The organism is Actinosynnema sp. NPDC023794, assembly GCF_040639675.1.
Classification (GTDB): Bacteria; Actinomycetota; Actinomycetes; order Mycobacteriales; family Pseudonocardiaceae; genus Actinosynnema; species Actinosynnema luteola.
The window spans coordinates 1-57,671 of record NZ_JBFAFR010000037.1 but is presented as its reverse complement, the minus strand read 5'-3'; the positions used below and the strand labels follow the sequence as shown (position 1 = coordinate 57,671).

At 70.9% G+C, this 57,671-nt stretch carries 34 protein-coding genes and 1 pseudogene (1 of these 35 running past the window's edge); 12 read left to right on the top strand and 23 right to left on the bottom strand.

Annotated elements, in window-relative coordinates:
• Positions 1–1,328 carry the 3' portion of a glycoside hydrolase domain-containing protein gene (locus AB0H12_RS39735; RefSeq protein WP_499630301.1) on the top strand. 910 nt of this gene lie to the left of the window's left edge, so 1,328 of the gene's 2,238 nt are visible here — the last part of the coding sequence; the start codon falls outside the window, past its left edge; its stop codon occupies positions 1,326–1,328.
• A complete protein-coding gene (locus AB0H12_RS39730; protein ID WP_499630268.1) occupies positions 1,325–2,593 on the top strand; it encodes a glycosyltransferase in 1,269 nt (422 codons plus the stop codon). Before AB0H12_RS39735 ends, AB0H12_RS39730 begins: the two co-directional genes overlap by 4 nt.
• A gap of 3 nt (positions 2,594–2,596) precedes the next feature.
• On the opposite strand, the gene AB0H12_RS39725 is transcribed toward AB0H12_RS39730, so the two are convergent.
• Together AB0H12_RS39725 and AB0H12_RS39720 are read right to left on the bottom strand one after the other, a co-directional pair.
• Positions 2,597–3,481 (bottom strand): hypothetical protein, encoded by an 885-nt coding sequence (locus tag AB0H12_RS39725; protein WP_499630266.1) that lies wholly within the window; start codon positions 3,479–3,481, stop codon positions 2,597–2,599.
• On the bottom strand, positions 3,474–7,505 hold the full coding sequence (locus AB0H12_RS39720; protein ID WP_499630265.1) for a DUF8616 domain-containing protein: 4,032 nt from the start codon (positions 7,503–7,505) through the stop codon (positions 3,474–3,476). Before AB0H12_RS39720 ends, AB0H12_RS39725 begins: the two co-directional genes overlap by 8 nt.
• A 375-nt stretch (positions 7,506–7,880) precedes the next feature.
• On the opposite strand from AB0H12_RS39720, the gene AB0H12_RS39715 reads away from it, so the two are divergent.
• A complete protein-coding gene (locus tag AB0H12_RS39715; RefSeq protein WP_499630263.1) occupies positions 7,881–9,239 on the top strand; it encodes an MFS transporter in 1,359 nt (452 codons plus the stop codon).
• A gap of 78 nt (positions 9,240–9,317) precedes the next feature.
• Here AB0H12_RS39715 and AB0H12_RS39710 read toward each other — a convergent pair whose 3' ends face one another.
• The gene (locus AB0H12_RS39710) at positions 9,318–9,926 is read right to left on the bottom strand and encodes a TetR/AcrR family transcriptional regulator (RefSeq protein ID WP_499630261.1); all 609 of its coding nucleotides are present in this window, start codon (positions 9,924–9,926) and stop codon (positions 9,318–9,320) included.
• Between the two features lie 82 nt (positions 9,927–10,008).
• Between AB0H12_RS39710 and AB0H12_RS39705 the strand changes: the two genes are divergently transcribed.
• Together AB0H12_RS39705 and AB0H12_RS39700 are read left to right on the top strand one after the other, a co-directional pair.
• Positions 10,009–11,193: a DUF418 domain-containing protein gene (locus tag AB0H12_RS39705; RefSeq protein WP_499630259.1), complete on the top strand. Its 1,185-nt coding sequence runs from the start codon at positions 10,009–10,011 to the stop codon at positions 11,191–11,193.
• Positions 11,194–11,235: 42 nt separating this feature from the next.
• Positions 11,236–11,568, top strand: a complete 333-nt coding sequence (locus AB0H12_RS39700; protein ID WP_499630257.1) for a hypothetical protein — start codon at positions 11,236–11,238, stop codon at positions 11,566–11,568.
• A gap of 72 nt (positions 11,569–11,640) precedes the next feature.
• Here AB0H12_RS39700 and AB0H12_RS39695 read toward each other — a convergent pair whose 3' ends face one another.
• Both AB0H12_RS39695 and AB0H12_RS39690 read right to left on the bottom strand, forming a co-directional pair.
• Positions 11,641–13,071 (bottom strand): Nramp family divalent metal transporter, encoded by a 1,431-nt coding sequence (locus AB0H12_RS39695; RefSeq protein ID WP_499630255.1) that lies wholly within the window; start codon positions 13,069–13,071, stop codon positions 11,641–11,643.
• 101 nt (positions 13,072–13,172) lie between these two features.
• Positions 13,173–14,549 carry a glycoside hydrolase family 10 protein gene (locus AB0H12_RS39690; protein WP_499630254.1) on the bottom strand — a complete coding sequence of 459 codons (1,377 nt, stop codon included), beginning with the start codon at positions 14,547–14,549 and terminating at the stop codon, positions 13,173–13,175.
• A 528-nt stretch (positions 14,550–15,077) separates the two neighbouring features.
• Between AB0H12_RS39690 and AB0H12_RS39685 the strand changes: the two genes are divergently transcribed.
• On the top strand, positions 15,078–16,700 hold the full coding sequence (locus AB0H12_RS39685; protein ID WP_499630252.1) for a cellulose binding domain-containing protein: 1,623 nt from the start codon (positions 15,078–15,080) through the stop codon (positions 16,698–16,700).
• Positions 16,701–16,816: 116 nt separating this feature from the next.
• Here AB0H12_RS39685 and AB0H12_RS39680 read toward each other — a convergent pair whose 3' ends face one another.
• Positions 16,817–17,800 (bottom strand): acetylxylan esterase, encoded by a 984-nt coding sequence (locus AB0H12_RS39680; protein WP_499630250.1) that lies wholly within the window; start codon positions 17,798–17,800, stop codon positions 16,817–16,819.
• A 752-nt stretch (positions 17,801–18,552) separates the two neighbouring features.
• On the opposite strand from AB0H12_RS39680, the gene AB0H12_RS39675 reads away from it, so the two are divergent.
• Positions 18,553–19,872 carry a CE1 family esterase gene (locus AB0H12_RS39675; protein ID WP_499630248.1) on the top strand — a complete coding sequence of 440 codons (1,320 nt, stop codon included), beginning with the start codon at positions 18,553–18,555 and terminating at the stop codon, positions 19,870–19,872.
• A 99-nt stretch (positions 19,873–19,971) separates the two neighbouring features.
• Here the strand turns inward: AB0H12_RS39675 and AB0H12_RS39670 are convergent, their stop codons facing one another.
• The 5 genes from AB0H12_RS39670 to AB0H12_RS39650 form a co-directional block, all read right to left on the bottom strand.
• On the bottom strand, positions 19,972–22,014 hold the full coding sequence (locus tag AB0H12_RS39670) for a cellulase family glycosylhydrolase (protein WP_499630246.1): 2,043 nt from the start codon (positions 22,012–22,014) through the stop codon (positions 19,972–19,974).
• 86 nt (positions 22,015–22,100) lie between these two features.
• Positions 22,101–24,215 carry a beta-galactosidase gene (locus AB0H12_RS39665; RefSeq protein ID WP_499630244.1) on the bottom strand — a complete coding sequence of 705 codons (2,115 nt, stop codon included), beginning with the start codon at positions 24,213–24,215 and terminating at the stop codon, positions 22,101–22,103.
• A gap of 91 nt (positions 24,216–24,306) precedes the next feature.
• Entirely contained in the window at positions 24,307–25,989 is a 1,683-nt protein-coding gene (locus AB0H12_RS39660; protein WP_499630242.1) for a cellulase family glycosylhydrolase, read from the bottom strand.
• Positions 25,990–26,098: 109 nt separating this feature from the next.
• Entirely contained in the window at positions 26,099–27,598 is a 1,500-nt protein-coding gene (locus AB0H12_RS39655; RefSeq protein WP_499630239.1) for a glycoside hydrolase family 43 protein, read from the bottom strand.
• Positions 27,599–27,683: 85 nt separating this feature from the next.
• Positions 27,684–29,645 (bottom strand): beta-galactosidase, encoded by a 1,962-nt coding sequence (locus AB0H12_RS39650; protein ID WP_499630237.1) that lies wholly within the window; start codon positions 29,643–29,645, stop codon positions 27,684–27,686.
• Between the two features lie 32 nt (positions 29,646–29,677).
• On the opposite strand from AB0H12_RS39650, the pseudogene AB0H12_RS39645 reads away from it, so the two are divergent.
• A pseudogene (locus AB0H12_RS39645) lies at positions 29,678–29,926 on the top strand (zinc ribbon domain-containing protein); the annotation flags it as partial.
• Between the two features lie 248 nt (positions 29,927–30,174).
• Here AB0H12_RS39645 and AB0H12_RS39640 read toward each other — a convergent pair.
• The 5 genes from AB0H12_RS39640 to AB0H12_RS39620 form a co-directional block, all read right to left on the bottom strand.
• Positions 30,175–32,205: a glycoside hydrolase family 31 protein gene (locus AB0H12_RS39640; protein WP_499630235.1), complete on the bottom strand. Its 2,031-nt coding sequence runs from the start codon at positions 32,203–32,205 to the stop codon at positions 30,175–30,177.
• Positions 32,206–32,274: 69 nt separating this feature from the next.
• On the bottom strand, positions 32,275–33,315 hold the full coding sequence (locus AB0H12_RS39635; RefSeq protein WP_499630233.1) for a LacI family DNA-binding transcriptional regulator: 1,041 nt from the start codon (positions 33,313–33,315) through the stop codon (positions 32,275–32,277).
• Between the two features lie 70 nt (positions 33,316–33,385).
• Positions 33,386–34,363, bottom strand: a complete 978-nt coding sequence (locus AB0H12_RS39630) for a carbohydrate ABC transporter permease (protein WP_499630232.1) — start codon at positions 34,361–34,363, stop codon at positions 33,386–33,388.
• On the bottom strand, positions 34,360–35,307 hold the full coding sequence (locus AB0H12_RS39625; RefSeq protein WP_499630230.1) for an ABC transporter permease: 948 nt from the start codon (positions 35,305–35,307) through the stop codon (positions 34,360–34,362). The genes AB0H12_RS39630 and AB0H12_RS39625 overlap by 4 nt, the downstream gene beginning before the upstream one ends.
• A complete protein-coding gene (locus tag AB0H12_RS39620; protein ID WP_499630228.1) occupies positions 35,304–36,917 on the bottom strand; it encodes an ABC transporter substrate-binding protein in 1,614 nt (537 codons plus the stop codon). Before AB0H12_RS39620 ends, AB0H12_RS39625 begins: the two co-directional genes overlap by 4 nt.
• A 265-nt stretch (positions 36,918–37,182) precedes the next feature.
• On the opposite strand from AB0H12_RS39620, the gene AB0H12_RS39615 reads away from it, so the two are divergent.
• Positions 37,183–40,011: a glycoside hydrolase family 3 C-terminal domain-containing protein gene (locus AB0H12_RS39615; RefSeq protein WP_499630226.1), complete on the top strand. Its 2,829-nt coding sequence runs from the start codon at positions 37,183–37,185 to the stop codon at positions 40,009–40,011.
• A gap of 179 nt (positions 40,012–40,190) precedes the next feature.
• On the opposite strand, the gene AB0H12_RS39610 is transcribed toward AB0H12_RS39615, so the two are convergent.
• The 7 genes from AB0H12_RS39610 to AB0H12_RS39580 form a co-directional block, all read right to left on the bottom strand.
• Positions 40,191–41,522 (bottom strand): RICIN domain-containing protein, encoded by a 1,332-nt coding sequence (locus AB0H12_RS39610; RefSeq protein WP_499630224.1) that lies wholly within the window; start codon positions 41,520–41,522, stop codon positions 40,191–40,193.
• Between the two features lie 53 nt (positions 41,523–41,575).
• Complete coding sequence (locus tag AB0H12_RS39605; protein ID WP_499630222.1) at positions 41,576–42,283, bottom strand: hypothetical protein; 708 nt, start codon at positions 42,281–42,283, stop codon at positions 41,576–41,578.
• 87 nt (positions 42,284–42,370) lie between these two features.
• Positions 42,371–45,841 carry a ThuA domain-containing protein gene (locus AB0H12_RS39600; RefSeq protein WP_499630220.1) on the bottom strand — a complete coding sequence of 1,157 codons (3,471 nt, stop codon included), beginning with the start codon at positions 45,839–45,841 and terminating at the stop codon, positions 42,371–42,373.
• Between the two features lie 463 nt (positions 45,842–46,304).
• Positions 46,305–47,078, bottom strand: a complete 774-nt coding sequence (locus AB0H12_RS39595) for a FadR/GntR family transcriptional regulator (protein ID WP_499630218.1) — start codon at positions 47,076–47,078, stop codon at positions 46,305–46,307.
• Between the two features lie 267 nt (positions 47,079–47,345).
• Positions 47,346–47,519 carry a hypothetical protein gene (locus tag AB0H12_RS39590; protein WP_499630216.1) on the bottom strand — a complete coding sequence of 58 codons (174 nt, stop codon included), beginning with the start codon at positions 47,517–47,519 and terminating at the stop codon, positions 47,346–47,348.
• Positions 47,516–48,406, bottom strand: a complete 891-nt coding sequence (locus tag AB0H12_RS39585) for an amidohydrolase family protein (RefSeq protein WP_499630299.1) — start codon at positions 48,404–48,406, stop codon at positions 47,516–47,518. Before AB0H12_RS39585 ends, AB0H12_RS39590 begins: the two co-directional genes overlap by 4 nt.
• 146 nt (positions 48,407–48,552) lie before the next feature.
• Positions 48,553–51,372 carry a glycosyl hydrolase family 95 catalytic domain-containing protein gene (locus tag AB0H12_RS39580; protein WP_499630215.1) on the bottom strand — a complete coding sequence of 940 codons (2,820 nt, stop codon included), beginning with the start codon at positions 51,370–51,372 and terminating at the stop codon, positions 48,553–48,555.
• An 842-nt stretch (positions 51,373–52,214) separates the two neighbouring features.
• On the opposite strand from AB0H12_RS39580, the gene AB0H12_RS39575 reads away from it, so the two are divergent.
• The 3 genes from AB0H12_RS39575 to AB0H12_RS39565 form a co-directional block, all read left to right on the top strand.
• Complete coding sequence (locus AB0H12_RS39575; RefSeq protein WP_499630214.1) at positions 52,215–55,034, top strand: PQQ-dependent sugar dehydrogenase; 2,820 nt, start codon at positions 52,215–52,217, stop codon at positions 55,032–55,034.
• 111 nt (positions 55,035–55,145) lie between these two features.
• Entirely contained in the window at positions 55,146–56,846 is a 1,701-nt protein-coding gene (locus tag AB0H12_RS39570) for a ThuA domain-containing protein (protein WP_499630212.1), read from the top strand.
• A gap of 82 nt (positions 56,847–56,928) precedes the next feature.
• Positions 56,929–57,671: RICIN domain-containing protein (locus tag AB0H12_RS39565; RefSeq protein ID WP_499630211.1), on the top strand; the 743-nt coding region annotated here is incomplete at its 3' end.

Sequence of the window (57,671 nt, the reverse complement as noted above, 5' to 3'; positions counted from 1 at the left end):
GCCGGATCGAGGTCGAGGGCGGGTCGCCGGCCAGGCGGCAGGTGTTCGCCACCGCCCTGTACCACTCGCTGATCAAGCCGTGCTTCGCCGACGACGAGAGCCCGTTCTGGCCGACGTCCGGTCCGTTCGCGTTCGACGTCTGCACGATGTGGGACATCTACAAGACGCAGCTGCCGCTGCTCTCGGCGATCGTGCCGGACCGGGCGGTGGACCTGCTGGAGTCGCTCATCCGGGTGTGCGAGGAGGAGGGCAACTTCCCGATCGGGTACCGGATGGCCCGCGGCGCGGACCGGTTCTTCCGGCAGGCGAGCGCCCTGGTGCACACCGCGCTGGCCGACGCGCACGCGTTGAGCCTCGGCGACCTGGACTGGAACTGGGCGCTGGTGCACATGGAGGCCGACCTGCGCCGGCTGTACGGCGAGGACTTCTACGAGCACGGCGTCGTGCACCCGATCTCGCACACCCTCGACCTGGCCTACGCCTACCACTGCACCGCGGGCGTCGCGCGGGCGTTGAACGACCACCGCCTCGCCGACGACCTCGCCGCGCGCAGCCTGCTGTGGACCAACGCGTTCGACCCGGCCACGGGCCTGCTGCACGACTCGTCGTTCTACGAGGGCGGCAAGTGGAACTACTCGTTCCGGCTCATGCACGACATGGCCGGGCGGATCGCGATGGCCGGCGGCGACGACGCGTTCGTCGCGATGCTGGACTCGTTCTTCGGCTTCGGCGCGCCGCCGGTGACGCAGCCCGGCAGGCGGCCCGACCCGGCCGAGATGGCGGTCGGCTACGCGCTGAACCGGTTCGAAGGGCTCAACAACGAGCCGGACATGGAAGCGCCCTGGTCCTACCACTACGCGGGCCGGCCCGACCGCACGGCCGAGGTCGTGCACGCGGCGCTGACCTGGCAGTTCGGCACCGGTCCCGGCGGGCTGCCGGGCAACGACGACTCCGGCGGCCTCAGCTCCTGGTACGTCTGGGCCTCGCTCGGGCTGTTCCCGATCGCCGGCCAGAACCTGTTCCTGGTCAACGCGCCCGCGTTCGCGCGCGTCACCGTGCACCTCGGCGACCGGGACTTCGTCGTGGAGACCAGGGGTCACCGGGAGACGCCGGTCAGCTCCGACGGGCTGGAACGCGTGCCACCGCCGCAGTACGTGCAGTCCGCCCGGCTCGACGGCCGGCCGCTGGAGGTGGCGCACCTGAGCGCCGTCGACGTGCACGCGGGCGGGCGGCTGCAACTCGAACTCGGCCCGGAACCCTCGGCCTGGGGCCGTCGGGTCAGGCCGCCGTCACCGTCCGACCCGTCCACGCCGGGAGCGCGCCCATGACCACGCCGAACCGCCGCCTCGTCATCGTGGTCCGCGCCGATCCGGTGATCTGCGGCCACTCCGGAGAGGCGCGCAACCTCGCCGAGGTCGCCCTCACCCGCGGCTTCGACGACGTGCGGCTGCTGACGTGGCCGGTGCCGGCGCTCCAGGCGGCCGGGCTGCCGCTCAAGCCGCTCGACCGGATCACGCCGTACAGCGCGGGCATCACGGTGGAGCGGCCGGAGCCGGTCGGCGACTACCGGGTGCCCGACGGCCGGTACCTGGCCGGGCTCACCGGGCGCCTGGTCGAACTGCTCGCCGAACCGGTGCCGACCACGTGCCTGTCGATGTACCTGGTGCCGCACACGGCGGTCGTGGGCGAGGCGGTGGCGGTGGCGCGGGCGGCCGGCTTCTCACCCGACGTCCGCACCATCGCGAAGGCGGTCGGCTCGGACGTCACCAACGTGATCCGCTCGTGCCTGCGCGAGGGCCGGTTCGGCGCGGCGGTGGCCCTGTTCACCACGTTCCTGGCCAACGACCAGGTGATCGCGGTGTCGGAGTACACGCGGCAGGAGATCGTGGCCGCCGCCGAGGCGGTCGACGCGCATTGCGGCACCCGGCTCGCCGACGAGTGCCGCGCGCGGGTCGCGGTCAGCTACCCGCCGATCGACACGTCCGCCTACCTGGACCTCGACCCGGCCCTGGTGGACGCCGCCCTCGCGCGCCGAGGCCTCGAACGTGACGGCTACGTGCTGTTCCTGTCCCGGGTGGCGCGGGCCAAGGGCGTCCACGACCTGGTGACGGCGTTCGCCCGGTCGAGGGCGCGGTCCCGGGTGAAGCTCGTGATCGCGGGGAACGGCCCGGCGCTGGAGGACGTCCGGGCGCTCACCCGGGGCGACGACCGGGTGGTGCTGCTGTCCGACGTGGACGACGAGGAGAAGCCGCTGCTGATGCGCGGTTGCGCCGCCTACGCGTTGCCGACCAAGCCGGAGCCGGACTTCGTGGAGACGTTCGGCATCGCGCTGACCGAGAAGATGCTCGCGGGCGGCGGACCGGTGATCACCACGATCACCGGCGGCACCGGCGAGGCGGTCGGCGGCACGGCGATCATCGTGGAAGCCGGAGACGTCCCGGGCCTCGCCGCCGCGATCGACCGGGCGGTGCTGGACCTGTCGGTCGAGGAGCGGCGGTCCATGGCGGACCGGGCCAGGGCGCACGCCCTGTCGTTCGACCGGGCACGGGTGTTCGACGACCTGTTCGCCACGTCCGTGCCCGTCCACCGCTGACTGTCACACCAGTTTGGCCCGCAACCAGTCGGGCAGCACGTCCTCCGTGCCGCCGGACAGCCGCAGCTCCTCCCGGTAGGACTCGGGCGGCGGCGGCGCGATCCACGTCGGCTCGTCGGTGCGGTTCATCTCGAGCTTCTGCTCGCCGGTGGCCTGGATCTCGAACTTGGCGCTGTACCAGGCGCCGTCGGCACGGGTCGCCGCGCGCAGCTCGCGGAACCGGTCGGCGACGGCCCGCGGCGGCGACCAGCGTTCGAGCGCGCCCGCCACGTTGTGCACCAGGGCGTTGGTCTCGGCGTGGTCGCCGATCTCGCGGAAGTGCACCTGCGCGTAGTCCCAGCCCGGCGGGAGCGTCTGGACCAGCTGGTTGCCGATCCTCCTGGCGTAGCGGCCCTGCTCCTCGGCGTCGACGCCGGAGCGCGCGGGAGCCTTCTCGCCCGTGAGGGTTTCGTGCAACCAGGTGGGCAGCTCGTCCCGGGGGAAGTCCTCCAGGTCCTTGGCCAGCGATTCGGGCCCGATCGGCGGATCCCACACCGGGTCGACGTCGAAGTTGAAGTTCACCCGGAAGGTGCTCGGCGGGTCCACCACGAGCCGCACCGAGAACCAGGTGCCCTGGCCCGGCTCGTAGAGCAGGACGCGCAGGTCGCCGAACGCCGGGTGGATCTCCCGCGGCAGCTCGTGCGGCTGCGCCGAGCCGTCGGCGAGGATCGTCGTGTAGACGAAGTCCTCCACAGAGGACGCCAGGGCGGCCTTCAGGTCGAGCCGCTTCGCGTCCGGCGGGGCGAGGTCGAGCAGCCGCCCGCAGACCCACTGCAGGATCCGGTTGACCTCGGCCTCGCGCTCCGCCGGCGTCGGCGGCTGTGCCTGCGGGGGGGTCGGGTCAGACATTCGGTGAACTCCTGAAGTGGTAGCTCGTCCTGCCGGTGCTCGGGTCCAGGCGCTGCTCGACAACATACAGCCGATCCGGCACCCGGCCCTGACTGGCTTCGGCCGAGAAGACGCGGACCCGTTCGACCACGATGCCGTCCTTGTCCACCGCGGCGCGGCGGTCCTTCTCGACCTGGGCCCAGCTGTCCTTGTACCGGCTCGCCGCGTCGGAACCCGGGCGGCGCAGGTTGTTCTCGCGGTAGAGCTGCGAGACCTGGTTGATCGCCTCGTTGCCGCCGCCGGAGGCGTGGTCCTGGAGGTGGCCGCCGCGGCGCTGGTCGCCGTAGATCATCTCGCCGTGCTTGCCGGACGGCGTCTGCACGTCGGTGTCGCGGGAGACGTGCGTGCCGCCGTAGTCCGGGGTGAAGGCGATGGACGACACGCCGGCGGCGTTGGTGTGGTAGACGGTCGTGCCGGTCTGGAACCGCGTCTCCGCCAGCGGCAGGCCCTCCACCCGTCGGCCGGTGACCGGGTCGGGCGTCGAGTTGACGCGGGGCGCCTCGACCGGGTCGGGGGAGTAGGGGTCGCGCATCGTGTGCTTGTTGCCCAGTTCGGGGTTCTTGTTCGTCCACGTCTCGATGTGGGTGAACTGGGACTTCCCGTCCTTCAGCTCCGGCGAGGTGAAGAACGTGCCGTGCCAGACGTGGCCCTGGGGCGTGATGCGGGTGACCTCGTAGCGGCAGTCGGGCTCGAGGTCGGTGCGGTCGCTGAACGGCCGCTGGTTCGGGTCGTGCGCCAGCGTCTCCGAGCGGTACTTCGTGCCGCCGGGTTCGTAGTCGGGGCCCTTGGGGCTGCCGAAGTCGTCCAGGTCGAACCGCGGCCGGCCGTCCGCGTCGGTGCGGAAGGTGAACGGGTCGCCGCCCGTGTGCACCCGGTAGTCCGTGTCCGGGCGGGGGTGGATCGCGTCGGCGTTGCCGAACGGGTTGGCGTCGGTGCCGATCCGGGTGTCCGGGGTGTGGGCGTCGACGTGCGTGATCCGGGGCGGCGTGCCGCCGTCGGTGTAGACGGTCGTGCGGTGGCCGGTGTCGTCGTGGATCCGGTACCGGGTGTTCGGCTCCAGCGGTCGGTCGTGTCGTGGTGGGTCGTAGAACGGCTCGCGCTGGTCGACGGTGACGTCCTCCGACCGGGTGTGCTGGGGCTCTTTCCAGTCGATGTCCTGGTGGGTCGGCGTCTCCCGGTCACCGGGGCGTGCGGCGCGGTCCTTGGCGTTGGTGGGGTCGAGGTCGGTCTTGTCGGTGTCCTTGGTGCCGGGTGCGTAGCCGTCTTCGCTCGCCTTGGTGGTGGTGCCGTCGGGGCGGTGGGTGTGCCATTCGCCGTTGGGTGGGATCTTGGGTTGGCGGTTGCCGTCCGGGCCGATCTCGGCGTCGCTGGTGTAGACGCGGCCGTTGGTGTCGGTCCAGGCGGGTTTGGTGGGTGCGAGGACGTCGGCGTTGGTGTGTCGGGCGAGGCGGTTGGCGAAGTCGTTGCTGCCGGCGTCGCAGCCGATGAGGCGGATGGGTGTGGTGCCGTCCCAGCCGTTGCGGCGCAGCAGGTCGCCGTACTGCTCGGGGGTGTAGGTGTGGTTGCCGATGCGGGCTCGTCCGTCGGGGGTGATGTGGACGTCGGCGGTGAAGTGGCGCGGGTCGGGTGGGACGCGGTGGGGCAGGTCGCCCATGTCCGAGTCGCCTCGGTGGTGGGAGATGCCGGCGGGGGTGGTCTCGCCGTGCCGGGCGTGCGCCTCGTCGATGCTCGGCCGGTCGCTGTCGGGCCGGTCGCTGTCGGGCCGGTCGGTGTCGGGCCGGTCGGTGTTCGGGTCGGGGTCGCGGTGGGGCGGTGTCCACGCTTCCGGGTCGCGGCGTGGGCCGGGGACGCCGTCGGGGTCGCGGCGTGGAGCGGGTGCGTGCGTGTCCTGGTGCCGTTGGGCAGGCGGGCCGTCGCCGCGTGGGCGGGTGAAGTCGGGACCGCCGTCGCGTTGGTGCGGTGCGCCGACCGGGCCCCGGTCGGGTGGGCCGTTGTGCGGGGTGTTCTGGGAGTGCGGTGCGTACGGCCGCACCGGCCCGTTGTGCGGCCCGCTGGGGTGCCCCGGACCGGGGCGCGCCGGGCCGCCCGGCGGTGGCGTTGGGCGGTTCTGCGGGCGCGTGTGGGCCGGGTTGTTGCCGGTGGGGCCGGTGTGCGGGGTTCCCGGACCGGTGTTGGGCGGGGTGGGGCCGTGGTGAGGCGCGCCGGGACCGGCGTGTGAGGGGCCCGCGTGTGAAGGTCCTGCCTGGGATGGGCTGGTGCGGGAAGGCCCGTGTGAGGACGGGCTGACGTGTTCGGGGCTGCGTGCGGTCGGGATGCCTGAGCCCAGGTCCCCTCGGCTGCCCGGTGTGCCGGTCCAACCTCCGCCGCCGCCCGGTCGCGCGCCGCCACCGTGTCCGCCACCACCCGGGTTGCCACCGCCTGGTGCGCCGGCCGGCGCGGTGCCACCGGTCGGGCCGGGCTGGTTGGGCTGCGGACCGGTGTTGGGGTTGCCGGTGTTGGGGCCGCCGCCGGTGTTCGGCTGGTCGGGGCGTGGCGGGGCTTCGGGGGTCGCGGCGTTCGCTGCGGAGGTCTGGTCGAAACGAGGGGAGGTGTGGGGGTTCGGCGCGCCGCCGCCGGGGCTTCCTCCACCGCCGCCGTGCGAACCACCGCCGCCACCGCCATGGCCGTTACCGCCGCCATAGCCGCCACTGCCGCTCGGACTGCCGCTGCCTGGGCTGCCGCCGTTGTTCGGAGCGCCACCGCCGGTGCCGCCGCTGCTGCCGGGTGAACCGCCGCCGCCCGGGCCGCCACTGCCATAGCCGCCGGCTGCGGAGGTGGGGTTGCCGGCGGGGTTGCCGCGGGGGAGGTCGTTGTCGGGGCTGGCGGGGTCGCGTCCTGGGCGGCTGGTCGGGGTGGGCACGTCGGTCGGGTCGCCCCGGCCGGGCCGCGTCGTCGGGGCGGTCGTGGGATCGGTGGTGGTGCCGGAGGTGGAGGTGGTGTCGCCCGGCCGGTTCGGCGACGGTGTGTCGTTGCCGGCGCCGGGGGTGTCCGAAGTGGACGAGTCGCGGTCGCCGGACGGGCTGTTGCCGGAGTCGGCGCCGGAGGGGCTGGTGTCGGGGCTGCCGGAGGGCGTGTCGATGTCGGCGCGGCCGGTCCGCAGGAAGCCGCCCGGCGTGATGTTGCCGGGGCTGAGCACGTCCAGGCCGGTGACCTTGCCGGCGAGTCTGCCGACCACCTTCATGATCTTCTCGAAGACCTCGACCAGACGCTTGAGCATCGGGGAGACCTTCTTGATGGTGTCGAGCAGGTCCTGGACGATCTTCGCGATCTTCGCGGCCCACTTCGAGATCGCCGTGACCGCCTGCGCCACGATCACCGGGGTGCCGAACCCCAGCGAGAACACCGCTTCCAGCACCCACGCGATGAGCTTGCCCACCAGGTCCGCGATCAGGTCGCGCACCACCTCGCGCACGAACCCCACGACCATGCCCATCATGCCGACGACCGTGCCCACGGTGCCGGCGGCCGACGCCGCACCCGTCAGCGCGTCACCGTGCGCCGCCGAGTTCGCGAGGTAGGTCTCCGCCGCAGAACCCGTCCACCCCTCGGTGCCCCGCCGCACCCCCGAGGTGTACTCCTCGGCGATCTTCCCCAACTCCTCCGCGACGTTGTTCCACGTCGTGGAGTACGACTCGATCACCGGCGGGTTGCCCGCCAGCCAGTCCAGCATGTCCTTGAGCGGCTGCATGTGTTCCATCAGGAACGACGCCGCCGAGGACAACAGGGTGCCGAACGGGTCGATCGCCATCGCCGCCGCGTCCGCCGCCAACCCGACCATGCCCAGGCCGGCCTGGACCCAGTTGCCGTCCTTGATCCCGTTGAACGTGTCCATCGCCGACTCCGCGATGGAGATACCGGTCGCCCACCCGTTGTCACCGGTACCGGCGTTGAACGTCCCACCCGGCTCCGCGGGCGGCGCCTCGACCAGGGGGTTCTCGCCCGCCATCAGTCGTCGACCCCGGACCCGGCGGACGCGACGGGCCGGACCGGCACGACGAACACAGCGGACACAGCGGACACAGCGGACACAGCGGCACCCCCACCACACTTGCTCGGCTCTACCGGATCATGACGCATTGGTCGCCAATATGGTTCCGCACTTCCGCGACGATCTTGAATCCGGCCCCGAGAGGTGTGGTGACCTGCGCTTCTCTCGGATTGTCGAAAGTCACACGGAACCTCGGGGCGGACCTGCCGACAGGCGATCCGGCACGGCGGCGGTCGTGATCGTGGAACACGTGGGGGCCACCGGGCCGTCGTCGTTAGTCTGATCATCTGCGACTACGGCGGGGGTGGCGGCATTCAAGGCGACGGTGTCGGTGTGGTGGCCGAGGAGGACGGGGCCGAGGCGTCGACGGCACGCCGCATCCGGGCGGTGCTGTCCATCGGGCCGTTCCGGCGGCTGTGGGGCGTCACGTTCCTGTGCAGCGTCGGCGACTGGCTGTCGCTGCTGGCGTTGACCGGCCTGGTCACGAAGCTGTCCGCGGGGTACGGGTGGGAGGGGTTCGCGCTCAGCGCGGTGGTGCTGACCCAGCTGCTGCCCGGCGTGCTGTTCGCGCCGCTGGGCGGCGTGCTGGCCGATCGGTTCGACCGGCGCAAGGTGATGGTCGCCTGCGACCTGGCCCGCGGCGGCTTGTTCCTGTCGATCGCGTTCGTCGGCACGGCGTGGTGGCTGTTCGCGGCGAACTTCCTGGTCGGCTGCTGCGCGATGCTGTGGATCCCGGCCAAGGACTCGGCCGTGCCGAACCTGCTGCGCCGACCGGACCAGGTCGACACGGCCAACCAGCTCGGCCTGGTGATGACCTACGGCATCACCACCGTCACCGGGTTCGGCCTCTACTCGCTGATCGCGGGCATCCCCGGCTACCTCGGCGTCCGCGACGGCGACCTGGAGTTCCGCATCGCGACCATCGCGGTCGTCGTCAACGGCCTGCTCTACCTCTCGTCCGCGGTCCTGATCGCGGTGCGGATCCCCGAGCTGTCCGGCCGGGCCGCGCCACGGGGCAGGCAAGGAGGCCCGGGCTTCCTGGTGATGATGCGCGACGGCCTGCGATACGCGTGGCGGACGCCCCTGCTGCGCGGCCTCGTCATCGGCATGACCGGCGCGTTCGCCGCGGCGGGCGGGGTGATCGGCAGTGCCAGGCTCTACGCGTCGAGCCTGGGCGGCGGTGAGAGCGCCTACGGCACGTTGTTCATCGCGGTCTTCGTCGGTCTGGCAGCGGGCATGGGGATCGCGCCGAAGCTGTCCCGCCGGCTGACCTACAACCGGCTGTTCGGCGTCACGATCGTGGGCGCCGGCCTGAGCCTGGCCGTCGTGTCGCTCGCGCCGCACCTGTGGTTCGCCCTGGTCGCGGTGGCCGTGGTCGGCGCGTGCGCGGGCATCACGTTCCTCACCGGGCTCACCATCATCGGCACGCGGGTCGAGGACGCGATGCGCGGCCGGATGGTGGCGCTGGTCCAGTCGTTGATGAAGGTGGTCCTCGGCTTGTCGACCGTCCTCGGCCCGCTGCTGGTGACCCTCGTCGGCCCCACGGCCGTGACCCTCTTCGACCGCTCGTTCGACATCGACGCCACCCGGCCGGTGCTCCTCGGCGCGGGCGTGATCGCGGCCGTCGCCGGGCTGGTGTCGCACCGGCAGATGGACGACCGCCTGCTTCAGCCGTCCCCGGACGGTGGTTGACGCGACGGGCTGACGACGCCGGCCGGGCCGTACCGGTCGTCCACTCGGACGTCCGCGCCGGGCGGGACCCGAAGGGGTTCAGGATTCGGCTTGGTCCGCGTGGCGCAGGAGTCGGCGGAGGACCAGGTGCAGCGTCTCGCGCTCGCGCTTCGGCGCGAAGGTCGCGTCCACCGCGACGCGGTTGAACAAGCCGTCCACCAAGGCGGCGAGCCACGTCGCGGTCGTGGCCGGGTCCAGCACGGGGTCGATCACGCCTGCCTCGGTCGCCCGGTCGACCAGGTCGGCCAGGCCTGACCGCACCACCTGGTCGTTGGTCGCGACCAGTGCCGCGATCCGCTCGTCGCGGTGGGCCTGGGCGGAGATCTCCAGGGTGAGCCGGGCGTAGTCGGCGTCCGCGGCCAGACCGATCGCCAGGTCGACGAACGCCGTCAGCGCGTCCCACGGCTCGGCGGCCGACAGTTCGGCGAACAGGGCTTCGGTGTCGGCCCCGTCCTGTTCGACGACCGCGACGAAGATGTCCTGCTTGCTGTCGAAGTAGTAGAACAGGTTGCCCGAGCTCATCTCCGCCTCGGCGCAGATGTCCGCGGTGCGCGTCTGGCCGAACCCCTTGCGCGCGAAGCACCGCGCCGCGGCTTCCAGGATCCGGAGTCGCTTCGCCTCGCGCTTGGCTGGGTCGACGGTGCGCATGGGCCGATTCAACCAGGGGCGTTGACGGCGGAGGTCACGGTGTCCAATATTAGACCGACTACTCGGTTTATGAAAGGTCGCCGTGACTACTCAGCACCGCCTCGAGCGGTTGGACGCGCTGCGCGGGTTCGCGCTGCTCGGCATCCTCGCCGTCAACGCGTGGGCGTTCGCGACCGGTTACTACGCCTCGGGGATCGCCGACCCGGCACGCGACCCGGTGATCCAGTGGATCGTCTCGATGTTCTTCGAGACCAAGTTCTACCTGCTGTTCTCCTTCCTCTTCGGCTACAGCTTCACGTTGCAGCTCGATGCCGCCGCACGTCGGGAGGTCGCCTTCCGGCCGCGGATGCTGCGGCGGCACGTCGCGCTCGCGACGATCGGCGTCGCGCACGCCGTGCTCCTGTTCCACGGCGACATCCTCGTCACCTACGCCGTGCTCGGCCTGGTCCTGCTGGCGCTGCGCGGCATCTCCCCCAAGCGCGCCGTGCGGCTGGCGGTGGGCCTGCTGCTCGTCAGCGGCACGCTGTGGACCGCGCTGGGCGTGCTCGACGTGCTCACCCACACCTCGGTCGACGTCGTCGCGGTGTCCGCGCGGGTCGCCGACACGGAGGCCGCCTACCGGGGAACCCCCGGGACGGTCGTCGCCGAACACCTGCGACAGCTGCCCGGCACGCTCCAGCTCGTCGTGTTCGTGCAGGCGCCCAGCACCCTGGCGATGTTCCTGCTCGGGTTCGCGGCGGGCAGGACGCGGCTGCTCGCCGAACCCGGGAGCCACCGGGCGCTGTGGTCGTGGCTGCTGCGCGCAGGCTTGCCGGTGGGGCTCCTGGGGGCCGCGTGCTACGCCTACATCGCGGTGAACCACCCCGGGAGCGGGGCCGAAACCCTCGCGATCGGGGTCAGCGTCCTCACCGCGCCACTGCTCGCCGGCGGGTACGTGGCCGCGCTGCTGCGACTGTTCGACACCCGCGCCGCGGCCGTCTTCGCCCCGGCGGGCCGCGTCGCGCTGTCCAACTACGTCCTGCAGTCGGTCATCCTGGGCCTGGTCTTCACCGCGTACGGGCTCAGTCTGGTGGGCACCCTGGTCCCGGGAGCGGTGGCCGGGCTCGTCGTCGGCATCTACCTCGTCCAGCTCGCGCTCAGCGCGCTGTGGCTCCGCAGTCACCGCTACGGACCGCTGGAATGGCTCCTCCGCGCGGCGACCGCGGGCGCGTGGCCCGGTTCCGAGCGCGCCGAGCGGGCGGACCAGCGGCTCTCGCGCCGGGCCTGACCGCCTGTCCGATCGACGAAGCGATGATGTTAACTGTCCGGCATGTCGCACCCGGAAACCCCTGTGCCGCAACCGTCGTCGCCCGAGCCGCAGCCGATGACCGAGCAGTCCCGGCCCGGCTACGGCCTGCTGGCCTTCGCGATCCTCGTCGCCGGGATCGGTGGCGGACTGCTGGCGTGGCACCCGTGGGACAAGCCGGTGCCGGAGCCGCCCAAGGACCCGGAGCGCATCACCATCCAGAGAGTCGGTGAGCAGCTCGAGGCGGGCAACTCCGACGAGACGCGGTCGGTCTACTGCATGACCAACGAGACCGGCGGCCTCTACTGCATGGTGATGCCCAACCGCCTCACCCGTATCGACGAAGAACGGCGCTGAGCGCGTACGTGCCCAGTCCGACGTGAGCCGCCGACCGCGCGAGCAGACCTGCTCGCGCGGTCGGCGATCGTGTTAGTCGCCGAACAGTTTGCCGGTCTGCTCGATGATCGTCATGACGCTCAGCACGCCGAACAGGAGCACAGCCCAGCCGAGCGCGGCCATGCGACCGGCGCGGATGCGAATCGGCGCGGGCAGCGCCCTGCGGTTGAGGACGATCAGCAGGCCGGAGTAGAGGAACATCATCAAACCGCCCACGCACGCGGAGATCACCAGCAGGATCAGCGGCTGCCCGAGACCGGCCAGCACGATCGCGCAGCCCACCACCACCAGCACCCACACCACGGCGAAGTAGAGCGTGCTCTCCTTGACGCTCTTGGCGTACGCGGTCTTGATCACGTCCGCGACGAGGCGGCTGGAGTAGTCCACGATGCCCAGCGCCGCGGCGAACAGCGCGAACGCGCCGATCACCCAGAACAGCGTGCCGAACCAGGCGCCGACCGTCTCCTTCAGCACCTCGCCCTCGATCCGCAGGAACCCGATGTTGTTCGGCAGGCCGGGCCGGCCGTAGACGGTCGAGTAGGCGAGCAGCGAGGTGAACATGATGGACACGAACGTGATCAGCACGAAGGTGTACAGCTGCTCGCGGTTCGCGAACCGCCACCACGCGCGCCAGCGGGTCAGGTGCTCGTCGGTCGGTTCGAAGATGAACCCGGTGCTGGGCGCGGCCTCGGGCTTGCCGGTCACCGGGCTCTTGATCCGCGGCACGTACTTGCCCATGCCGAAGCCCTTGTCCCGGATCCAGTTGCTCTGCACCAGGTTCTGACCGCCACCGGCACCCGCGAAGGCGAGCGCGCCGGTCAGGAAGGCGAGACCGAGCGGGTCGATCGGAATGCTCGCGTCGGTCACGATCCTGGGCACGTCGGCCCACGTGTCGGCCGAGATGGCGACCACCGCGCCGACCGCGAGCAGCACGAGCACCGCCGCGACCTTCAGCATCTCCGTCCGCTCCAGCGCCACGTACACCACCGGCGCCAGCGTGAGGATCAGCCCGATGGCGAGCAGCATCCCGACGGAGATCCAGCGGACGTCGCCACCCCACAGGTAGGTGACCATGGTCGCCGAACTGGTCGCCCAACCCGGCCACAGGTTCGCCGACATGGTCAGCGCCGCGAACACCAGCCCCCAATGACGCCAGTAGCGGCTGAAACCGGTGAGCGCGGTCTCGCCGGTGGCGAGCGTGTACCGCTCGATCTCCATGTTCAGGAAGTACTGGGTGGCCAGCCCCACCAGGGCCGCCCAGACGAACACCAGGCCGACCTGGGAAGCGATGTAGGGGAAGAGGATGAACTCGCCGGACGCCAACCCGACGCCCGCGGCGACCACTCCCGGCCCGATGATCCGCCACGTGGAGGTCGGTGCCTCCGGCAGCGGTCTGACCTCGGGCGGCGGCAGGTGTCGGCTGGCGGGAAAGCGGCGGGTCACGTCGTCGTGCTGCCTCGTCATCGGATGATCCCTTCGCCGGAACCAAGGTGATCTCCGTGGTGACGATACGGGGAACCCGCCCGCCCGGTCGACGGTCGAGGCGCCGACCGGGCGGACTCGGCTCAGCGCGCCGAGCAGGTCGGGGTGAGACCGGTGGCGCTGCCGGTGGCCTGGAACCCGAACTCCACCGACTGGCCCGCCGCGACGGAACCGTTGTAGTCGACGTTGGTGAAGGCGACCGTCCCGGTGGAGCCGCTGCGGTTGGCGCTCCAGTGGTTGGTGACCGTGGCGCCACCCGGCAGGGACACCGAGACCGACCAGCCGTTGAGCGCCGAGGCGCCCGCGGTGACCTTGATGTTGGCGACGAAGCCGCCGTTCCAGCTGTTCAGCGACGCGGTCGCGGTGCAGGCGCCGCCGGGGTTCTGCGGCGTGGTGGTCGTCGTGCTGGTGTCGGTGGGCAACGTGGAGGTGGTGGTCGGACCCGCGGCGTTGAGGACGTCGAGGACGGCGTTGTACGCGGGCTTCTTGTTGCCGGAACCGTCGAACAGCAGCGGCGAGTCGTTGGGGTAGCGCCAGGAGTCGGTGTCGCGGATGCCCCACACCGTGATGCCGGTGCACCGCGCGACGGCGGTGCACGCCTGGGTCGCGCGACGGTAGCTGTCGGCCTGCTGCGTGCCGGACCCGGCGATGTCCAGCTCGGTGATCTGCACGTCGACGCCGAGCGCCGCGAAGCGCTGGATGGTGGTCTGGTAGTCACCCGGGATGCCGGTGCCGAAGTGGGACTGGAGGCCGACGCAGTCGATGGGGACGCCGCGGGCCTTGAAGTCCTGCACCATCCGGTAGACGCCCTGGGTCTTGGCGGCGGCCCAGCTGTCGGTGTTGTAGTCGTTGTAGCAGAGCTTGGCGCCGGGGTCGGCGGCGCGGGCGGTGCGGAAGGCGACCTCGATCCAGTCGTTGCCGGTGCGCTGGAGGTTGGAGTCGCGGCGTCCGCCGGACCCGCCGTCGGCGAAGGCCTCGTTGACGACGTCCCAGGCGTAGATCTTGCCCCGGTAGTAGGAGGCGACCCGGTTGATGTGGTTGACCAGGGCGGAGCGCAGCGCCGAACCCTCCATGCCCTGCATCCACCGTGGTTGCTGCGAGTGCCAGGCGAGGGTGTGGCCCCGCACGCGCTTGCCCTGGGCGATCGCGTGGTTCACGATGCGGTCGCCGTTGGCGAAGTTGAACTGGTTCTGGTTGGGCTCGGTGGCGTCCATCTTCATCTCGTTCTCGGCCGTCACCATGTTGAACTCGCGGTTCAGGATCCCGACGTAGGTGGAGTCGCCGAGCCGGCCGGCCGCGACGGCCGTGCCGTAGTAGCGGCCGCTCTGGGCCGCGGACGCGCCGAGGGTGGTCGCGGCGCTCGCGGACGTGGTCGCGAGGAACGCGACGCCGCCCGCGGTGGTGGCGATCAAACTCGCCGCGAGCACCACTCGTGACACTGACCTCGCTGTCAGCTTCATCTTCGACACCTTCACCGAAAGGCACCCGCCGCGCGTGACGGGTGGGATGGGCAGAACCGGTCTGCCGGTCCGGCACCGCCGTGTCGCCGGGTGCGGGCGGCGCGCGGGGCGTCGTTCGCGGTGCGAGCACGGGCCGGCGGAGTTCCGCGAAACGGCGCACCGTGCGATCGGCGCGTTCCGCGAGTCTGGCGCGAGTCAGTGTCGCACCATATTGTTGGCGTTCACAAGGTCCGCGCTTCGGGAAATGCTCCAGTGAGTGCGCTGGATGGAGCAATGGGCTCGCGCAAGTTCCTGAGCTGTGCTTACGTGACCTTGTTGAATGTCGTTCAACCCAGTTCGACGGCGGCTAGCTAAAGTGAGCGCTCACATGTTTAGCTTTGACCGGCGGAATCGCACGTCGCTACATTCGACTGGCAATCGGGGTCGCCGTGCGGGCCGCGACCCGACCCTGCCGGTGTCCGCCGAACGACGCTGGGCCGCCGCGCGTCGCGCGAGCCACGACACCGAACAGCGAAGGGATCCAAGACGATGGAACACCCCCGGCGACATCGCGTCGCGCACGCCGTGTCCGCGGCTCTGCTGGTGGCGGCAGGCATGGTGACGGTGCTGAACGCCGACCCAGACCCGGCCCGGGCGCTGGAGAACGGCGTGGCGCGCACGCCACCGATGGGCTGGAACTCGTGGAACACGTTCGGCTGCAACATCAACGAGACGTTGATCAGGCAGATGACCGACGCGATGGTCAACTCCGGCATGCGTGACGCGGGCTACGAGTACGTCGTGGTGGACGACTGCTGGATGAACCCCAACCGGGACTCGGCGGGCAACCTCCAGGGCGACCCGGGCCGGTTCCCCAGCGGCATGAAGGCGCTCGGCGACTACATCCACGGCAAGGGCCTCAAGTTCGGGATCTACCAGGCGCCGTTGACCGAGACGTGCGCCCAGTACTTCAACTCCTACCCCGGTTCGACCGGGGCGCTGGGCCACGAGGAGCAGGACGCCCGCCAGTTCGCCGCGTGGGGCGTGGACTTCCTCAAGTACGACTGGTGCTCGCCCAGCGGGACGATGGACGACCAGGTGCGCGCGTTCGCGAAGATGCGCGACGCGCTGCGCGCCACCGGCCGCCCGATCGTCTACAGCATCAACTCCAACAGCATCCACGACAAGACCGGGCCCCGGCGCAACTGGGGCGACGTGGCGAACATGTGGCGCACCACCGAGGACATCACCAACAAGTGGGACACCGGGCAGACCAACGGCTACCCGATGGGCGTCCAGAACATCGTCAACGTCACCGTGCCCCTGGCGTCCTACGCCAAGCCCGGCGGGTTCAACGACCCGGACATGATGGAAGTCGGCCGGGGCGGCATGAACGACACCGAGATGCGCAGCCACTTCGCCCTGTGGGCGATCATGGCCTCGCCGCTCATCGCGGGCAACGACCTGCGGAACATGGACGCCGCCACGCAGACGATCCTGAAGAACGCCAACCTCATCGGGATCAACCAGGACCCGCTCGGGTTGCAGGCCGTGCAGATCTCCAACGACGGCACCCGTCGCGTGCTGGCCAAGCGGCTGTCCACCGGCGAGGTCGCGGTCGCCCTGTTCAACCAGGGCTCCACCCCGACCACGATCAGCACCGCCGGCTACATGATCGGCCTTGAAGGCGTGTCGATCACCCTGCGGGACGCCTGGACGAACGCGATCAGCGGGGGGAGCGACGGCATCTCCGCCACCGTGCCGGCCCACGGCACCGTCGTCTACCTGGCCAAGGGCTCCGGTATGCCGACGACCACGACCACCACGATCACCACGACGACCACCCCGCAGCCGGGCGGCTCCTGCCGGGTCACCAACACCGTCAACGCCTGGGGCAACGGCCTGACCTCGGACATCACCATCACCAACACCGGCAGCGCGCCGGTCAGCGGCTGGTCGCTGGCGTTCACCCTGCCCGGGGGCCAGAACATCACCTCCGGCTGGAACGCGAGCTACTCGCCGTCGTCGGGACAGGTCACGGCCAGGAACGTCTCCTACAACGGCAGCATCGCCCCCGGCGCGTCGGTCGCGATCGGCTTCCAGGCCACCCACACCGGCGACGCGGCCAAACCCGCCTCGTACACCCTCAACGGTGCCGCCTGCACCACCTGACCGCCGGTGCGGAGCGGGCCCCGAGCCGGCTCCGCGCCTCGGAAGTCGCCCGACCCCCCCGGGCCGCGGATGCTTCCCGTCCGCGGCCCGGTCGGGCGACGAGTCGCCGTCGTGGGTCAGGCCGGCGCGCCGAGCCCGCGCTCGTGCAACCAGGCCAGCTGCACGGCCGCGTTGGAGCCGTACCCGCCGCCGTGGTCGGCGAACGGCCACACGGTCATGGTCCGGTCCTCGCCCGCGTAGTGGTTGTAGGCGGCGTAAACGGTGGAGGGCGGGCAGATCGGGTCCATCAGGCCGACGCTGAACAGCGCCGGCGCCGTCGCCCGCCGGGCGAAGTGGACACCGTCGAAGTAGGACAACGTGGCGAAGGTCCGCTCCACGTGCTGGCGGCTGTGCCAACGCAGGTACTTCGCGAGCTCCTCGTACGGGCCCTCGCCGCTGATCTCGGCCGCACGCCGGAAGTGGCACAGGAAGGGCACGTCCGGCAGGACGGCGGACACGGTGCCCGGCGCCAGTCCCGCGACGGCCAGCGCGAGCCCGCCGCCCTGGCTCCCGCCGGTGACGATCACCCGTCGGTGGTCCAGCCCGGGCAGGTCGACGACCGCGTCCACCGCCCGGACGCAATCGGTCATGAGACGCCGGTAGTAGTAGTGCTCGGGGGCGTCTACGCCGCGGGTCATGAAGCCCTCGGCCCACTGCGTGCCGTTGCCCTCCGTCGAGTCCGGGGTGTCGTGGCCTTGGCCGCGGCTGTCGACGACGAGCTGCGCGTACCCGGCGGCGGACCAGAGCAGGTGGTCGGTGGGCAGTCCGCGACCTCCGGTGTAGCCGATGTAGGTCACGACGACGGGCAGCGGGCCCTCGACGCCGCGCGGGCGAAGCAGCCAGGCCGCCACCGGTTCGCCGTTCCAGCCGGGGAACCGCACGTCGTCCACCTCGACGGTGCGCAGCAGGTGCCGGTCGGCGACCGGCTCCACCTTCACGGCCCCGCCGCGGGCGCGCGTCGCCGCGAGGGTGCGCTCCCAGAAGGCGTCGAAATCCGGTGGTGGGCTCGAATCCGGGCGGTAGTCGACCAGTTCGTCGTGCGGGGAGTCCGTCAGCGGCATGGGGAAGTCCTTCGGAAGACGCGCGGGTGAAGCGCTTCGACGTTGGCATGCGCCCTGCCGGTCTGTCAATCATGGGACGGCACCAAGGTCGCGGATGTTGGAGCCGTGTCGATGCTCGGTCTCGGTAGTCAGTCTCAATTGGACTGTTCAAGCGCTTCGATACGGCCTCGTCCTGGGTGCGACGGCATCGCCGGGTCCCTGGACGTACTGTTGTTTACGTTAACAAAATACCGGTTGCGCGACCCGTGTTCAGTGGTCCGGGTAGCGCAAAATCGCGGAAGCGCCGGTGCAAAGATGCTCATCGCCGGGCAGTCACCTCGAGGGTGATCGAGGGCGACGCGTCGCGATTCGGCCGTCGTGAGCGCTAACAATTTTAGCTCACCTTGAGCGTTGACCGCTGTCCGTGTCGCCGCCTACATTGGCTCGAAAGTGAAGGCCTCTTGGTCGAAACTTTCGAAACCCTGTCGGTCGGGCAACTCGCCGCGGCCGTCCGTCAACGACGACGTTGGGGACCCGGATGCGATCGCCTCCTGCGCCGTGCGCGTTCGACGCGCACCCCTCCTCGCGGCACTCCCGGCCGACGCGACGGCGAGCCGGTCCGCTCCGACGACGACGGCGCCCGAACACCGGCCCGCACGACCACTGACCGATCACCGCCGGCCGACCTGGCCACCCCGCCGCCGGGTGGTCGGCCGCCGTGGTGACCGCTCACCCGCGCACTCGATGTCCGAACAGCAGAAAAGAGTCATCTGATGATCACGCGTAGGCTTCTCGGGCCCGCGTTGGCGGCGGTGCTCCTCACCGCGGCGGCGACCGGCACGGCGTTGAGCGGAGGACTCGGCGAGACCACGCCCTCCGCACAAGTCGGCACGCTCGCGTCGAGCGCCGGTTGCGGCAAGGCGCCGACGTTGCGCAGTGGCACGCACACGATCACGAGCAGCGGCAAGAGCCGCAGCTTCATCCTCCGGGTGCCGGACGGCTACGACAACACCCGCCCCTATCGGTTGATCTTCGGGTTCCACTGGCGTGGCGGCACGATGAACGACGTGTCCTCGGGCGGCACCAGCGGGACGGCGTGGTCGTACTACGGGATGCAGGAGCAGTCGAACAACAGCGCGATCCTGGTGGCGCCGCAGGGCCTGGGCAACGGCTGGGCCAACTCCGGCGGCGAGGACGTGACCTTCACCGACGACATGCTGCGGCGGATCGAGGCCGACCTGTGCGTCGACACGGCGTTGCGGTTCGCGATGGGGTTCAGCTACGGCGGTGGCATGAGCTACGCGCTGGCGTGTGCCCGGGCGACGGTGTTCCGCGCGGTGGTGGTGTACGCGGGCGCGCAGTTGAGCGGGTGCAGCGGCGGTAGCCAGCCGATCGCCTACTTCGGCATGCACGGCATCACGGACAACGTCCTCAACATCTCGATGGGGCGGCAGTTGCGCGACCGGTTCGTGGCGAACAACGGCTGCACGCCGCAGAGCCCGCGCGAGCCGTCGCAGGGCAGCATGACCCACATCACGACGACGTACTCGTGCCGTGCGGGCTACCCGGTCCAGTGGGCCGCGTTCGACAACGGCCACATGCCCGGTCCGGTCGACGGCACCTACACCGAGAGCGGCATCCGGACCTGGACCAAGGGCGAGGCGTGGAAGTTCATCTCCCAGTTCCAGGGCGGCCCCGGCACGACGACGACCACCACGACTAGCACCACGACGACGACCACGACCACCACCACGACGACGACGAACCCGCCCGGTGACGGCTGCAAGGTGACCGACACCATCAACGCGTGGAACACCGGCCTGACGTCGGAGATCGTCATCACGAACACCGGCAGCGCGCCGGTCAGCGGCTGGTCGCTGGCGTTCACGCTGCCCGGGGGCCAGAACATCACCTCCGGCTGGAACGCGAGCTACTCGCCGTCGTCGGGACAGGTCACGGCCAGGAACGTCTCCTACAACGGCAGCATCGCCCCCGGCGGGTCGGTGAGCATCGGCTTCCAGGCCACTCACAGCGGCAACACCGACAAGCCGGGCTCGTTCACCCTCAACGGCGCGACCTGCAGCGTCGCCTGACCCGCAACCGGTCGTTCCCCGGCACGTGACCGGGCCGGGAGGAAGAGCGCCGAAGGCCGCGAACGGCCTTCGGCGCTCTTCGTCGTCGACCGGGGTCGGTCAGGCCGTCGTGCCGGTGACCGTGCCGCCCGACTTGGTGACGTAGTACGTCACCTTCGTGCCGCTCCAGTAGTGGAACGTGAGCGTCACCCGCGAGTCGTCCTTGAGGTTCTTCGCGAAGAACTCCGGCTTCACCGTGGTCAGCCGGTCGGTGTAGTTGGGCGCGAACGCCACGTCGTATTCCTTGAAGGCCGTCCAGTCGTGCGGACCGGCGAAGGTGCCGTCGTCGTACTTGGCCTCCATGGTGGCGAGCTGGTCGCCGCGGAAGTCCGTCGGGATCTCGAACTTCTCCGGCGTCCCCGTGGCGTTGGACAGCACCGGAGTGTCATACGTGATGACGTAGAACCGCCACGGCACGCCCTTGGAGAAGCGGGCCGTCAGCACCGCGTTCGTGCCGTAGTTCCGCGAGCCGCTCAGCCTGGTCAGCGCCGAGGCCGTCAGGGTCAGCTGGTCGCCGTCGAGGGTGTAGTCCCGGTCCCGGACCAGGGCGGTGTTCCCGTTGTACAGCCCCGCGAACGACGTGCCGTTGAGGTTCAGCTTGATCGTCTTCGCGGTGATGGGGCTCGGCTTCGCGCTGAACACCTGGTCGCTGTAGGCCGTGCCGGAGCGGGTCGTCCAGCTCGACTTGATGTGCGCGAACAGCTCCGGGTCGCTCCACTGGAACGAGGTGCGGTTGAAGTGCTGGCCGTTGTCCCAGAGCATCGTGGTGAGCTTCTTGGTGCGCGCGTAGTAGCCGAAGTACTCGAAGAACTTCAGCTTCTCGCCCTGCTCGATGGTGCCGGTGTGCCGGTCGAAGCCGAGCAGGCCGTACTCGCCGACGATCACCGGGATGCCGCGTGCGACGAAGCTGTTGTGCACGCGGTCGAAGTCGTCGGTGAGGTACTTCTGGACATCCGCGTCGAAGCGCGTGCCACCCGCGACGTTCACGCTGAACGGCCAGTAGCCGTAGTAGTGCACGGTCGCGATCAGGTTGGGGTCGTCGAACCCCTGGATCTGCTCGACCAGCGGGTCGACGTACACCTGTTCGGACGAGGTGTGCAGGGTCGGCAGGACCAGCAGGCGCTTGGCGTTGTTGCCGCCCGACCGGCGCACGATGTCGTGGAACGACGCGTTCAGCTCGGCGTTGAGCTGGATCTCCTGCGGCTTGCCGGTGCTACCGGTGAACTGCGGCTCGTTCCAGCTCTCGAACGTCAGCTTGGGCCCGAACTCGTTGAAGGCGCCCGCCAGCTGCGTCCAGATCTTGTTGAACTGGTTGAGCACCTGGTCGTGCTCGGTCGGCATCTTCCAGGTCCACTGCCACGAGTCGTGGTGGAGGTTGATCATCACGTACAGGTCGCGCGCCAGCGCCCAGCGGACGACCTCCTTGACGCGGGCCAGGTACGCCGCCTCGATCTGGTGGTCCGGCCCCGCGCCCAGGTGCGCGCTCCACGTGACGGGAAGGCGGACGCTCTTGAAGCCCTGCGCCTTCACGTTGTCCAACAAGGCTTCCGTGACGCGCGGGTTGCCCCAGGACGTCTCGTCGCTGCCGGTCGAGTCGAACGTGTTGCCGAGGTTCCACCCCGGCTGCATCGCCGCGGTGTGCTCCATCGCGGTGAGCTGCTTCCCACCGTGGACGCACGTGACGCCGTTGAGCGAGAACGACAACGGCGCCGTGTTGGCTTCCGCCCAGGTGCCGATGAAGCCGAACTTCACCGTCGAGCCGGTCGCGATCTTGGCGTTGTACCCGGCGTTCGCGGCGGTGACCCGGTTGTCGGACTCGGTGACCTTGGCGTTCCAGGCGTTGCGGACCTCCTGGCCGGACGGCCACTCCCAGCTCAGCTCCCAGCCGTCGACGGCGGCGCCGTCGTTGGTCACGGCGACGTCGGCGTTGAAGCCACCCGACCACTGCCCGGTGACCGAGTACGCCACCGTGCACCCGGCCTCCGCCGCGACGGCCTCGTTCGCCGTCGCCGTGACCAGGCTCGCGGTCAAGGCCGCGACCCCGGCCGCCACGACACCTGCCCGTTGGCGGACGGGCCGTGTCCTCCTGCGCAATCCGAACATGGGTCTCCTCACTCTTCTCAGATGACATGAACAGCCACAGGGCGGCGGATTGCGGACGTGAGCCGGTGATCCGCCGCGGCGGGGCGTTACGGCTGACGTGGCGCGTCGTCGCCCGCGGTGAAGATCCGCACGTCGCACGAGCCCAGTCGGACGGGTCGGCCCGCGCCGACCACGTCGCCCGACAGCACGTCGGTCAGGTCCCGCGGCGCACCGACCTCGACGGGCCGCGGACTCCAGTTGTGGACCACGTGCACGCGGCGGCCGTCCGGCGACGTCCCGGTGGTCGCGGTGACGGAGGTGGGCACGTCGGTCCAGCCGCTGACGGGGGAGGGGGTGAGCCATGCGGCCAGCGACCGGGCCAGGCCGCGTCCGGGCACCGTGCCGACGCAGGTGACGCGGCCGGCGCCGTGGCGGCGGGTGGTGACGGCGGGCCAGCGGCCGAAGTGCGGGTGGTCGTACTCGGCGAGCACGTCGGCGTCCACCGCGGTCAGCCCTTCGACCCACCGCGTCGCCGTTGCGTCGGCGGCCAGGTCGAGCGGGCTGTCCGGTGCGACGCGGACCGGCAGGGGAGTCGCCAGGTTGCTGAACTCGTCGTACCACGCGCCCGCGGCGTCGACGAGCCGCGGCGGCGCGGGCTCGGGCCGGGCGCGCGCCTCGTGGTCCGCGTAACCCGTCCGCGGGCCGACGACCAGGTGGCCACCGGCGTGCGCGTAGGCGACGAGCCAGTCGAGCGTCGCGTCGTCGGAGATGTACAGGCCGGCGGCGACCAGCACCGGGTGGTGTCCCACCGCGGCCTCGGGCGTGAAGCGCCGGTGCAGTTGGCGGGCGTGGATGATGCGCGCCTGTCGGCCCGCCTCGAAGACGCCGCGGTAGAACGAGTCGAAGATGCGGTGGTACGAGGAGTGGTCCGGACTACCGTCCGCCGTGGCCAGCGGCGGGTACTTCTGCATCAGCCACTTGTTCGGCATCGAGTAGACCAGGGCGACGTCGGCGTCCGGCTCGATCCCGGCCACCAGTTCGCCCGCGGTGTCGAACTCGGCGCCGAGGCGGGCGATCTCGGCGTAGACCCGGCCGGGGCGACCGCTGTGCGGCAGGACGCCGCCCCAGTGGGTCTCCGCGCCGAAGTGCAGCGTGTGCCAGTGCCAGTACTCCACCATCCGCGCGCCGCGCGAGACCAGCGCCCAGGCCGCCTGCCGCCACTGCCCGTCGTAGCCCGGTCGGTTGTCCGACGTGCCGCCGACCGCCTGCGCGTTGGTCTCGGTGATCAGGAACGGTTCCTGGCGGGAGGAGAAGACGCGGTCCGCGTTCTCGTAGAGCGCCCACACACCGGTGGTCTTCCAGTGCTGCTGCTCGTGGTCGTCGGGTGTCGGGTCGGGCAGCACGAGGCCGTCCTGCATGTCGTAGTACGGGTTGCCCGCGGTCACGTCCAGCGCGTCGGTGAGCTCGTCGTCCTCGAACGCCGGGTGGCCGTAGGAGATGCACGTGGTGACGAACTGGTCGGGCCCCGCGTACTCCCGCACGATGTCCGCCTGCCAGGCGACGAACTCGGTGGTCTGGCGCGCCTGGAACGCCCGCCAGGCGACGTCGTACTGCGGCTGCGCGTTGTTGTCCGGCGTCCAGAGGTCGGCCCAGGTGGACAGCCGGTGCGACCAGTAGACCAGGCCCCACTCCAGGTTGAGGGCCTCCACGCTGCCGTAGCGCTCCCGCAGGTGGTCCACGAACCGCTGGAAGACGCCGTGGTTGTGCGGCAGCCGCAGGCCCGGCTCGTTGTCCACCTGGAAGCCGATGACCGCCGGGTGGGAGGCGTGCCGGGCGAGGATCTCGCGGGTCACGCGTTCGGCGTGGAAGCGGAACGCGGGGTGGGTGAAGTCCACCTCCTGGCGGGCGCCCCAGCCGGTGCGCTGCCCGGTGGCGTGCTCGGCCGCGATCTCGGGGTACTGCCTGGACAGCCACGGCGGCACCGCGTAGGTGGGCGTGCCGAGGACCACCGAGATGCCGCGTTCGTGGGCGCCGTCGAGCACCGGCCGAAGCCACTCGAGGTCGAACCGCCCGTTGTCCGGTTCCCAGGTGGACCACACCGACTCGCCGACCCGGATGACGCTGAACTTCGCCTGCGCCATCAGGTCGAGGTCTTCGTCCAACCGGTCGTAGAGCTGGTACTCGTGGTAGTAGGCCGCGCCGAACAGGACGCGCGGTGGCATGGATCGATCCATGGCGGTTGAGCCTCCGAAAACCGTGGGGGGTGGCCCGGCGGCCGGGGTCCGCAGCGGGACCCCGGGCCGCCGGGACCGGTCAGGACGTCGTGCCGGTCACCGAGGTGCCGGACCTGGTCACGTGGTAGGTCAGCTCGGCGCCGCTCCAGAAGTGGAACGTCAGCGTGACCGGGTCGCCGTCGCGGACGGCCTCGAAGAACGCCGGCGGCAGGACGATCGCCCCGCCGGGGTAGTCCGGGCGGACGGTCGTGTAGAACTCCTGGAACGGGGTCCAGTTGGTCGGGCCGGCGGCCGAACCGTCCGCGTACACGGCCTCCATCGTCGCGAGCCGGTCGCCCCGGAACAGCGTCGGCACGGTGAGGGAGTTCGCCGTGCCGGTCGCGTCGGACAGCGCCGGCACGTCGTTCGTGATCACGTCGATCCGCCAGGGGACGCCGCGCGAGAACCTGGCCTCGACCGTCGAGTTGACGCCGTACGCCCGGTCGCCGACGAGCCTGGTCAGCGCGGTGGCGGTCAGCGTGAGCCGGTCGCCGGACACGGTGTAGTCGCGGCCCTCGCGCAGCCTCGCGTCGCCGTGCCACAGCCCTCGGAAGCTCGTGCCGTTCAGGTTGAGCGTGAGCGTCTTGGCGGTGATCGGGGTGGACTCGGGCACGAACAGCAGGTCGGACGAGGCCGTGCCCGAGCGGGTGGTCCAGCCCGACTTGATCTGGGCGAAGACGTCCGGGTCGCGCCACTGCAGCGTGTGGCGGTTGAGGAACGAGCCGGCGTCCCAGAGGGCCGTGACGACCTTGCTCTTGCGGGCTTCCTCGCCCACCGCCTCGAAGTACTTCAGCACCTCGCCGCGCTCGATGATGCCGGGACGGGTGTAGTCGTAGGAGAGCAGGGCGTACTCACCCAGGTAGACCGGGATGCCCTTGGCGGTGAAGGTGTCCCGCATCCGGGCGAACGCGTCGGTCATGTCCTTGCGGACGGTCTCGTCGAAGCGGGTGAAGCCCGCGATGTTCACGCTGAACGGCCAGAAGCCGTAGAAGTGCACGGTGGCCATCAGGTTCGGGTCGTGCAGCGAGGCCATCGTGGTGGCCAGGTCGTCCATGAGCCCCTGGTCCGGCGTGCAGACCTGCGTGGGCAGCACGAGCAGGCGCGTCGCGTTCCGACCGCCCGACTGGCGCACCACGCGGTGGAACGAGGTGTTCAACTCGTCCAGCAGCCGCACCTTCTGCGCGTCGTCGGCGTTGTCGAAGGTCGGTTCGTTGACGCTCTCGAACAGCAGCCTCCGCGACGCGTGCTTGAAGGTCGTGGTGATCTGGGTCCAGGTCGAGGTGAACCGCGCGAGCACGTTGTCGTGGTCGGCCGGCATCTTCGCGATCCACTGCCACGAGTCGTGGTGCAGGTTGAGCACGACGTAGAGGTTCTCGGCCAGGGCCCAGTCCACGACCTGCTTCACGCGGCTCATCAACTCGGCGTCGATCGTGTAGGGAGCGGTGGTCGACTGGGCGTTCGACCACGTCACGGGGATGCGGACGCTGCGGAAACCCTGGGCGCGAAGGGTGTCGAACAGCTCCCTGGATGCAGGCGGGTTGCCCCAGGCCGTCTCGTCGGGGATGGCGTCGAGGCTGTTGCCCAGGTTCCACGAGGGCTGCATCGCGGCGGCGACGGCCATCGCGCCGCCCGGGACGCCGGCCTCCGTCCCGGGCGCGGCGCCGGACGCCGTGCCCGCGGCGAGTACCCCGGCGACGACCAGGGCCAACGGGATGCTCACCACCCGTCGGAGCGTGTCGCGCCAGGATTGCGGTCGGGTTCTCTCCATGTCGGTCGCCTTTGCTGTCGGTGGAACCGGTTGCGGCAGGCGGAACGCCCGCGTGGGACTCGGGTCAGCTCTCAAGCGGCTCGTAGTCGGACCAGTCGAAGTGGACGGCGCCCGCGGCGGCGTACAGGCCGATGACCCGGCCGGTGAAGCCGCCGGCTACTTCGGTGGAGAGGTAGCGGCCGTCGAGCGTGGCGAGGGTGGTGAACGTCCCGTCCGGCTCGCCGACGCCGAAGGACACGGTGTCGGGGCCGGTGCGCGCGTCCCGGAGGGTCTGCTCCTCGTGCACCTCGACGCCCAGGACCAGCGGTCCGGCGGGCACCGCCCGGGATGCCACCACCGTCTTCAGCGAGCCGACGCGGGCGACCACGCGCACCTCGTCCGCGGTCGCCTCGATCTCGTAGTGGTGCTCCTCGTCCAGCCGCACCGCGAGACCGCCCGTTCCGGCCGCGGCGTCCACGAGCGCGCGCACCCGGCAGGACGGGTGCTGCTGGCGGCGGCCGACGAACACCGCGTCGAGGTCGTCCAGCGAACCGCCGCGCGCGTGGAGGGTCAGCCACCCGCTACGTTCCTTCGTCGTGCAGTGCCGCTCCTGGCGGTCGCGCAGTGAGATCCAGGCCGGCTGGAGCCGGGGTAGGTCGAAGTCGTCGCGCCCCGCCCCGGTCGGCGCCGGCCCCAGCGGCCACGGCACGGTCGACTCGGGCTCCAGCGGGCCGACGACCGGCCAGCCGTCCACCCAGGTCACGGGCGCGAGGAACGTCTCACGGCCCAGCACGTGCCAGCCGGGCGTCCCGCCGCCCGGCCGCACGCCGAGCAGCACCAGCCACCAGGAGCCGTCCGGCCCCTGCACGAGGTCGCCGTGCCCGGTGTTCTGGATCGGGTGGTCGGTGCCCCGGTGGGTCAGGACCGGGTTGGCCGGGCACGGCTCGAACGGGCCGGCGGGCGTGGGGCCGCGGGCGATCGAGACGCCGTGGCCGCGTTCGGTGCCGCCCTCGGCGATGAGCAGGTACCAGTGCTCGCCGATCCGGTACAGGTGCGGCGCTTCCGGCGCCTTCGCGCCGGGCGCCCCGGACCAGATCCGCCGCGGCGCGTCGAGCACCTGCCCGGTGTGCGGGTCGATCCGGACCTGCGACACCCCGGCGACCGTGCTCCAGCAGGCGCCGTTCTCGTCCCACGCGAGGTCGGGGTCGATGCCGGGCAGGTCGGGCAGCAGGATCGGGTCCGACCACGGTCCGGCGGGGTCGGTGGCGGTGACCAGGAGGTTGCCGTCGCCGCTCACGTTCGTGGTGATCAGGTAGAACCGGCCGTCGTGGTGGCGCAGGGTCGGCGCGTAGACACCGGCGGACGACGGCGAGTCGAGCGGGAGGCGGAGCTGCTCCGGCCGGTCCAGGACGTTGCCGATCTGAGTCCACCGCACCAGGTCGCGGCTGTGGAAGATCGGCACGCCGGGGAAGTACTCGAAGCTGGAGCAGACGAGGTAGTAGTCGTCGCCGACCCGGCAGACGCTCGGATCGGGGTGGAAGCCCGCGATCACGGGGTTGGCGAACGCGCTGTGGTTCGATGACATCCCATCAGGCCCTTCGTGGTTTGGGGCGCGCTCCAGCGCACCGGTGCGGCACGGCGCACGGCGTGGTCGACGGGTCGGGTGAGGGTCAGGGCATGCGGAGCACGGCGCAGCTGTGAGGGGGCAACTCGGTCAGCGGACCACCGGTGAGCAGGTCGTGCGCGGCCTCGGGGAGCGGGACGGTGTCATCGCCGTGGTTGATCAGGAAGCGGTGGCCGCCGCGGGTGACGGCCTCCACGCCGGGCGGCCACTCGCGGACCACGCCGGCTTCACCCAGCAGCCGGTCGACCAGCGCGGCGTAGTCCGGGGTGTCGAGGACAGTGGAGAGGTACCAGCCGTGGCCTGCGCCGTGGGCGTGGCGGGTGAGCGCCGGCCGGCCGGCGAGCATCCCGTGGGTGTAGGCGGCGACCGCCTCGGCGCCGTCGAGGTGCAGGTACTCGCTCCACACGGTGCCGTGCGCGCCGTCGGACAGCGTGATCCGCTCCTCCCGCCGCAACGGCCGGGGCTCCTCGACCCGGATGCCGAGGGCTTCGCGCAGCGGCTGGGCCGGGAAACCGCCGAGGCGGGCGTGGGGGCGTTCGTCGACCACGCCGCTGAAGTGCTGGAGTAGCAGCGTGCCGCCGTCGGCGACGTAGCGGCGCAGGGTCGCCGCCCCCGCGTCCGACATCAGGAGCAGGGCGGGTGCCAGGACGAGGCGGTACCGGCTGAGGTCGTGCTCCGGGTGGGCGAAGTCGGCGACGACCCCCGCGTCCCACAACGCCCGGTGCGCACGCCGGAGCATGGAGTGGTAGTCGAGCTCCGGCGAGGGCAGGCCGTCGGCCTCCGACGCCCACCACGCCTCCGCGTCGTGCAGCACGGCCACCTCGGCGGTCACCGTCGACCCGGCCACCTCGGCGAGCCGGGCGACCGCCTCGCCGACCGCCTCCACCTCGCGGAAGATCCGGCTGTCGGCCCCGGCGTGCGGCACCATCGCCGAGTGCCACGTCTCGGCGCCCGCCCTCGACTGGCGCCACTGGAAGAACAGCGCGCCCTCCGAGCCGCGCGCGATGTGGCTCAGCGTGTGCCGCATGATGTCGCCCGGGTTCTTCGGCAGCACCCGGCCCTCGGCGTAGACGGTGTTCGCGCCCTGCTCCATGAGCAACCACGGTCGGCCGCCCCCGAACGACCGGGCGCGGTCCGCGCCGAACGCCGTGTCCGCCGCCGCGTCGAGACCCGGCTGGTCCGGGTAGTGGTCGACGGTCACGAAGTCCAGCTCGCGGCCGAACGCCCACAGGTCGAGGTTCTGGTAGCCGGGCAGCATCAGGTTGGTGGTCACCGGTCGGTCGCTGTGCGCGCGGATCGCGTCGCGCTGCTCCCGGTAGGCGGCCAGCGCCAGGTCGGAGCAGAAGCGGCGGAAGTCCAGCGACTGCCCGGGGTTGTGGTGCCACTGCGTGGCGCGGGGCGGCAGGACGTCGTCCCACGAGGTGTAGCGCTGGCTCCAGAACGCCGTGCCCCACGCCTCGTTCAGCGCGTCCAGCGCGCCGTGCCGGTCGCGCAGCCAGGTGCGGAACGCGGCGGCGGCGTGGTCGCAGTAGCAGAGCGTGGCGTACTCGTTGTGCACGTGCCACAGCGCGACCGCGGGGTGGCTGCCGTAGCGCTCGGCCAGGGCGGAGGCGATGCGGCGGGCCGCGTCGCGGTAGGCCGGCGCGGCCAGGCAGTAGGTGTCGCGGCTGCCGTGCACCAGCCGGACGCCGTCGGCGGTCACGGGCAGCGCCTCCGGGTGCGCCCTGGTGAACCACGGGGGAGGGGAGGCGGTCGGCGTGGCCAGGTCGACGGCTACGCCGTTCGCGTGCAGCCGGTCGAGGTGGGCGTCGAGCCAGGCGAAGTCGTAGCGGCCTTCCTCCGGCTCCATCAAGGCCCACGAGAACACGCCGACCGTGGCGAGGCTGACCCGCGCCCGGCGCATCAGCTCGTCGTCCTCGGCCCAGACCGGCTCGTCCCACTGCTCGGGGTTGTAGTCGCCACCGAAGGCGAGGCCGCCGAGCCGCTCGGTCAGGTCGCGCGTCGTCATCTGGGCTCCTGTCGTTGGATACACCGGCGCTCATGCCGGGGAGAACCGATGCTCTCGACCGGATCGGGGAGGTTCACCCGTCAGGCGTCAACGTGTGGATCATGGTGTCGGGGGTGGTGAAGCGGGCGTTCCGGCACCGCTCTCGGTCGGATCCGCGGTCCACGCTGGAGTACGGGTGCCGGTGGTACGGCCGCGACCTGGTCGTGGTCGACCGGTGGCTGCCCAGCTCGAAGAGCTGCTCGGACCGCGGGTTCCTGCTCGGCACGCTGCCGCTGCGGGTGCGCGGGTGGACGTGCCCCGGCGGTGGGGCTTCGCACGACCGCGACGTCAACGCCGCGCGCGACGTCAACGCCGCGCACGACGTCCTGGCCGCCGGGCAGGGGGTCACAGCCTGTGGAGCCGGTGTGAGACCGGCCCGACGCCAGTCGGCGAGGCATTCGGCGAAACCTCCCTTCCGGGGAGAGGAAGCAGGAACTGTCGGGGCGCGAGCCCGGCGGGGAATCCCCTCCCCTCCAGGGAGGGGAGGTTGTCAAGCCCGCTCCTCGTGCAGTGGAAGCCGTGCGTCGTCGCGCACGAACAGGGGGATGCGTTCGAGCGGGGCGGCGACGGTGACCGTCTGCCCTCCCGGGTGTTCCCGGCCGGTCCACGCGTCGGTCCACCGGGCTCCGGCGGGCAGGTGCACCGTCCGCTCCCGCGCCCCCGCCGCGGTGACGGGCGCGACGAGCAGGTCAGGGCCCAGCAGGAACGCGTCGTCGACCTCCCACGCCCGCTCGTCGTCGGGGAACTCCAGGAACAGCGGCCGCATGGGCGGCAGACCGGTCGCCGCGGCGGCGCGCATCTGCTCCATGACGTACGGCCGCAGGCGTTCGCGCAGGTGGAGGTGGTCGACCAGGATCGGGTAGACCTCGTCGCCGTAGGACCAGACCTCGTTGGGCAGGCCCGTCATGGCGGGCTCCAGGACCTGCGAGGGGCCGCGGAAGCCGTGCAGGCGGAACAGCGGGCAGAACGTCCCGTACTGGAACCACCGCACCAGCACCTCGCGGTACGCCGGGTCGTCCGGGTCGCCGCCGTGGAAGCCGCCGATGTCCGTCGTCCACCAGGGGATGCCGGACATCATCACGTTCAGGCCGGCCTTGATCTGCGCGCGCAGCGTGGCGAAGTCCGTGCCGATGTCGCCGGACCACAGCGCCGCGCCGTAGCGCTGCGCGCCCGCCCAGGAGGACCGGTTGAGCGAGATGATCCCGGTCTCGCCCGCCGCGCGCAGGCCGTCGTGGACCATGCGGGCGTTCTCGCGCGGGTACAGGTTGGCGACCTCCTGACCGGGGCCCGCGTGGTAGCGCAGACCGGTCTGGTGGCCGGGCTTGAGCTCGGGCTCGGAGGCGTCGAGCCAGAAGACCGTGATGCCCAGCTCGTGGTAGCCGCGGCGGAGTCGCTCCCAGACGTAGTCGCGGGCCTCGGGATTGGTGCTGTCGTAGAACGCGACCTGCGCCGAGTACGCGCCCAGGCCCTTGTCCGGCCAGTCGGCGTGGGCCACCGGCCCGTAGTCGGACCCGATGAACAGCCCCCGGTCCAGCATCGGGTGGTAGTTCTCGCTCGCCGGGCCGACCGACGGCCAGACCGACACCATGAGCTTGACGCCCAGCTCGTCCAGCTCGCGCACCATCCCGGCCGGGTCGGGCCACTCCTCCGGGTCGAAGCGCCACTCGCCGAGGTGGGTCCAGTGGAAGAAGTCGCACACGATCACGGACAGCGGCAGACCCCGCCGCCGGTGCTCGCGGGCGACTTCCAGCAGCTCCTCCTGGGTGCGGTAGCGCAGCTTGCACTGCCAGAAACCGGCCGCCCAGGAGGGCAGCTCCGGTGCGTGGCCGGTCGCGTCGGCGTACCGCCGCAGCACGTCGGCGGGTGCGCCCGCGGTCACCCAGTAGTCGATCTGGCGTGCGCTGTCGGCCACCCACCGGGTGCCCGTCTCGGCCAGCTCGACGCGGCCGACGGCGGGCGAGTTCCACAGCAGGCCGTAGCCGCGGTCGGACACCAGCAGCGGGATCGTCACCTCGCCGTTGCGCTGCACGAGGTCGACGACGGCGCCCTTCTGGTCGAACATGCCGTGGGTGTGCTGGCCGAGGCCGTAGAGCCGTTCACCGGGGTAGGCGCGGAACCGCTGCTCCAGGCGGTGGTAGCCGTTGCCGGTCGGCGCCGCCGACCGCGGACCCGGCCACCAGAAGTGGGCGGGTTGCTCGGCCAGCAGCTCCGCGCCGTCCTCCGTGCGCAGGAACGTCAGCCGGCCGGCGGTCGCCGGGAGGTACGGGGTGACGGAGCCCGCGGTGTCGGCGTCGACCCGCACCGTCAGCGCGCCGTTGACCAGGGTCGCGTGGTGCTCGGCGATGCCGATCTCCGGATGGCCGCCCGGCGGGGCGTCGAGCAGCGCGCCGGGCAGGTCGTCGAGCACCGACCCGCCGGGGGTGGCCCGGACCCGGACGGCGTCGGGCCCCCACGCCTCGACGCGCAGGGTCTCGCCGCCGGCTCGCCATTCGAGGGCGTCGCCGAGATCACGGAAGTGCATTCGGTGCTCCTGGCGGTGGTGATGGTTCGTCGCGTCCGCGCCGGACGCGGTGGAGCCGCTCGGTGGTCTTCAGGTCGAGCTGGGAGTCCGGCTGCGGTGCGGGCCGGTGCTCTCCCGGACGGTCAGCACGGGTTCGAGCAGGACGAGCTCGTCGTCGGGCACCTCGTCGCGCCCGGCGGCGGTGATCCGCCCCATGAGCTGCTCGACGGCGACCCTGCCGAGCTCCTGCGCCGGGCCGGTGACCGCCGTCAGCGCCGGCGCGTACTGCTCGGCGAGCAGCTCGGGGCACAGCGCGATCACGGAGGCGTCCTCGGGAACCGTGCGCCCGCTGATGCGCAGCAAGCTGAGCAGGGGGCCGATCGCGCCCTCGTTCTGCACCACGAACCCCGTGGTGTCCGGCCGGTCGGCGAGGATGCGGGCCAGCGTCCCGGCGGTGCTCTCGTACGTGCCCTCGCACGGCCGGTGCACGAAGCGCAGACCCCTGGCCTCGGCGCGGTCCCGGAAGCCCATCAGGGTGCGCTCGGCGTACCCGGCGTGCCGCTGGTAGACCCCCGAGCCGTACCCGATGAACGCGATCTCCCGGTGGCCGAGGTCGGCGAGGTGGTCCGCGCACAACGCGCCCGCGGCGGCGAAGTCGTGGTCGACGCAGGACAAGCCGCTGCGGTCGTCGGGCAGGCCGATGAGCGCGGCCTGCGTGCGCAACTCGCGCAGCACCGGGATGCGCTCGTCGTCCAACCCGACGTCCATCAGGATCACCCCGTCCGCCAGGCCGCTCACCGCGACCCGGCGCACGCCCTCCGGCCCCTCGTCGTTGGTGATCAGCAGCACGTCGTAGCCGTGCTTGCGGGCCGTCATGGTGACCGAGATGGCGATCTGCATCATGATCGGCACGTAGACGTCGGCGCGCAGGGGCACCACGAGGGCGACTATGTGCGAGCGCTTCGCGGCCAGCGCCCTGGCGCCGGCGTTGGGGTGGTAGCCGAGCTCGGCCACCGAACGCTCGACGCGGCGCCGGGTCTCCTCGGAGATCGAGCGCTTGCCGCTGAGCACGTAGCTGACCGTGCTGGCGGACACGCCCGCGTGCCTGGCCACATCGGCGAGTGTCACCATGCGTGATGCTCCTGCTTTCTCGTCCTCGTCCGGGCCCGCTCCGGCGCCCGCGTGCGCACAGTGTGCCGGTTCAGCCCTTGACCGCCCCGGTGAGCACGCCGACACGGAAGTGCTTCTGCATGAACGGGTAGACCAGCAGCAGCGGCACGATCGTCAACACCACGACTGCCATCTGCAACGACAGCGGCGCGGTCTGCGCGAACTGCGAGCCGAAGCCCGAGTTCATCGATCCGGGCAGCCCGTTGCCCCGGTTGACGTAGGTCAGCAGCACGTACTGGAGCGGCCACTTCTCGCTGTCGGTCGGCATGTAGAGCATCACGTTGAAGAACGAGTTCCAGTAGCCCACGCCGTAGAACAGGGCGACCACCGCGGTCACCGCCCGGGACGTCGGCAGGACGATCTTCCACAGGATCCGCCAGTCGCCGGCGCCGTCGATCCGCGCCGCCTCGATCAGGTCGGCCGAGGTGCTCGAGTAGAACGCCCGCAGCACCAGGATGTTGAACACCGACACCGCGCCGGGCAGGATCAGCGCCCAGTACTGCCCGTACCCGCCGAGTTCGGTGACGACCAGGAAGGTCGGGATCAGGCCGCCGCTGACGAACATCGTGAGGATCAGCAGCACCAGGATGAAGCGGTGGGCCACCGAACCGGACCGGGAGAGGCCGTAGGCGCACAGGACCGACACGACCATGGACACCGCCGTGCCGACCGCCGTGATGCCGAGGCTGACGAACAGCGCGTTGCGCACCGTGGAGTCGCCCAGCATCACGCGGTACGCCTCGAAGGTCACGTCGGTCGGCCAGATCACCAGGCCGCCCGCGCGGTTGACCGCCGCCTGGGTCGACAGGCTGGTCACCACGATGATCCACAACGGGACCAGGACCACGGCCACGACCACGCCGAGGGTCAGGCCCTTGGCGGTCTGGCCGGCCGCGGTCGGCGGCTCCTCCCAGACCGGGCGTTTGCCGCGCTTCCGGCGCCGGACGGGGGCCCGACCGGTCACGTCGCGCTTGTCCTTGGTGCGTTCGATGGTCAGCGTCTCGGTCATTTCCGGTACAACCCGTCTTCGCCGAAGGCGTGCGCCATCTTGTTCGCGCCCCAGATGAGCAGCAGCGAGATGACGCTCTTGAACAACCCGGCCGCCGCGCCGTAGCTGTAGTTGTTGGTGGCGATGCCGTAGTAGAACGCGAAGGTGTCGAGCACGTCGGCCGCCTCGTGGCCGACCGCCTCCCGCTGGACCAGGAACTGCTCGAACCCGACGGTGAGCGCGTTGCCGAGGCGCAGCACCAGCATGAGCATGATGACGCCGGCCATGCCGGGCAGCGTGATGTGCCACAGCCGCCGCCACCGCCCGGCCCCGTCCACCGCCGACGACTCGTACAGGTCGGTGTTGATGGCGGCGAGCGCGGCGAGGAAGACGATGATCGACCAGCCGGCCTCCTTCCAGATCGCCTGCGAGGTGACCAGCAGCACGAACGTGTCGGGGTTGGTCATGATGTCCCAGGTGCTGATGTCGTTGCTGCGCAGGAACTGGTTGAGCAGCCCCGCACCGCCGAACATCTGCTGGAAGATCGTGATCGCGAGCACCCACGAGAAGAAGTGCGGCAGGTAGGCGATGGACTGGATGAGGTTGCGCAGCCGTTCGCTGAGCACCGAGTTCAGCAGCAGCGCCAGCGCGATCGGGATCGGGAAGAACAGGATCAGCTGCACGAAGCTGAGGTACAGCGTGTTGGTCAGCGATCCCCAGAACAGCCCGTCGCCGAACAGGGCCTCGAACTGGGCGAGGCCCACCCACTCGCTGTTCCAGACCCCCACCAGCGGGTTGTAGTCCTGGAACGCCGTCAGCAGCCCGAACAGCGGGACGTAGTTGAAGACCAGGAGCAGGACGACGGCGGGCACGGTCATCAACAGCAACGACCGGTCCCGCCGCAGCCTCACCCGCAAGCTCAGCTTGTTCTTCCGTGCGGGAGGCTCCGTGGTCACGGAGCTCATTGCCCGGTCCCGAACTTCTGCAGGACGTTCTCGTCCATCCACTGGACCAGCTTGTCGCCGCCGCCACTGGACTTCCAGGTGTTGATGGCCTCCTTCACCTCGGCGACCGTCTTCTTGCCGTGGTAGCAGTCCTTGATGGCGTCCTCGACGGCCTGCCCCGCCTCGGCGGTGGCCATCGACCGCGGCACGCTGATGTTCATGTTCCAGAACACCGGCTTCTTGAGGTGCTTGACGTTCGCGGCCTGCCAGGCGGTGTTGTCGTTGGTGACGATGTCCGCGCCGGGGTTGCTGATCACCGAGGCCGGCGAGGCCAGGAACGGGAAGGTCTGCGGCTGGACGTTCTTCTTGCCCTCTTCGGTGGCGGTCGGCACGCCGTTGACCATCGTGTGGTGGACGCCTTCGACGCCGAAGTTGACCAGCGTGTACTCCTTGGAGCCGTACGGCGCGGCCAGGTAGTTGGCCACCGACAGCAGCTCCTCGATCTGCTCCGGCTTCAGGTTGCTGTTGAGGTAGCTGATGATGCGCGAGGAGGGCCCGATCTCGATCCGCGGCTCGCCCTTGCCGTCCGCGGTGATGAAGTCGAAGAAGCCCCGCCGGAAGTTCGGGTTCGCGGCCGTGCCGGACTGGTGGTCGGAGGCGTTCCAGCCGCCGGCGCCGCCGCCCGCGATCAGCACCTTCCCGGAGTAGAAGCGCACGTTGCCGTCGGCGTTGTTGCCGGCCAGCGCGTCGGGGTGCACGTAGCCCGCGGTGGCGAGCTTGTGGTGCCACTCCAGGGCTTCCAGCAGCTCCGGCATGTCGTACTTGTAGACCAGCTTGCCGTCCTTCACCGTCCACTTGAGGGGCACGCCCCAGGACGGGAACATGTAGGTCCACACGTCGTCGAACGCCCACACGCCACCCTTGGCGTCGGTCAGCTCCTTGCCCAGGTTCATCAGGTCGTCGGCGGACTTCACCTGGTCCGCGGTGATGCCCCTGGCCTCGAGGAGGTCGCGGCGGAAGCTCGTGGCGCCGGTGATCACGAACCCGCTGGAGAACGACGGGATGCCGTAGATCTTGTCGCCCCAGGCCCCGGCCTGCCAGGCGCCCGTGGGGATGGCCGCGAGGTTGGGGTACTTCGTGATGTTGTCGCCGGACAGGTAGGGCGTCAGGTCCGCGAGCTGCGACCCGGCCAGCTCGCCGACGTTGAAGTTGGGGTTCCACCAGGACGGCAGCTGGATCCAGTCGGGCAGCCGTTTGGCGGCGGTCATGGTGGGGACGATCGTGGCGTAGTTGTTGCCGTCGGCTGGCTTCATGTCGAGCGTGACGCCCAGCGCCTTGTTCATGGCCTGGTAGAACGAGTTGTCGGCGGGCGGGATCGTGCCCCACAGCGGCGTGACGGTCGTGTACCTGCCGCCCTTGCCCGGGATGCCGGACACCGTGGTGACCTGGTTCGAAGGGTAGGTGAGGAAGCCGGGGTCGGTCAGGATGTCCGGGCCACCGGCGACGGACGCGATGTCCGCCTTGATCGCGCTGCTCGGGACGTACTTCGGCAGCGCGGCCTTGAGGGCGTCGCTGTTCGCGCCGGTCTTCTGCTGAGCGCCGCCGCCGCAGGCGGACAACAGGCCACCCATGGCCGCGAGGCCCGCAACCGAGGCCGTGGTGCTCAGGAACCTTCTGCGATTCAGCTCAATCCCCATGACAGGGCCCACCCTTCTTCGTTGAAAGCCGGAGTGTCGAAGCGCTTGACGATGTCGGGAGAGTAGTCATGTGACGTGACGCACGGCAAGGGTCAGTTACCAAGCAAGATACGAGGTTGGAAGCGCGGATTGACAGTGCTGCTGGGCCCGTGTCAGCGTTGAAGCGCTTCACCTGATCTAACTCGAGGGGTTGTGCCGCGTGAGTTCCTCATCCCTGTCCGCCACCGAGCGGCTGCCGTTCCACGACTCCGAGCTGGACGTGCGCAAGCGCGTCGATGACCTGCTCGACCGGCTGACGCTCGACGAGCGGATCGCGATGCTGCACCAGCACGCACCGGGCGTGCCGCGGCTGGGCCTCGGCCCCTTCCGCACCGGCTCCGAGGCGTTGCACGGTGTGTCGTGGCTCGGCGTCGCCACGGCGTTCCCGCAGGCAGTGGGCCTGGGCGCCACCTGGGACGAGGACCTGGTGCGCCGCGTGGCGGAGGCGACCTCGATCGAACTGCGCGCGTTCCACCGGCACCGCCCACCCGCCGACGGCGACGCCCCGACGAGCCTGCAGGCGTGGGCGCCGGTGGTGAACCTGCTGCGCGACCCGCGCTGGGGGCGCAACGAGGAGGGCTACTCCGAGGACCCGGTGCACACCGCGCGGATCGCGGAGGCGTTCTGCCGCGGCATGGCGGGGGACGACCCGCGGTTCCTGCGCGCGGCGCCCGTGCTCAAGCACTTCCTGGCCTACAACAACGAGGACGACCGCTGCACCACCTCCTCCGGTGTGCGTCCCCGTGTGCTGCACGAGTACGACCTGGCGGCGTTCCGGCCCGTGGTGGAGTCCGGCGCGGCGACCGGCGCCATGGCCGCCTACAACCTGGTCAACGGCCGTCCGTGCCACGTCAGCCCGTTGATCGAGGACGAGCTGCGCCGCTGGGCCGAGCCGACCGGGCACGAGCTGTTCGTGGTCAGCGACGCGGAGGCGCCGTCCAACCTGGTCGACCTGGAGCACTACTTCGACGACCACGCGGAGTCCCACGCCGCCGCCCTCAAGGCGGGCATCGACAGCTTCACCGACCACGGCACCGACAGCGGCACACCGGTCGGACGGCTGCGCGAGGCGCTGGACCGCGGCCTGATCGACGAGGCCGACATCGACCGGGCCGTGCGCCGGCAGCTGGCGCTGCGGTTCCGCCTCGGTGAGTTCGACCCGGACCTCGACCCGTACGCGGCGATCGGTCCCGACGTGATCGACCACCCGGACCACCGGGTGCTCGCCGCGCGGGCGGCCACCGAGTCCGTGGTGCTGCTGAAGAACGACGGCCTTCTGCCGCTCGACAAGGCCGCGGCGCCCCGCGTGGCGGTCATCGGCCCGCTGTCCGACGTGCTGCACGAGGACTGGTACAGCGGCACGATGCCGTACCAGGTCACCGTCGCCGCCGGTCTCCAGGAGGCGGTCGGCGAGGTGATGCGGGTGTCGGGTGACGACCGCATCGCGCTGCGTTCCCGCACCACCGGCCAACTGCTGGGCGACACCGCCTTCGACGTCACGGAGTGGGGTGACGACGTGGTGACGCTGCGGTCCGCCGACACCGGTCGGCACCTCGGCGCCAAGTACGGCTCCCTGGTCATCGAGGAAGAACGCGTCAAGAGCTGGGACGTGCACGAGACGTTCGTGCTGGAGCCCGTCGCGGACGACGGCGACGCGGTGCTCGTGCGCAACGTCCTCACCGGCCGCTACGCCGCGATCGACCAGGCAGACGGCCGGGTGGCCGTCACGGCCGAGACGCCCGAGACCGCCGAGCGCTGGTCGCGTGAGCTGGTGCGCGACGGCGCGGAGGAAGCCCGCGCCGCCGCGGCGGCCGCCGATGTCGCGGTCGTCGTCCTCGGCAACCACCCGCTCATCAACGGCCGCGAGACCCAGGACCGCACCGGCACCGCGCTGCCCGGGACGCAGGCGGCGCTGCTCCGCGCCGTCGCCGAGGTCCGGCCGGCCACCGTCCTGGTGGTGATGAGCAGCTACCCCTACGCCGTCGACTGGGCCGACGAGCACCTGCCCGCCGTGGTGTGGACGTCCCACGGCGGGCAGGAGACAGGCCACGCGCTCGCCGCCGTGCTGCTCGGTGACGCCGAGCCCGCCGGCAGGCTGCCGCAGACCTGGTACCGGGGCGACGACGAGCTGCCCCACCCGCTCGACTACGACGTCATCAAGGCGGGGTGGACCTACCAGTACCACCGGACCGCGCCGCTGTACCCGTTCGGCCACGGCCTGTCCTACACCGACTTCGCCTACCGCGACCTGCGGTTGTCGTCGGAGGTGGTGCCGCAGGACGGGTCGCTCGGCCTCTCGGTGACGGTGGCGAACACAGGTGCGCGGTCCGGCAGCGAGGTGGTCCAGGTCTACGCGCGCGCGGTGGCCGCCCGCTACGACGCGCCCCGGCTGCGCCTCGTCGACTTCCGCAAGGTCCGCGTCGGCGCGGGGGACCGCGAGGTGCTGACCTTCCGGCTGCCCGTCGACCGGTTCGCGCACTGGGACGTCGAACGCGGTGCGTTCGCGGTCGACCCGGGCGACTACGAGATCGTCGTCGCCCGTTCGGCCGAGGACCACGTCCTCACCGCGCGGTTCACCGTCACCGGCGAAGACCCGATGCCGCGCGCGGTCGTGGACCGGAACACCCGCGCCGTCGACTTCGACGACTACTCGGAAATCGTGCTCGTCGACGCGACCCGGGTGACCGGTGACGCGGTCGCCCCGGCGGACCCGACGGCGCCCGCGACGCTGCTGTTCCGGGCCGCGGACCTGACCGGCGCTGTCGGCGTCGAGGTCGAGGTGGCGCGAGTGGGTGGTCCGGGGCAGGCGCGGCTGGAGTTCCACCTGGCCGACCGGTCGCTCGGCGTGGTGGACGTGCCGGTGACGGGCGACCGCTACACGTGGACGACCGCCACCGCGCGGTTCGAGGGGCGGTCGGACGGGGTGCACGACCTGCGGCTGACCCTGCACGGCGACTTCCGCCTCGCCGCGTTCCGCCTCACCTCCTAGCGCACCCCACGGCGGCCGGCCGAGGAGCTCCCACGGCGGTACCCGACCGACGGGTCGAGGCGGCCCGCACCTTCGCGGGCCGCCTCGACCCGTGCCAGGCCGCCTTGTCGTTCCACTCGGTCGGGTTCGGGCTCGGGTGAGGGGCGGCCGTCGGTTCGCCGGCCGCCCCTCGACCACTGCTAGGCCCGGGCCCAGCGCTGGTTCGCGCCGGTGTGGCAGTTCCACACGATCACCGCGGAGCCATTGGCGGTGGCGGCGCCGTTGACGTCGAGGCACAGCCCGTTCTGCGCGTTGCTGATCGTGCCGTTGGTGTTGAGGTTCCACTGCTGGTTGGCGCCGCTGGTGCAGTCCCAGATCCGCACCCGGGTGCCCGCGGCGGCGTTACTCGGCATGTCCAGGCACTTGCCCATCACCTGCAGGGCCTTCCCGTTCACGGTGAACTGCTGGTTGGCGCCGCTGTTGCAGTCCCAGATGATCATCTGCGTGCCGTTGGCCGAGTTCGCGCCGTTGACGTCCAGGCACCGGCTGCTGGCCTCGCCGCGCAACCGGAACGTGGTCGGGTCCGGGCCCGGGCCGGGGCCCTGCTCACCGGTGAAGAACTTCCACACCTCGCCCTTGACCCAGCTCCTGGCACCGGACTCGCAGCCCGCGCACCCGTCCACCGGTCCCTGCTGGTGGCCACCGTCGAACGGGGCCCAGACGACCGGGTACCCGGTCCGGCACCCCGAGTAGGCGGTGCTGATGTGCGTGTTGCTGCCCCGGGACGGCTCCGGCGGGTTCTGGGTCGTGCAGCCGTTGTTGCGGACCCACCTGTCGCGCTGGGCGCGTCCGCTGCCGATGTTGTCCGAGATGCCGTGGATGCCCATGTAGGCGACGGGTGCGGTGCCGCCCGAGCAGCCGCTGATCTCACCGGGTGAGGCGATGGCGGCGATGGCGCGGAACACCGTCGGCCGGGAGCACGCGAGCGAGATGCTCATCGCGCCGCCGTAGCTGAAGCCGAGCGAGAAGCGCTGCGTGGTGTCGACGCAGAGGTCGTCCTCGATCCGCTTGATCATGGCGTCGACGAAGTTGACGTCCTCGCCGCCGGAGTTGCCCCAGCCGTTGTTGAGGCCCTGGGGCGCGACGAAGATCGCAGTGTTGTTCGACAGCTGCTTCAGTCCGTAGTGGGCGTAGACGGCCCCGTCGCTCCCGCCGCCGGCGACCTGGTTCATGGTGCCGCCCAACCAGTGGAAGCCGAAGACCAACCGGTGCTGGTAGGTGTTGTTGTAGTTGTCGGGGATGCTCAGGATGAAGCTGCGGGTCTTGCCACCGGTCTGGATGGTGTGCGTGCCGCTGCGCAGGGTCGGCGCCTTGCCGCAGCCCGGGGTCGCGGCGGCGGTGGTGACGGTGTCCGACGCGACGGGGGCCGCGGGCGCGGGCTCGGCGCCGGCGACTTCGGCGCCCGCGAAGAGCAGCGCGGCGGCGGCGCCGAACAGCGTCCAGCGCCGGTGAAAGCGGTTGTCCTTTGACACGGGTGTGCTTCCGTTCTGTGTGGGTGTGGCTTGCGGATGGGGTGGGTCGGCGGTCACCCGCTGCCCTCCGGCGTCGTGTCGGCCGCGATCGCGCCGGAGTCCGGCCCGGACGGCAGGTACACGTGCACGTGGCCCTTGCCGGCGTCGATGCTGATCACGTCCAGTTGGAGCGCGGCCACCGACCAGGTGCGCAGTGCCAACGTGCGCTGCGCGCCGGCCAGGGTCAGCAGGTCGCCCGCCAGCGGTTCGGGAGCGGTGGCGGCGGCGGCGAAACCGTCGACCGCGGCGGCGAGTTGTTCGACGGCGGTGCGCATCCCGGTGCGGGCGACGTTCACGCCGTTGCCCGCGGACGGTGTCTCGGCGTACCGCCGCACCTCCGCGGACACGACGTCGCGCCAGCCGCGCACGTCGTCGGTCGTGGGTGCGGCCGGCGACCCGGCACCCGGCGGGGGAGACGCCTTCGCCATCGCCTCCAACACCGGTGTCAGGCGTTCCCGGCCGCCTTTGGCGAGCTCGATCAACGTGCCGACCTGCTCGACGTCACGCTGCGCCTCGGCCTGCTTCAACTCGGCGATCCGGCGCTCCGTCGCGTCCGGACCGGACGTCCACGAGCCCGTCACGAACGCGACGGCGAACCCGAGCGCGAACGTGGTGACCAGGGCCGTCGCCGAGCCCCACAGGGAGCGCGGTGATCGCGGCCCGGCGGCGTGGCGGAGTGACTTCCCCGGCCGTGCCCGCCCCACCGACGTGGTCCTGCCCATGACAGTCCTCCTTGCCGTGCGGTGCGAAGGAACCTCGCGGCGAAGGGCCCGCGGCCCCGGCGCGTGCCGGGACCGCGGGCCGCCCGCTCAGGGCAGCGTCCACCGCTGGTTGGCGCCGCCGTTGCAGGTCCAGATGATCAGCTGCGTCCCGTCGGCGGAGCTGCCGCCGTTGGCGTCCAGGCACTTGGCGCCGTTGCGGAGCGAGCCGTCGGACTGCGGCGACCAGTTCTGGGACGCCGAACCGTTGCAGCTCCACAGCTGCACCTGGGCGCCGTCGGCGGTGCTGCCGCCGTTGACGGTGAGGCACTTGCCCAGGGCCCGGAGCGTCTGCCCGGTGCGCGTCCACGTCTGGTTGGCGCCGTCGTTGCAGGTCCACAGCTGGACCTTGGCGCCGTCGGCGGTGCTGCTGCCGTTGACGTCGACGCACTTGCCGCCGACGCCGACGATGCGGCCCGTCCCGCCGCCGGTGCCCGGCGTGCCGACGCCGTTGCCGGTGAACGTCATCGAGTCGACGTCGAAGGAGCTCGTGCCGGTCCTGAACACCATGAACAGCTCCGTGGTGCCACCGGGGTTGGTGACGTTCACGGCGGGCGTGCTCACGTAGTTGTCCCAGCCGCCGGTGCTCGGGACCGGGACCGTGGCGATCAGCGCCCCCGTCGGCGAACCGGCGCGGAACTCGACCGAGCCGCCACCGCTCGGCGACGACAGCCGGACGGACACCTGGTTGATGCCGCTGAAGTTGTACGGCGTGAAGGAGATCCAGTCACCGGTGGCGATGTCGCCGACCCGTGCGCCGGACTCGGCCGCGGCCTGCGACACGACCCTGACGCCGGAGGAGCCGGTGAAGTACTCGGCCTGCTTGCGCTTGGGCTGCAGCAGGACCTTCCGGCTGCCTTCCAGCGCGGGCACGCCGGTCGAGCCGTTGTCGGTGTACCTGCTCGCCGCCACCCAGAACGAGTTCAGGTTGGCGTGCGCGCTGTCGGTCTCCGCCTTCAACGTGCCCGTGCAGCCGGGGATCGGCGAGAGGTCGTGCCCGTGCTGGTCGTGGCCCAGCGCCGGGGTCGTGGTCACCTTGCCGCAGTCGATCGTGCCGTCCTCGGGGTCGGTGACCGTGACCGTGTACGGGATCGAGTCGCCCCAGCCGAACATGCCGCCGTCCGGGATGCTCAGGTTGACCGTCGGCGCGGTGTTGCCCGACGTCACGACCACGCTGCCCACGCCGGACTTCCCGCCGACGTCGGTGACGGTGAGCTTGGCGTTGAACTGGCCCCTGGCGGTGTAGGTGTGCGTGGGGTTGGCCTCGGTGGACGTGCCGCCGTCGCCGAACTCCCACCGGTAGGTCACCGGGCCGCCTTCCGGGTCACCGGAGCCGGCGCTGGAGAACCGCACCGTCAGGGGTGAAGGACCGGATGTGGGCGTCGCCGTCGCGGTCGCGACCGGGCTGCGGTCGCCGCTCTTGTAGTCGATGCGGTAGAGCCCGGAGTCGGGGTTGTCCCGACCGTAGCCGGAACCCCATTCGAGCAGGTACATCGCCCCGTCCGGGCCGAACTTCATGTCCAGCGGCGACTTGAAGCTCAGGTTCGACAGGAAGTCGTTGATCTTCAACAGCTTCCCGTCCTGGCCGACCCGGAACTCCCACATCCGGTTGCGCGACCACTCGCCGAAGAACGGCGTCTGGTCGAAGTAGGCCGGGAACTTGGTGGGCGACGGGTTGTTCGCGTCGTACTGGTAGATCGGGAACGCGCCCGGCGCCTCGCCGCCCGAGGGGCTGCCCATCTCCGGGAACTTGTTGCCGTTCGCGCCGTTGCCGTACCAGACCTCGGCCTTGCGCGCGGCCGGGAGCGTGGTCAGGCCGGTGTTGTTGGGCGAGTTGTTCACCGGCTGGTCGCAGTTGAACTTGGCGCCCGACTGGCCCGTGGCGAAGTTGTAGTCGTTGAACGGGATGTTGTCGCCGATGCAGTACGGCCAGCCGTAGAAGCCGGGCGACGTGATGACGTTCCACTCGACGGTCCCGCCGGGCCCGCGGTTGGGGTTGTCGTTGGCGGCGTCCGGGCCGTAGTCGGCGGCGTAGATCGCGCCCGACGTCGGGTGCACCGAGAACCGGAACGGGTTGCGGAAGCCCATCGCGTAGATCTCGGGCTTCGTCCTGGCCGTGCCCGGCGCGAACATGTTGCCGGACGGGATGGTGTAGGTCCCGTTGGTCTCCGGGTGGATGCGCAGGATCTTGCCCCGCAGGTCGTTGGTGTTCGCCGAGGTGGCCTGGACGTCGTTGCTCGCCCAGCCCGGCCGCTCGTCGATCGGCGCGTAGCCGTCGGAGCGGTGCGGCTGGACGTCGTCGCCGGTGCCGATGTAGAGGTTGCCGCCCGGGCCGAACGCGATGTAGCCGCCGGTGTGGCCCGGTTCCGGCGCCTGCCGCGACGACGGCACCTTCATCAGGATCCGCTCGCTGGCCAGGTCCAGCGCGTCGCCGTTCACGGTGAACCGCGAGACCCTGGCGATGTCCTCGCCGCCGCCTGCGGGGGAGTACATCAGGTAGATCCACTTGGTGGTGGCGAAGTTCGGGTCGAGCGCGAGCCCGGTCAGGCCGTCCTCACCGCCGGTGTAGACGCTCAGGGTCGCCGCCGTGACGGTGGTGCGGGTGTCCGGCTTGTAGACCTTCACCCTGCCGCCGTACTCCGCGTAGAACACGCGGCCGTCCTTGGCGACGTCCAGCGCCGCCGGGCCGACGGTGTTGTCGTCCAGCGCCACCTTCTCGAAGCTGCTCCACACGGTGGGACCGCAGTCGGCCTGCACCTTGCCGCCCGCCGACTCCACGCCGCCCTTGACGTGCTCGCGGAACAGCGGCTCGGAGTAGCTGGACGCCTGGTGACCCATGGCGGTGGCCCACAGCCGGCCGCCCTCGTAGTTGCGGCACCACGAGATCGGGTGGTCGTACCCCATCCGGCTCGAGCCCGGGTCGTACGTCGTCTCGTCGGCGGTCACCAGCACGTGCGCGTTGCCGCGCGCGGAGCGGTTGAAGTTGTACCACTCCTCGGTGCGCGTCCACCGGTCCGGTAACGCGGCCCCGGACGGGTGCTTGCGGTCGGCGACCTTGGCGGTGCCGGAGACGGTGGCCGAGTGCGCGGTCATCGTCATGCCGAGCATCTGGTCCCACCAGGGGAACTGCTGCTCGATGTTCATGTCCGTCGCGTTGTGGATCGCGGCGAAGCCGCCGCCGGCGCGCATGTACCTCTGCGCCGCGGCGCGCTGCGCGTCGTTGTCCCACACCATGCCGGAGGTCTGGAGCATGACCACCACGTCGAAGGTGGCGAGGGCGGCGTCGTTGAAGATCGACGAGTCCTCGCTCTTGGTCAGCTCCCACTCGTTCTGGGCGGCCAGCTGCTCGAACATCGTGATGCCGGCCGGGATCGAGTCGTGTCGGTAGGCCCCGGCGGCGGTCTTGCTGAACAGCAGGACGTGGAACCCTTCGGGGTGCGCGGGCGCCGGCGCTGCAGCCAGCCCCAACATCACCACCGCGCAACCTGCTATCGACAGCAGGCGCGCGAATCTGTGTCGCATGGCCACTCCTCTGGGGCACTCGAAGGCGACTGACGGGATTACGCGGCGGCGGAGTGCGGGAAGGACGACGGCGTCCGGTGGCGGTCACCGGAACCGGTGGACTGCGTGCGCGTGCGGCGGCACGAGGGTCTGGCCGGCGCGGTGCACGGCACCGCGCCGGCTCGGATCCGGAGTCGGCTGGAACACCACGGGCTGTCGACCGCGGTGGGCTCAGGGCGCTTCAGGAGGTGAGGCGGACTCGTCCGCGCTCACCGGCGGCGATGATCGAGCCCATCGACGAGCAGACATGATCGCTCCCTCGGTGCGTCGTTGCCCGGGTGCTGGATGTCATACATGTACGCGCGTAGGTCCGCCGCGATTTGTAGCACACATTCGCCGAACGAGTCCAGGTGCCGGCCCACGCCCAGCGCACCCCACCGTCGCGGGACGAGGGGTGTCGCGTGGTCGGTCGGGGCCCGCGGTGTCAGCCGAAGAGGCGGCGCTGGATCTCGCGGCGGTAGTCCTGCAGGGTGTTGTCGATGTGGACGCCGGCGGCTGCCGCGGCGGCTTCGGGGTCGCCGTCGCGGATCGCCTGGTAGATCGCGAGGTGCTCCTCGACCGCCTCGGCCGCGTGCCCGCCGACGGAGCCGTGCAGCCCGATGGTGCTGGACTGGCGTTGCAGGCGGCGGGCTTCGCGCACGGCGGCGGCGAGGAACTGGTTGTGGGACGCCGAGGCGACCGCGAGGTGGAAGTCCTCGTCGCCGCGTTCGAACAGCGCGGGCTGGTCGGTCAGGTGGCCCTCGCGGCAGGTGCCCGCGGCGGCGGCGATGGCGCGCAGCTCGGCCGGGGTGGCGTGGGTCGCGGCCAGTCGGCTGGCCGCGGTCTCCTGCACCCGGCGGAACTCGAAGAGCATGTAGACGTGGTCGAGGTTGGTCGGCAGGAAGAACCCGCCCCACCGCGAGGAGCCGAGCATGCCCTCGTCGTCGGCCACGTAGAGCCCGCGGCCCTTGTGCGCCCGCACCCGCCCGATCGCGGAGAGGATCTTGACGGCTTCCCGCACGACGGTCCGGCTGGTGCCCATCCGCGCGGCCAGCTCGTTCTCGGTCGGCATCCGGTCGCCCGGCCGCAGCTCCAGCTCGGCGATCAGCTGGAGGATCTGCTCCGCGACGAGCTCGTAGCCCGGCCGGTACGGACCGGGCGCCGGGGTGGTGTCCGGTTGTCCGGTCGGGTCGTCCGGCACAAGTGCGCCATCGGTCAACGCCGCTCCTTAGTGACGGGTCGCCAGAAGGGTATGACCGGCCCACCCGCTGTCCGCCCAGCCTACATCCGGGTAGGGCGGCCACCGTCGAGCGCGCGTCGCGGTGCCTGGCTCGTGCACGTCAGGTGCGGATCGTACTCGGCGCTAACGATATGCGGGCACCGGGTCATAAATAAGCATGCTTATTTACCCCCGCGGCGCTGTCCGGGCGGTCGTGGTCGTCGGGGTTCGCCGACCAGGCTCACGTCGGTCCGGTGGATCGCGGAGTCACCCGCCGCACGCCGCGATCGGGACCTGCTCGGGCACCGGTGCGGTGGACGCCCGCTCCACACCTCCTTCGCCGAGCGCGTCGCCCGCGGCCACGTTCGGCCGGTCCGCCAGGCGCCGCGGCCCGTGGCGATCGTGGTCGCGGGCGGTGGTCCGCCAGGCGCGCACCTTCACAGCCGTTCCGCCGAGAGCCCGTAGACGCGCGTGGCCGTGCCGCCGAACACCTCGTCGCGCTCGGCGGCGGTGAGACCGGCGGTCAGCCCCTCGGCCGCCGCGACGACCTCCTCGTAGGAGCCCGCGAGCAGGCAGACCGGCCAGTCGGAGCCGAACATCACCCGCGACGGGCCGAACGCGTCCAGCGCCACGTCCGCGTAGGGACGCAGGTCCGCCACGGTCCACGCGACCGGGTCGGCCTCGGTGACCATGCCCGACAACTTGCAGGTGACGTTCGGCTCGGCGGCGAGCTCGCGGAGGTGGGACTCCCACGGTTCGCGGTCGCCGGAGGCGATCGGGGGCTTCGACAGGTGGTCCAGCACGAACGTCGCCCCGGGCAGCGCGCGCACGGTCTCGATCGCCACCGGCAACTGGTGCACGAGGGTGAGCAGGTCGTAGGCGAGCCCCGCCTCCGCGACCGCGCGCAGTCCGCGCCGGACGTCGGGCCGGGTCAGCCACCGCGGGTCCGACTCGCCTTGCACCAGGTGCCGCACGCCGACGAGCAGGTCGCCGCCGGGACCGGCGCGCAGACCGGCGAGCACGTCGCCGATGCCGGGGTCGGTGAGGTCGACCCACCCGACGACGCCCGCCACCAGGCCCTTGCCCTCGTCGGCCGACAGGGACAGGAAGTCGGCGGTCTCCTCGACCTCCGGGACGACCTGGACCAGGACCGTCCGGTCGATCTCCGACACCGCGGCGACGGACGACAGGTCGTCGAGGGTGAAGTCGCGCCGGATCGGGGCGAGGCCCGCGTCGTTCAGCCAGTCGTGGGCACGACGGCTCGGCCCCGTGGGCGCCGGCGTCTCCGCCGGGAGCCGCCAGACGTGGTGGTGCGCGTCGATCCGGATCACGTCGTCTCCACCTCGGTCGGCAGGTCGTCGGCCGCGCCGCGGTCCAGCGGCGTGACGGCGTTGCGGCTAGGGGCCCACGGCGCCTGGACCCCGGCACAGCCGCCACCCGGAACGATGGCGGCCGTGCCGCGGGGACGGCGACGTCAGGCGCGCTGGAGCAGGAAGCGCTGGTTGTCGCCCCCGCCGGGGGTCCACTGCGAGATGCGTGCGCCGTCGGTGGTCGACGCGCTCCACACGTCCATGGCCAGGTTGCTGAGGCGGTTGACCAGGCTGATGACACCGCCGCCCTGGTCGATCACGCGCCACTGCTGGCTGGTGGCGTTGGTGTCGGCGCGCTGGGTGATGTCGGCGCCGGTGCTCGAGCTCGCGACCTGGAGCACCAGCCCGCTGTGCCGGGCCCGGACGCGGTAGTAGCCGCCGCCCGAGTCGACGAAGTCGAACTGCTGGTTCAGCCCGCCGGTCGACGACCACTGCTGCAGCAGGGCGCCGGCGGCGGTGGACACGCCGCTGATGTCGGCGAGCTTGCCGCTGTGCCGCGCGACGAGCCGGTAGTACACCCCCGGCTGGATGACGACCGCCCCGCCGCCCTGCCCGGTCACGCGGTACGTGTGCCCGGCCTGGCCGGGGAACTCGACGACGTCCGCCTCCGGCTTGGTCGGCTGCACGACCGCGCCGCTCGTCGTGTCGCTCAGCTCGAACGTGCCGGTGAACACCCGGTTGCGGATCCGGACCTTGCCGTCGCGGTCCGGCGTGACGGAGAGGGTGATCGCGGTGCTGCTCCAGGTCGCCCCGACCGTGTGCCCGCCGCGCCCGCGCAGGCCCGTCACGCTGCCCGCCGACCACGCCGGCGGCAGTGCGGGCAGCACGTGCAGCTCGCCGTTGTGGCTGTGCAGCAGCATCTCGGCGATGCCGGAGGTCGCGCCGAAGTTGCCGTCGATCTGGAACGGCGGGTGCAGGTCGAACATGTTGGGCGCGAGCCTCGCCGGCGTCACCAGGTAGCGGATCAGGTCGTGCGCCCGGCCGCCCTCCTCCATCCGCGCCCAGTAGTTGATCTTCCAGGCCAGTGACCACCCGGTGCCGTCGTCGCCGCGCAGCTGGAGGGTCCGGCGGGCGGCCTCGAACAGCTGGGGCGTGCCGCGCTTGGTGATCTGGTTGCTCGGGTGCAGGCCGTACAGGTGCGAGACGTGCCGGTGGTTCGTCTCGGGCTCCACCCAGTCGTAGAGCCACTCCATGATGTTCCCGCGCGAGCCGACCCGCATCGGGGCGAGCCGTTGAGCCGTCGCGCGGACCCGCGTGCGGAAGTCGGCGTCCACGCCGAGCACCTCCGAGGCGCGGGCGCAGCCTTCGAACAGGTCGCGCAGGATCTGCATGTCCATCGTGGGACCCGCGGCGACGCTGGCGTTCGCGTGGTGTGGCAGTTCCGGGGAGTTCGACGGGTTGGTGACCAGCCACTTCAGCGTCGGTTCCTCCACCAGGGTGTCGAGGAAGAACTGGGCGGCGCCCTTCATCGCGGGGTAGTAGGACCGCAGGAACTCGACGTCGCCGGTGAACAGGTAGTGGTCCCAGATCATGGTGGCCAGCCACGCGCCGCCGGTCTGCCACATGCCCCACATCGCGCCGTCCACGACCGAGGAGCCCCGCCACCCGTCGGTGTTGTGGTGGGTGACCCAGCCGCCGGCGTTGTACTGGGCACGCGCGGTGCGGGCGCCGGTCACGGTGAGGTCGTTGATCATCCGGAACACCGGCTCGTAGCACTCGGCGAGGTTGGTCGTGTCGGTCGGCCAGTAGTTCATCGGCAGGTTGGCGTTGATGGTGTACTTCGAGTCCCACGACGGGGTCAGCTGGTCGTTCCAGATGCCTTGCAGGTTCGCGGGCTGGGTGCCCGGCCGCGACGACGAGATCAGCAGGTACCGGCCGTACTGGAAGAGCAGGGCGGAGAACTGCGGGTCGGTCGTGGTGTTGTGCTGGGTGATCCGGACGTCGGTCGGCTGGTCCGCCGCCGCGGTGCGACCGAGGTCGATGGTGACGCGCCCGAACAGCCGCTGGTAGTCGGCCACGTGCCGGCTGCGCAGCACGTCGTACGCGGTGCCCTGCGCGCCGCTGAGGCGCCCGCGCGCGATGCCCTGGTAGTCGCCCGCCACGTTCCGGTAGTCGACGTAGCTGGTGCCGATCGAGATCAACAGGGTGACGCTGTTGGCGTTGGTCACCCGGAGCGTGCCGCCGGAGCTGCTGGTGCTCCCGCCCTCGGCGACGGCCTTGGCCAGCACGAGGAACTTGACCGACCCGGCGATGCCGCGCTGGTCGCCGGAGCGGCCGTCCAACCCGATCGTCGTGCCGTCGGGACTCGACATCGTCCCCCGCTGCGGCGTGCTGAACGTGGCGGTGAACGAGATCGACCCGGGCGTCTCGGCCGTCAGGCGCATGGCGATCACCTGGTCCGGCGCGCTGGCGATCACCTCGCGCCGGTACCGCACGTTGTTCGCCGTGTAGGTCACCACCGTCGTGGCGTTGGTCAGGTCGAGCCAGCGCTGGTAGCCGGACACCGTGCCCGGACTGGGGAAGGCGAGCCGGAGGTCGCCGACGGTCTGGTAGGCGAGCTGCCCGGCCGGGTTGCCCAGCATCGCCTGGTCGATGAGGGTCTGCGCCTGCGACCACTGGTTCGCGAACACCAGGCGTCTGATCTCCGCCAGGGCGGCCGCGCCTCGCGTGTTGGTGTAGTCGTGGGGACCGCCTGCCCACACCGTGTCCTCGTTGAGCTGCAACCGCTCCGTGTCGGCGTTGCCGAAGACCATCGCGCCGAGGCGGCCGTTGCCGATCGGCAGCGCGCGGAGCCATTCCGTGCCGGCCTGCCGGTCGTACCACAACGCCAGGTCGTTGACCGCGCGCACTTCGGGCGGCGCGGCCGAGTCGGCGCGGGCCGCCGCCGTCCAACCGCCGGGCGCCAGCACGGCCCCGGCGCTCACCGCACCGAGTTGCATCAGTCGCCTACGTGGCAAATCCGACATGCTGGACCCTCCAAAGCGGACGGTGGTGGAACGGTATCGGGGGACACGACTGTCCTCAGTGGCTGGTGGGCCGCCGAATGGCGTCGCAACGCCCACGGCTCAACCGGAGCCCTCCGGGCAACGTAGCCATCGGCGAACGGTGCCGTCAATGCTTGACGGGCGGCCGATGTTAGCGATAACACGCGCTACTTCGCTGAGGTGCGTGAGCGAATGCGCATTCGTCCGATGATCGTTCGACAACTGAAAAGCGCGTGTCGCACCGTTCCGCTCAAGGCGTTAGCGCTAACAATTTTAGCAAGGCGGAACGTTGACGCCCCGAGTCGTAGGTGGCTACGGTGCGGGAAGGCTCGGAGAGACCCGCGGCGACGAGGTGGGTAGCCCGGCCGCGCCCGTCGACGATGACGAGGGGGCTCTTCGATGCGACGAACACGTCGAGCTGGACCGAGTGCCGTGTTCCGACCGGCGCGTCCGCCCGATCCGCGCCGCACGGCCGGTCGAGCCCCACTCGAACTTTGCGTCCATTGAGGACTTGGCAACGCGGGTGGCCCCGGTGTCCGGCGGGCGACCGGTGAAGTCGTTGCTTTAGCCGATTATTAGCACTTAGCCTCCGCTCCGGTTCGAGTCGGTTCGAACCGCGCATTTCCCCCTGGCTTCGACTGGGAGCGCTCCCTAACCACTCCGGTCACCGGGACGCGCTCGATCCCGCCGACCGCCGAAGCGCCCCCCGGTGTGCGTCGCCGCCTCGCCCACCGGCCGTGTCGAAGTCCCCGTCAGCCGAGATCAAAGGGTGTGAGCCTGCCATGAGATACCGAGTCAGAGCGGCGTTGACCGCGGCACTCCTGGTGGCCGCCGGTGTGGTGGCGACAGCGGTCGGCTCCTCGCCACCGGCCGCCGCGCACCCGGTCAACGCGGCCGACTTCCAGCAGGTCGAGCTGGCCCGAGGGGTCGGTGAAGTGGGTGAGCCGATGACGCTCGCCGTGCTGCCGGACCGCTCGGTGCTGCACACCGCCCGCAACGGGACGGTGCGCCGCACCACGGCCGCGGGCGTCACCAGCGTGATCGGCACGGTGCCGGTCTACACGCACGACGAGGAAGGCATGCAGGGCATCGGGGTGGACCCCGGCTTCGCCACCAACCGGTTCATCTACCTGTTCTACGCGCCGCCGCTGTCCACCCCGGGCGGTGACGCGCCGGCCACCGGGTCGGACTTCTCGGCGTGGAAGGGGGTCAACCGGCTGGCCCGGTTCACCTTGAACGCCGACTTCACCCTGAACATGGCCAGCCAGATCACCGTGCTGGAGGTCGCCACCGACCGGGGCAACTGCTGCCACGTCGGCGGCGACATCGACTTCGACGCGGCGGGCAACCTGTACCTGTCCACCGGGGACGACTCGAACCCGTTCGACTCCAGCGGCTACACCCCGATCGACGAGCGGACCAACCGCAACCCGGTCTACGACGCGCAGCGCAGCGCCGGCAACACGAACGACCTGCGCGGCAAGGTGCTGCGGATCAAGGTGAACGCCAACGGGTCGTACTCGATCCCGGCTGGCAACCTGTTCGCGCCCGGCACCGCCAACACCCGGCCCGAGATCTACGCGATGGGCCTGCGCAACCCGTTCCGCTTCAACGTGGACAAGGCGACCGGCGCGATCTACGTCGGCGAGTACGGGCCGGACGCGGGCACGAGCAGCAACACGCGCGGACCCGCCGGCATGGTGGAGTTCAACCGGATCACCTCGGCGGGCAACTACGGTTGGCCCTACTGCGTCGGCTCGAACACCACGTCCGAGGCGTACGTCGACTACAACTTCGCTACCGGGCAGTCCGGCGGCCGGTTCAACTGCGCCGCGCCGGCCAACAACTCGCCGCGCAACACCGGGTTGGGCACGCTGCCCGCGGCGCGCTCCGCGTGGATCAAGTACGACAACTGCTCCTTCTCCGCGTTCGGCTGCGGCTCGGAGTCGCCGATGGCCGCTCCGGTGTACCGGTACGACGCGGCCAACCCGTCCTCGATCAAGTTCCCGCCCGCGCTGGACGGGCACGTGTTCGCCACCGAGTTCGGCCGGCGCTGGATCAAGACCATCGACGTCAACGCCGACGGGTCGGCCGGGCAGGTCAGCGACTTCCCCTGGCGCGGCACGCAGGTCATGGACGCCACCTTCGGCCCGGACGGCGCGCTCTACGTGCTGGACTACGGCACCGGCTGGGGCAGCGGTGACGCCAGCTCCGCCCTCTACCGCATCGAGTACAACCCGGCCGGGAACAAGGCGCCGACCGCACGGGCCGGCGCGAACCCCGTCTCCGGCAGCGCGCCGCTGACGGTGAACTTCTCGTCGGCCGGCTCCTCGGACCCCGAGGGCGGCGCACTGACCTACGCGTGGAACTTCGGCGACGGCGCCACGTCCACGGCCGCCAACCCCACCCACACCTACACGGCCAACGGGCAGTACTCGGCGACGCTCACGGTGACCGACACCGGAGGCCGCTCCGGTAGTGCCGGCGTGTCGATCTCGGTCGGGAACACCGCGCCGGTGGTGAAGCTGAACGTGCCGGCCAACGGCTCCCTGTTCAGCTTCGGCGACGCCGTGCCGTACACGATCACGGCGTCGGACGCGGAGGACGGCACGATCGACTGCACCCGGGTGAAGCTGAGCTACGTGCTCGGCCACGACAGCCACGGGCACCCGATCACCACGCAGACCGGCTGCTCGGGCACGTTGCAGATCCCGGTGGACGGCGAGCACGACACGGCCGCGAACCTGTTCGCGGTGTTCGACGCCGAGTACACCGACTCCGGCGCGAACGGCCAGCCGCCGGTGACCACGCACACGCAGCACGTGCTGCAGCTGCGGCACCGCCAGGCCGAGCACTTCTCGACGCAGTCCGGCACCGCTCTCTACGACAAGGCCGCGGCCGAGGGCGGGCGGACCGTCGGCGACATCCAGAACGGCGACTGGATCGCGTTCGAGCCGTACGCGCTCGGCACGACCACGAGGTTCACCGCGCGGGTGTCGTCCGCCGGCTCGGGCGGCACGCTGTCGCTGCGGAGCGGTTCGCCCACCGGTCCGGTGCTCGGCACCGTGACCGTGCCGGTGACCGGCGGGTGGGAGACCTTCACCGACGTGTCCACCACCCTGTCCAACGTGCCACCCGGCACCATCGCGCTGTACCTGACGTTCGCCGGCGGCACCGGCACCCTCTTCGACGTGGACGCGTTCACGTTCGGCGCGTCGACGGGGAGCACGCGGACCGGGCCGATCGTCGGCGTCGCGAGCAAGTGCGTCGACGTCAACAGCGGCAGCACGGCCGATGGCGCGAAGATCCAGTTGTGGACGTGCAACAGCGGTGCGAACCAGCGCTGGACCGTGAACGGGTCCACGTTGCGCGCGTTGGACAAGTGCATGGAGACGGCCGGCACCGCCGACGGCAGTCTGGTGCGGTTGTGGACCTGCAACGGTGGCGCCGGTCAGAACTGGACCGCGGGCGCCAACGGTTCGTTGGTGAACTCGCAGTCGGGCAAGTGCCTGGACGCCAACGGCGGCAGTTCCGCGGACGGCACGCAGTTGATCATCTGGAGCTGCCACGGCGGCACCAACCAGCGATGGACCCTGCCCTGACGACCCTGCCCCGGCGAACCCTGCCCGGGTGACACCGGCAAGGACCGCGATGTGGCGTCGTTCCCACAACGGGGGCGACGCCACATCGCCCTCCTCCCAGGAGGCTAAGAGATGAGAAACTCCCTCGCCCGGCGCGTGATCGGGGTGGCCGCTGCCACCCTGACCGTCGCCGCGCTCAACTCCAGTCCACCGGCCGCCGCGGCCGACGCGCCGTACGACGTCCTGGTGTTCTCCAAGACCGCGGGCTTCCGCCACGACTCGATCCCGGCCGGCATCCAGCTGATCCGGGAACTGGGCGCGGCCAACAGCTTCACGGTGACCGCCACCGAGGACTCGAACCACTTCACCGCCACCAACCTGGCCAAGTACGAGACCGTGGTGTTCCTCAACACCACCGGCGACGTGCTCAACGCGACGCAGCAGGGCGTGTTCGAGTCCTACGTCCGGGGCGGCGGCGGGTACGTCGGCATCCACTCGGCGTCCGACACCGAGTACGACTGGCCGTTCTACGGCGAGCTGGTCGGCACGTACTTCACCTCGCACCCGGCCATCCAGCAGGCGACGGTCCGCGTGGAGAACCGGGCGCACCCGGCCACCGCGCACCTGAGCCCGGCGTGGACGCGGACCGACGAGTGGTACAACTTCCGTGGCAGCGTCCGGTCGTCGGCCCGGGTCCTGGCGACCCTGGACGAGTCGACCTACAGCGGCGGCTCGATGGGCGCCGACCACCCCCACACCTGGTGCAAGACCGTGCAGGCCGGGCGTTCCTTCTACACCGGCAGCGGTCACACGCAGGCCAGCTACGCCGAGGCCGGTTTCCGCGCCATGGTCCTCGGCGGCCTCCGCTACACGGCCAACCGGGCCGACGCCGACTGCCGGCCCGAGAACGGCTACACCACCCTGTACAACGGCTCCACCACCGGCTGGACGCAGGTCGGCCCGGGCGGCTTCACCAACAGCGACAACACGCTGACCTCGTCCGGCGGCATGGGGATGCTCTGGTACAGCGCCAAGGAGTTCCGCTCCTACTCCCTCAAGCTGGACTGGCGGATGCCCGGGGACGACAACTCCGGCGTGGTCCTCGGGTTCCCGGCGGGCAGCAGCGCGGACTCGGCCCTCGCCAACGGCCACGAGGTGCAGATCGACGCCACCGACACGGCGGACAAGACCACCGGCGCGATCTACGGGTTCAAGGGCGCCGACCAGGCCGCCCGCGACGCCGCGCTCAACCCGCCCGGCGAGTGGAACACCTACGAGCTGCTGGTCGAGGGCGAACGCCTCCAGGTGTTCCTCAACGGCGTGCTGATCAACGACTTCACCAACACCGACCCGGCGCGGTCCCTGGCGTCCGGGCACATCGGCATCCAGAACCACGGCACCGGCGACGACGTGTCGTTCCGCAACATCCGCATCAAGGAGCTGGGCGTGGTTCCGGTGCCGCGCACCGGGCCGATCACCGGCGCGTCCGGCAAGTGCGTGGACGTCAGCGGTGGCAACACGGCCGATGGCACGAGGTTGCAGTTGTGGTCGTGCAACAGCGGCGTGAACCAGCGCTGGACGGTCAACGGGACCACCCTGCGCGCGCTGGACAAGTGCATGGAGGTGGCGGGCACGGCCAACGCCGCCGCGGTCCGGCTGTGGACGTGCAACGGCAGCGGTGGTCAGAACTGGACCCCCGGCGCCAACGGCTCGCTGGTGAACCCGCAGTCGGGCAAGTGCCTGGACGCCAACGGCGGCAGTTCCGCGGACGGCACCCAGCTGATCATCTGGAGCTGCCACGGCGGCACCAACCAACGGTGGACCCTGCCGTGAACCGAAGGAGTGCTCGATGAAAGCCGGCGGTGAAGCCTTCGCTTCCCCACAGACTTCCCCACAGACACGACGCAGGCGACCGGTGACGGCCGCCGTGACGGCGGTGCTCCTCGCGGCCGGCACGATGACCGCGGTGACCGCGCTGCCCGCCTCGGCGGCCACGGTCGACACGAGCGCGTGGTACGTGCTGGTGAACCGCAACAGCGGCAAGGCGCTGGACGTGTACGGCCTGTCCACCAGCGATGGTGGGCGCATCACGCAGTGGACGCGCAACGACGGCGCGAACCAGCAGTGGCAGTTCCTGGACTCCGGTGGCGGCTACTACCGCATCAAGTCACGCCACTCGGGCAAGGTGCTCGACGTGCCGAACTCGTCGACCGCGGACGGCGCCGCGATCCAGCAGTGGACCGACCACGGTGGCACCAACCAGCAGTTCCGGCTGGCGGACTCCGACGGCGGCCACGTGCGGTTGATCGCCCGGCACAGCAACAAGGCGGTGGAGGTGCAGGGATCCTCGACCGCGGACGGCGGGAACGTCGTGCAGTACGCCGACGCGGGCGGGAACAACCAGCAGTGGACGTTGGCCAAGGTGTCGGGCGGCGGAGATCCCGGGGGCACCGGCTGCGGCAAGGCGCCGACGTTGCGCAGCGGCTCGCACACGATCACGAGCGGCGGGAAGAGCCGCAGCTTCATCCTGCGGGTGCCGGATGGTTATGACAACACGCGTCCGTATCGGTTGATCTTCGGGTTCCACTGGCGTGGCGGCACGATGAACGACGTGTCCTCGGGCGGCACCAGCGGGACGGCGTGGTCGTACTACGGGAT

Bases quoted from the DNA above. Each gene is read 5' to 3' on its own strand.
- AB0H12_RS39730 (WP_499630268.1), top strand. From the start codon at position 1,325: ATGACCACGCCGAACCGCCGCCTCGTCATCGTGGTCCGCGCCGATCCG.
- AB0H12_RS39725 (WP_499630266.1), bottom strand. From the start codon at position 3,481: ATGTCTGACCCGACCCCCCCGCAGGCACAGCCGCCGACGCCGGCGGAG.
- AB0H12_RS39720 (WP_499630265.1), bottom strand. From the start codon at position 7,505: ATGGCGGGCGAGAACCCCCTGGTCGAGGCGCCGCCCGCGGAGCCGGGT.
- AB0H12_RS39710 (WP_499630261.1), bottom strand. From the start codon at position 9,926: ATGCGCACCGTCGACCCAGCCAAGCGCGAGGCGAAGCGACTCCGGATC.
- AB0H12_RS39700 (WP_499630257.1), top strand. From the start codon at position 11,236: ATGTCGCACCCGGAAACCCCTGTGCCGCAACCGTCGTCGCCCGAGCCG.
- AB0H12_RS39695 (WP_499630255.1), bottom strand. From the start codon at position 13,071: ATGACGAGGCAGCACGACGACGTGACCCGCCGCTTTCCCGCCAGCCGA.
- AB0H12_RS39690 (WP_499630254.1), bottom strand. From the start codon at position 14,549: ATGAAGCTGACAGCGAGGTCAGTGTCACGAGTGGTGCTCGCGGCGAGT.
- AB0H12_RS39685 (WP_499630252.1), top strand. From the start codon at position 15,078: ATGGAACACCCCCGGCGACATCGCGTCGCGCACGCCGTGTCCGCGGCT.
- AB0H12_RS39680 (WP_499630250.1), bottom strand. From the start codon at position 17,800: ATGCCGCTGACGGACTCCCCGCACGACGAACTGGTCGACTACCGCCCG.
- AB0H12_RS39675 (WP_499630248.1), top strand. From the start codon at position 18,553: ATGATCACGCGTAGGCTTCTCGGGCCCGCGTTGGCGGCGGTGCTCCTC.
- AB0H12_RS39670 (WP_499630246.1), bottom strand. From the start codon at position 22,014: ATGTTCGGATTGCGCAGGAGGACACGGCCCGTCCGCCAACGGGCAGGT.
- AB0H12_RS39665 (WP_499630244.1), bottom strand. From the start codon at position 24,215: ATGCCACCGCGCGTCCTGTTCGGCGCGGCCTACTACCACGAGTACCAG.
- AB0H12_RS39655 (WP_499630239.1), bottom strand. From the start codon at position 27,598: ATGTCATCGAACCACAGCGCGTTCGCCAACCCCGTGATCGCGGGCTTC.
- AB0H12_RS39650 (WP_499630237.1), bottom strand. From the start codon at position 29,645: ATGACGACGCGCGACCTGACCGAGCGGCTCGGCGGCCTCGCCTTCGGT.
- AB0H12_RS39640 (WP_499630235.1), bottom strand. From the start codon at position 32,205: ATGCACTTCCGTGATCTCGGCGACGCCCTCGAATGGCGAGCCGGCGGC.
- AB0H12_RS39635 (WP_499630233.1), bottom strand. From the start codon at position 33,315: ATGGTGACACTCGCCGATGTGGCCAGGCACGCGGGCGTGTCCGCCAGC.
- AB0H12_RS39630 (WP_499630232.1), bottom strand. From the start codon at position 34,363: ATGACCGAGACGCTGACCATCGAACGCACCAAGGACAAGCGCGACGTG.
- AB0H12_RS39625 (WP_499630230.1), bottom strand. From the start codon at position 35,307: ATGAGCTCCGTGACCACGGAGCCTCCCGCACGGAAGAACAAGCTGAGC.
- AB0H12_RS39620 (WP_499630228.1), bottom strand. From the start codon at position 36,917: ATGGGTGGCCTGTTGTCCGCCTGCGGCGGCGGCGCTCAGCAGAAGACC.
- AB0H12_RS39605 (WP_499630222.1), bottom strand. From the start codon at position 42,283: ATGGGCAGGACCACGTCGGTGGGGCGGGCACGGCCGGGGAAGTCACTC.
- AB0H12_RS39600 (WP_499630220.1), bottom strand. From the start codon at position 45,841: ATGCGACACAGATTCGCGCGCCTGCTGTCGATAGCAGGTTGCGCGGTG.
- AB0H12_RS39575 (WP_499630214.1), top strand. From the start codon at position 52,215: ATGAGATACCGAGTCAGAGCGGCGTTGACCGCGGCACTCCTGGTGGCC.
- AB0H12_RS39570 (WP_499630212.1), top strand. From the start codon at position 55,146: ATGAGAAACTCCCTCGCCCGGCGCGTGATCGGGGTGGCCGCTGCCACC.